This window comes from Conservatibacter flavescens (assembly GCF_002795425.1).
Taxonomy (GTDB): domain Bacteria; phylum Pseudomonadota; class Gammaproteobacteria; order Enterobacterales; family Pasteurellaceae; genus Conservatibacter; species Conservatibacter flavescens.
In genome coordinates this window covers 1-57,671 of sequence record NZ_PHHA01000026.1, presented here as the reverse complement: position 1 = coordinate 57,671, position 57,671 = coordinate 1, and the positions used below count along the sequence as shown (strand labels likewise).

The 57,671-nt window shown below is 39.9% G+C and carries 60 protein-coding genes and 3 tRNA genes (1 of these 63 running past the window's edge); 38 read left to right on the top strand and 25 right to left on the bottom strand.

The genetic code is table 11. The features are described 5' to 3' along the window. On the bottom strand, positions 1-472 hold the beginning of the coding sequence (gene prfC / locus CVP05_RS10245; RefSeq protein WP_100289473.1) for a peptide chain release factor 3. The gene continues 1,109 nt to the left of window position 1, outside the view; only the first 472 of its 1,581 coding nucleotides appear in the window; its start codon is at positions 470-472; the stop codon falls past the left edge of the window. Positions 473-583: 111 nt separating this feature from the next. Then, positions 584-1,549: a tRNA 5-methoxyuridine(34)/uridine 5-oxyacetic acid(34) synthase CmoB gene (cmoB, locus tag CVP05_RS10240; protein ID WP_100289472.1), complete on the bottom strand. Its 966-nt coding sequence runs from the start codon at positions 1,547-1,549 to the stop codon at positions 584-586. A 131-nt stretch (positions 1,550-1,680) separates the two neighbouring features. Here cmoB and CVP05_RS10235 point away from each other — a divergent pair, with 131 nt between their 5' ends. From CVP05_RS10235 to CVP05_RS10225, 3 genes are all read left to right on the top strand, one after another. Further along, entirely contained in the window at positions 1,681-4,137 is a 2,457-nt protein-coding gene (locus CVP05_RS10235; protein ID WP_100289471.1) for a GDYXXLXY domain-containing protein, read from the top strand. 74 nt (positions 4,138-4,211) lie between these two features. Further along, the gene (locus CVP05_RS10230) at positions 4,212-5,072 is read left to right on the top strand and encodes a phosphoribosylaminoimidazolesuccinocarboxamide synthase (protein ID WP_100289470.1); all 861 of its coding nucleotides are present in this window, start codon (positions 4,212-4,214) and stop codon (positions 5,070-5,072) included. Between the two features lie 128 nt (positions 5,073-5,200). Then, complete coding sequence (locus CVP05_RS10225; protein ID WP_100289469.1) at positions 5,201-6,502, top strand: nucleobase:cation symporter-2 family protein; 1,302 nt, start codon at positions 5,201-5,203, stop codon at positions 6,500-6,502. Positions 6,503-6,541: 39 nt separating this feature from the next. Here CVP05_RS10225 and CVP05_RS10220 read toward each other — a convergent pair whose 3' ends face one another. Then, positions 6,542-7,093, bottom strand: a complete 552-nt coding sequence (locus CVP05_RS10220; RefSeq protein ID WP_100289468.1) for a YtfJ family protein — start codon at positions 7,091-7,093, stop codon at positions 6,542-6,544. Between the two features lie 132 nt (positions 7,094-7,225). Between CVP05_RS10220 and CVP05_RS10215 the strand changes: the two genes are divergently transcribed. Continuing rightward, complete coding sequence (locus tag CVP05_RS10215; RefSeq protein ID WP_100289467.1) at positions 7,226-7,558, top strand: zinc ribbon domain-containing protein YjdM; 333 nt, start codon at positions 7,226-7,228, stop codon at positions 7,556-7,558. Between the two features lie 137 nt (positions 7,559-7,695). On the opposite strand, the gene hpt is transcribed toward CVP05_RS10215, so the two are convergent. Together hpt and pmbA are read right to left on the bottom strand one after the other, a co-directional pair. Continuing rightward, complete coding sequence (gene hpt, locus CVP05_RS10210) at positions 7,696-8,235, bottom strand: hypoxanthine phosphoribosyltransferase (protein ID WP_100289466.1); 540 nt, start codon at positions 8,233-8,235, stop codon at positions 7,696-7,698. Between the two features lie 277 nt (positions 8,236-8,512). Then, positions 8,513-9,865 carry a metalloprotease PmbA gene (gene pmbA / locus CVP05_RS10205; protein ID WP_100289465.1) on the bottom strand — a complete coding sequence of 451 codons (1,353 nt, stop codon included), beginning with the start codon at positions 9,863-9,865 and terminating at the stop codon, positions 8,513-8,515. A gap of 184 nt (positions 9,866-10,049) precedes the next feature. Between pmbA and smpB the strand changes: the two genes are divergently transcribed. Continuing rightward, entirely contained in the window at positions 10,050-10,532 is a 483-nt protein-coding gene (gene smpB / locus CVP05_RS10200) for an SsrA-binding protein SmpB (protein WP_100289464.1), read from the top strand. Positions 10,533-10,613: 81 nt separating this feature from the next. Here the strand turns inward: smpB and CVP05_RS10195 are convergent, their stop codons facing one another. The 3 genes from CVP05_RS10195 to nfsA form a co-directional block, all read right to left on the bottom strand. After that, the gene (locus CVP05_RS10195) at positions 10,614-12,062 is read right to left on the bottom strand and encodes a DASS family sodium-coupled anion symporter (protein ID WP_100289463.1); all 1,449 of its coding nucleotides are present in this window, start codon (positions 12,060-12,062) and stop codon (positions 10,614-10,616) included. A 70-nt stretch (positions 12,063-12,132) separates the two neighbouring features. Then, entirely contained in the window at positions 12,133-13,032 is a 900-nt protein-coding gene (locus CVP05_RS10190; RefSeq protein WP_100289462.1) for a RimK family alpha-L-glutamate ligase, read from the bottom strand. A gap of 4 nt (positions 13,033-13,036) precedes the next feature. Continuing rightward, on the bottom strand, positions 13,037-13,765 hold the full coding sequence (gene nfsA / locus CVP05_RS10185; protein ID WP_100289461.1) for an oxygen-insensitive NADPH nitroreductase: 729 nt from the start codon (positions 13,763-13,765) through the stop codon (positions 13,037-13,039). A gap of 125 nt (positions 13,766-13,890) precedes the next feature. Between nfsA and CVP05_RS10180 the strand changes: the two genes are divergently transcribed. Next, complete coding sequence (locus CVP05_RS10180; protein ID WP_100289460.1) at positions 13,891-14,154, top strand: GrxA family glutaredoxin; 264 nt, start codon at positions 13,891-13,893, stop codon at positions 14,152-14,154. 105 nt (positions 14,155-14,259) lie between these two features. Here CVP05_RS10180 and fbp read toward each other — a convergent pair whose 3' ends face one another. Beyond that, positions 14,260-15,267, bottom strand: coding sequence for a class 1 fructose-bisphosphatase (fbp, locus tag CVP05_RS10175; protein WP_100289459.1), 1,008 nt, complete (start codon positions 15,265-15,267; stop codon positions 14,260-14,262). A gap of 152 nt (positions 15,268-15,419) precedes the next feature. Between fbp and mpl the strand changes: the two genes are divergently transcribed. Further along, entirely contained in the window at positions 15,420-16,784 is a 1,365-nt protein-coding gene (gene mpl / locus CVP05_RS10170; protein WP_100289458.1) for a UDP-N-acetylmuramate:L-alanyl-gamma-D-glutamyl-meso-diaminopimelate ligase, read from the top strand. 302 nt (positions 16,785-17,086) lie between these two features. After that, complete coding sequence (locus tag CVP05_RS10165; protein WP_100289457.1) at positions 17,087-17,296, top strand: cold-shock protein; 210 nt, start codon at positions 17,087-17,089, stop codon at positions 17,294-17,296. A 64-nt stretch (positions 17,297-17,360) separates the two neighbouring features. On the opposite strand, the gene CVP05_RS10160 is transcribed toward CVP05_RS10165, so the two are convergent. From CVP05_RS10160 to mlaF, 9 genes are all read right to left on the bottom strand, one after another. Further along, entirely contained in the window at positions 17,361-17,666 is a 306-nt protein-coding gene (locus CVP05_RS10160; protein WP_100289530.1) for a DUF5339 domain-containing protein, read from the bottom strand. Between the two features lie 240 nt (positions 17,667-17,906). Next, positions 17,907-18,596, bottom strand: a complete 690-nt coding sequence (locus tag CVP05_RS10155; RefSeq protein ID WP_100289456.1) for a YggS family pyridoxal phosphate-dependent enzyme — start codon at positions 18,594-18,596, stop codon at positions 17,907-17,909. A gap of 76 nt (positions 18,597-18,672) precedes the next feature. Then, entirely contained in the window at positions 18,673-19,950 is a 1,278-nt protein-coding gene (murA, locus tag CVP05_RS10150) for a UDP-N-acetylglucosamine 1-carboxyvinyltransferase (RefSeq protein ID WP_100289455.1), read from the bottom strand. A gap of 14 nt (positions 19,951-19,964) precedes the next feature. Next, entirely contained in the window at positions 19,965-20,222 is a 258-nt protein-coding gene (locus tag CVP05_RS10145; RefSeq protein WP_100289454.1) for a BolA family protein, read from the bottom strand. 14 nt (positions 20,223-20,236) lie between these two features. Then, a complete protein-coding gene (locus tag CVP05_RS10140; protein WP_100289453.1) occupies positions 20,237-20,593 on the bottom strand; it encodes an STAS domain-containing protein in 357 nt (118 codons plus the stop codon). After that, on the bottom strand, positions 20,593-21,234 hold the full coding sequence (gene mlaC, locus CVP05_RS10135; protein ID WP_100289452.1) for a phospholipid-binding protein MlaC: 642 nt from the start codon (positions 21,232-21,234) through the stop codon (positions 20,593-20,595). The genes CVP05_RS10140 and mlaC overlap by 1 nt, the downstream gene beginning before the upstream one ends. Positions 21,235-21,263: 29 nt before the next feature. After that, positions 21,264-21,764: an outer membrane lipid asymmetry maintenance protein MlaD gene (gene mlaD / locus CVP05_RS10130; RefSeq protein WP_100289451.1), complete on the bottom strand. Its 501-nt coding sequence runs from the start codon at positions 21,762-21,764 to the stop codon at positions 21,264-21,266. Between the two features lie 40 nt (positions 21,765-21,804). Continuing rightward, the gene (gene mlaE / locus CVP05_RS10125; protein WP_100289450.1) at positions 21,805-22,587 is read right to left on the bottom strand and encodes a lipid asymmetry maintenance ABC transporter permease subunit MlaE; all 783 of its coding nucleotides are present in this window, start codon (positions 22,585-22,587) and stop codon (positions 21,805-21,807) included. Continuing rightward, positions 22,584-23,378 carry a phospholipid ABC transporter ATP-binding protein MlaF gene (gene mlaF, locus CVP05_RS10120; RefSeq protein WP_100289449.1) on the bottom strand — a complete coding sequence of 265 codons (795 nt, stop codon included), beginning with the start codon at positions 23,376-23,378 and terminating at the stop codon, positions 22,584-22,586. The genes mlaE and mlaF overlap by 4 nt, the downstream gene beginning before the upstream one ends. Before the next feature lie 464 nt (positions 23,379-23,842). Here mlaF and CVP05_RS10115 point away from each other — a divergent pair, with 464 nt between their 5' ends. The 27 genes from CVP05_RS10115 (at position 23,843) to CVP05_RS09985 (ending at position 47,955) form a co-directional block, all read left to right on the top strand. Continuing rightward, complete coding sequence (locus tag CVP05_RS10115; RefSeq protein ID WP_100289448.1) at positions 23,843-25,393, top strand: cytochrome ubiquinol oxidase subunit I; 1,551 nt, start codon at positions 23,843-23,845, stop codon at positions 25,391-25,393. Positions 25,394-25,407: 14 nt separating this feature from the next. Then, complete coding sequence (gene cydB, locus CVP05_RS10110) at positions 25,408-26,544, top strand: cytochrome d ubiquinol oxidase subunit II (RefSeq protein ID WP_100289447.1); 1,137 nt, start codon at positions 25,408-25,410, stop codon at positions 26,542-26,544. Between the two features lie 11 nt (positions 26,545-26,555). Continuing rightward, on the top strand, positions 26,556-26,654 hold the full coding sequence (locus tag CVP05_RS10105; RefSeq protein ID WP_100289446.1) for a cytochrome bd oxidase small subunit, CydX/CbdX family: 99 nt from the start codon (positions 26,556-26,558) through the stop codon (positions 26,652-26,654). A gap of 5 nt (positions 26,655-26,659) precedes the next feature. After that, positions 26,660-26,947 carry a cyd operon protein YbgE gene (gene ybgE, locus CVP05_RS10100; RefSeq protein WP_100289445.1) on the top strand — a complete coding sequence of 96 codons (288 nt, stop codon included), beginning with the start codon at positions 26,660-26,662 and terminating at the stop codon, positions 26,945-26,947. Between the two features lie 156 nt (positions 26,948-27,103). Beyond that, positions 27,104-27,529 (top strand): tol-pal system-associated acyl-CoA thioesterase, encoded by a 426-nt coding sequence (gene ybgC / locus CVP05_RS10095; RefSeq protein ID WP_100289444.1) that lies wholly within the window; start codon positions 27,104-27,106, stop codon positions 27,527-27,529. Between the two features lie 25 nt (positions 27,530-27,554). Beyond that, entirely contained in the window at positions 27,555-28,244 is a 690-nt protein-coding gene (gene tolQ / locus CVP05_RS10090; protein ID WP_100289443.1) for a protein TolQ, read from the top strand. A gap of 84 nt (positions 28,245-28,328) precedes the next feature. Next, positions 28,329-28,751 carry a colicin uptake protein TolR gene (gene tolR, locus CVP05_RS10085; RefSeq protein WP_100289442.1) on the top strand — a complete coding sequence of 141 codons (423 nt, stop codon included), beginning with the start codon at positions 28,329-28,331 and terminating at the stop codon, positions 28,749-28,751. Between the two features lie 25 nt (positions 28,752-28,776). After that, a complete protein-coding gene (gene tolA, locus CVP05_RS10080) occupies positions 28,777-29,982 on the top strand; it encodes a cell envelope integrity protein TolA (RefSeq protein WP_100289441.1) in 1,206 nt (401 codons plus the stop codon). A gap of 48 nt (positions 29,983-30,030) precedes the next feature. Beyond that, on the top strand, positions 30,031-31,326 hold the full coding sequence (tolB, locus tag CVP05_RS10075; protein WP_100289440.1) for a Tol-Pal system beta propeller repeat protein TolB: 1,296 nt from the start codon (positions 30,031-30,033) through the stop codon (positions 31,324-31,326). Between the two features lie 10 nt (positions 31,327-31,336). Beyond that, a complete protein-coding gene (pal, locus tag CVP05_RS10070) occupies positions 31,337-31,804 on the top strand; it encodes a peptidoglycan-associated lipoprotein Pal (RefSeq protein WP_100289439.1) in 468 nt (155 codons plus the stop codon). Between the two features lie 219 nt (positions 31,805-32,023). After that, a tRNA-Lys gene (locus tag CVP05_RS10065) sits at positions 32,024-32,099 on the top strand. A gap of 21 nt (positions 32,100-32,120) precedes the next feature. Beyond that, positions 32,121-32,196, top strand: a tRNA-Lys gene (locus CVP05_RS10060). A 20-nt stretch (positions 32,197-32,216) separates the two neighbouring features. Then, positions 32,217-32,292, top strand: a tRNA-Lys gene (locus CVP05_RS10055). 209 nt (positions 32,293-32,501) lie between these two features. Then, positions 32,502-33,020, top strand: coding sequence for a type II secretion system protein (locus CVP05_RS10050; protein WP_100289438.1), 519 nt, complete (start codon positions 32,502-32,504; stop codon positions 33,018-33,020). A gap of 2 nt (positions 33,021-33,022) precedes the next feature. After that, positions 33,023-33,742: a PulJ/GspJ family protein gene (locus CVP05_RS10045; protein ID WP_243389235.1), complete on the top strand. Its 720-nt coding sequence runs from the start codon at positions 33,023-33,025 to the stop codon at positions 33,740-33,742. Positions 33,743-33,753: 11 nt separating this feature from the next. Continuing rightward, positions 33,754-34,419: a DUF2572 family protein gene (locus CVP05_RS10040; protein WP_100289436.1), complete on the top strand. Its 666-nt coding sequence runs from the start codon at positions 33,754-33,756 to the stop codon at positions 34,417-34,419. Further along, positions 34,400-34,702, top strand: a complete 303-nt coding sequence (locus CVP05_RS10035; protein ID WP_100289435.1) for a DUF5374 domain-containing protein — start codon at positions 34,400-34,402, stop codon at positions 34,700-34,702. Before CVP05_RS10040 ends, CVP05_RS10035 begins: the two co-directional genes overlap by 20 nt. A gap of 55 nt (positions 34,703-34,757) precedes the next feature. Continuing rightward, positions 34,758-38,060, top strand: a complete 3,303-nt coding sequence (gene recC, locus CVP05_RS10030) for an exodeoxyribonuclease V subunit gamma (protein WP_100289434.1) — start codon at positions 34,758-34,760, stop codon at positions 38,058-38,060. A 23-nt stretch (positions 38,061-38,083) separates the two neighbouring features. Continuing rightward, positions 38,084-39,265 carry a sugar transporter gene (locus tag CVP05_RS10025; protein WP_100289529.1) on the top strand — a complete coding sequence of 394 codons (1,182 nt, stop codon included), beginning with the start codon at positions 38,084-38,086 and terminating at the stop codon, positions 39,263-39,265. A 107-nt stretch (positions 39,266-39,372) separates the two neighbouring features. Next, a complete protein-coding gene (gene sodC / locus CVP05_RS10020) occupies positions 39,373-39,927 on the top strand; it encodes a superoxide dismutase family protein (protein ID WP_100289433.1) in 555 nt (184 codons plus the stop codon). Positions 39,928-40,328: 401 nt separating this feature from the next. After that, entirely contained in the window at positions 40,329-42,791 is a 2,463-nt protein-coding gene (gene thrA / locus CVP05_RS10015) for a bifunctional aspartate kinase/homoserine dehydrogenase I (protein WP_100289432.1), read from the top strand. Beyond that, positions 42,791-43,735: a homoserine kinase gene (gene thrB, locus CVP05_RS10010; RefSeq protein ID WP_100289431.1), complete on the top strand. Its 945-nt coding sequence runs from the start codon at positions 42,791-42,793 to the stop codon at positions 43,733-43,735. Before thrA ends, thrB begins: the two co-directional genes overlap by 1 nt. A 70-nt stretch (positions 43,736-43,805) precedes the next feature. Further along, entirely contained in the window at positions 43,806-45,080 is a 1,275-nt protein-coding gene (gene thrC / locus CVP05_RS10005) for a threonine synthase (protein ID WP_100289430.1), read from the top strand. 54 nt (positions 45,081-45,134) lie between these two features. Then, positions 45,135-45,767, top strand: a complete 633-nt coding sequence (gene pdxH / locus CVP05_RS10000) for a pyridoxamine 5'-phosphate oxidase (RefSeq protein WP_100289429.1) — start codon at positions 45,135-45,137, stop codon at positions 45,765-45,767. Between the two features lie 25 nt (positions 45,768-45,792). Beyond that, entirely contained in the window at positions 45,793-46,140 is a 348-nt protein-coding gene (locus CVP05_RS09995; protein ID WP_100289428.1) for an ArsC family reductase, read from the top strand. Then, the gene (dapE, locus tag CVP05_RS09990; RefSeq protein ID WP_100289528.1) at positions 46,140-47,273 is read left to right on the top strand and encodes a succinyl-diaminopimelate desuccinylase; all 1,134 of its coding nucleotides are present in this window, start codon (positions 46,140-46,142) and stop codon (positions 47,271-47,273) included. The genes CVP05_RS09995 and dapE overlap by 1 nt, the downstream gene beginning before the upstream one ends. Before the next feature lies 1 nt (position 47,274). After that, positions 47,275-47,955 (top strand): M15 family metallopeptidase, encoded by a 681-nt coding sequence (locus CVP05_RS09985; protein WP_100289427.1) that lies wholly within the window; start codon positions 47,275-47,277, stop codon positions 47,953-47,955. 166 nt (positions 47,956-48,121) lie between these two features. On the opposite strand, the gene nagA is transcribed toward CVP05_RS09985, so the two are convergent. The 7 genes from nagA to CVP05_RS09950 form a co-directional block, all read right to left on the bottom strand. Next, the gene (nagA, locus tag CVP05_RS09980; protein ID WP_100289426.1) at positions 48,122-49,267 is read right to left on the bottom strand and encodes an N-acetylglucosamine-6-phosphate deacetylase; all 1,146 of its coding nucleotides are present in this window, start codon (positions 49,265-49,267) and stop codon (positions 48,122-48,124) included. A 10-nt stretch (positions 49,268-49,277) separates the two neighbouring features. Beyond that, positions 49,278-50,081 carry a glucosamine-6-phosphate deaminase gene (gene nagB, locus CVP05_RS09975; protein ID WP_100289425.1) on the bottom strand — a complete coding sequence of 268 codons (804 nt, stop codon included), beginning with the start codon at positions 50,079-50,081 and terminating at the stop codon, positions 49,278-49,280. Positions 50,082-50,223: 142 nt separating this feature from the next. Further along, entirely contained in the window at positions 50,224-51,108 is an 885-nt protein-coding gene (gene nanA, locus CVP05_RS09970; RefSeq protein ID WP_100289424.1) for an N-acetylneuraminate lyase, read from the bottom strand. 19 nt (positions 51,109-51,127) lie between these two features. Further along, complete coding sequence (locus CVP05_RS09965; RefSeq protein WP_100289423.1) at positions 51,128-52,000, bottom strand: MurR/RpiR family transcriptional regulator; 873 nt, start codon at positions 51,998-52,000, stop codon at positions 51,128-51,130. Positions 52,001-52,051: 51 nt separating this feature from the next. Continuing rightward, a complete protein-coding gene (locus CVP05_RS09960; protein WP_100289422.1) occupies positions 52,052-52,930 on the bottom strand; it encodes an N-acetylmannosamine kinase in 879 nt (292 codons plus the stop codon). Between the two features lie 84 nt (positions 52,931-53,014). Next, positions 53,015-53,704, bottom strand: a complete 690-nt coding sequence (locus tag CVP05_RS09955; protein ID WP_100289421.1) for an N-acetylmannosamine-6-phosphate 2-epimerase — start codon at positions 53,702-53,704, stop codon at positions 53,015-53,017. Positions 53,705-53,793: 89 nt separating this feature from the next. Continuing rightward, positions 53,794-54,402 (bottom strand): SGNH/GDSL hydrolase family protein, encoded by a 609-nt coding sequence (locus tag CVP05_RS09950; protein ID WP_100289420.1) that lies wholly within the window; start codon positions 54,400-54,402, stop codon positions 53,794-53,796. A gap of 646 nt (positions 54,403-55,048) precedes the next feature. Between CVP05_RS09950 and CVP05_RS09945 the strand changes: the two genes are divergently transcribed. From CVP05_RS09945 to CVP05_RS09935, 3 genes are all read left to right on the top strand, one after another. After that, positions 55,049-56,146 (top strand): porin, encoded by a 1,098-nt coding sequence (locus tag CVP05_RS09945; RefSeq protein ID WP_100289419.1) that lies wholly within the window; start codon positions 55,049-55,051, stop codon positions 56,144-56,146. A 285-nt stretch (positions 56,147-56,431) separates the two neighbouring features. Beyond that, entirely contained in the window at positions 56,432-56,743 is a 312-nt protein-coding gene (locus tag CVP05_RS09940; RefSeq protein ID WP_100289418.1) for a type II toxin-antitoxin system RelE/ParE family toxin, read from the top strand. After that, positions 56,736-57,098 (top strand): helix-turn-helix domain-containing protein, encoded by a 363-nt coding sequence (locus tag CVP05_RS09935; protein WP_100289417.1) that lies wholly within the window; start codon positions 56,736-56,738, stop codon positions 57,096-57,098. Before CVP05_RS09940 ends, CVP05_RS09935 begins: the two co-directional genes overlap by 8 nt. Positions 57,099-57,671 lie beyond the last annotated feature (573 nt).

Here is a 57,671-nt window from a genome sequence, read left to right as displayed (position 1 = left end):
CATTTTCCACTTCGTCCAATAATTCCATCGGATCACGAATATCACGGTCTAATTTATTCATAAAAGTCAGAATAGGCGTATCACGTAAACGGGTGACTTCCATAAGTTTAATCGTCCGTTCCTCCACCCCTTTAGCACTGTCAATAACCATTAAACAGCTGTCTACAGCGGTTAAAGTGCGGTAAGTATCTTCCGAGAAATCTTCGTGTCCTGGTGTGTCTAATAGATTGACCAAACAATCATTATAAGGAAATTGCATTACAGACGTCGTGATAGAGATTCCGCGTTGTTTTTCCATTTCCATCCAGTCGGATTTCGCGTGTTGTGCCGAGCCTTTGCCTTTTACCGAACCGGCTTTCTGAATAGCATTTCCGTATAGTAATACTTTTTCTGTAATGGTTGTTTTACCTGCATCGGGGTGAGAAATAATCGCAAAGGTGCGACGTTTATTCACTTCTTGTGGATATGACATTATTTGTTCCTTTCATTCTGTAGAGACACGGTGTCCCATGCCCGACATTTTATATTGAATCACGATAATTTAAAATTTATATCACATTACCAATCGTTCAGTGACTATATCCTATTTATTCGCTAAAATCACCGCTCTTTTCGGTGCGGGATAGCCCTCAAGGGTTTTACTATGATCTTGTGGATCGAGGAAATCAATTAAGCTTTCATTTTCCAGCCAGTCGGTTTTGCGTTGTTCCTCTAAACTGGTCACTTCGACATCTACACAGCGCACGTTACGGAACCCGCATTTTTCCAACCAATTAATCAGTGCCGGTACGGACGGAATAAAATACACGTTTTTCATCTTCGCATAACGGTCAGCAGGCACTAGCACATGGTTTATATCGCCGTCGATGACCAATGTTTCCAATACTAATTCCCCGCCTTTAACTAGCTGATTTTTTAGTTGGGTAAGATGATCGAGGGGGGATTTTCGGTGATACAACACCCCCATCGAAAATACGGTATCAAAGGCTTCTAACGGCTGCATTTGTTCAATGCCGAGTGGAATAAGATTGGCACGACGATCATTATTCAGTAGCTTACGCACTGCTTCAAATTGACATAAAAACAGCTCTGTTGGGTCAATGCCCACAACGTTTTTTGCGCCTTCACCCACCATACGCCACATATGATAGCCACTGCCACAGCCCACATCTAAAATGGTACGATCTTTTAAATCCGCCAAATGGGGAAGGACACGATCCCATTTAAAATCCGAACGCCATTCGCAATCGACATGAATGCCGTAGAGGTGATAAGGCCCCTTGCGCCAAGGCATCAGTTGTTTTAAATGGTGAATAATGCGCTGTTGTTCGCCCGCCGTGAGAGGAAAATCTTTCTCCGATTTGACCGCACTTTTCAAATCAATGCGATCGGCTGTTAAGTGCGGTAGAAAATCCACAATTTTTGCCCATTTTGCATAATCGCCATGGGCTTGTTTCTCCCATTGTTTCAGTTGCAATGGCAGAGTCTCAAGCCAATGAGAAAGGTTTGTGGTAGCGATTTGTTGATAAAAAGGGCGAAAATCGATCATAGTGTTCATTAATAAGATTAAAAGTGCGGTCTATTATGCCATAATTTTAGAGAATTGTTTTATTACGATAAATCCGATATGATGAAAATTATTTAAAAAACCGAAAACGAGTGAAAACTAAGGATGTGAATATGCAAGTAGGCAGCCCTTTCAATCAGTCTTGGACACATTATTTACGCGTATTATTCGTCTTGCTTGGTGCGGGATTATTTGCCAGTGGTGTGGTGACTTTTATTGCAGCGAACTGGGAGGCATTATCCAAATTCCAAAAACTCTATGCCACACAAGGGCTGTTTGTGGCAATGAGTGTGATTTCTCTATTTTGTTATTGGCGGGAAATACAGAAAAATCAAACCAGATTTAAAACTGATGTAGCCGTTTTTCTTGCGACAGTGGTGATTGGGGTTTTATTTGCTTTAATCGGACAGATTTACCAAACCGGCGCTGACCCTTGGCAGTTATTTGCCTTATGGTCTGTATTACAAATCCCTCTATTGTTAGTGTTGCGGAATATCGGCAGTGGGTTGTTGTTTATTGCTACATCAAATTTAGCGGTGGGGTTGTACTGTCGTTTTTATGATATTGATGTGTTGGTTTGGGGAATTGTCATATTTAATGCGCTGTTATTATGTTGTGCCGAATTTAAGTTTAAATGGTTAAATGATACATGGAGAGTTCAACCGAAAATTATCAATACGCTACTAGTTGGAAGCCTTGTTGTGGCTGGGTTTATTGAGGTTGAATATGTATTGATAGCCTTGATCATAATCGGCGTATTGTTCTTCCTCTATAAAAAATATTCTGATGATATTATTGTTCTAGCTATTCATTTTGTTGCTGCAGTAATCAGTGTAAATGTATTGATAGTAAATAACAGTCATGATAAATTTGTCACCTTTTTATTCATGTCCTTGTTCACTTTATTTTTTGTCGCTATGAGTGGTTGGTTGCTAAAAGATTGGTATTGTGAAACCTACCCGGAGCGTAAATTTCCCACATCTGTTAATGTGATGTTGTTAGCGCTTATCTTTTTGGGTGTCGCGCTGCTGGTTGCATTTTTGCTGATGAGTGTCGGAAGTGAAACAGGCTTGATTGTTGTCGGATCTGTCTTTTTGCTGAGCGGTTATTTAGGGATCCAAAATAAAGAAAGCAAAAATCAGTATTTTAGTGAAATGCTCATCGCCTGTGGCCTGTTATTGTGTCATATATATTTTCAGGTTCTTTATCTTGAACATTACTTACGGGTGATGGAGCACAACATTATAATATTGCTGACCATACCATTATGTGGGTTTATTTATTATAAAATTTCAGCAAGTTGGATACGTTTTTTTACAGCAGGGCTGATTTTATGGACGCTGCTGGATTTCGTAGGTTATTACAGAGTTTACACCTCTCAATTGAGTTATGCCTATTTACTGCCTTTAATTCCATATATTATGGCTTTAGCTGCATTAGGAGTGGGATATTATTTAGCTAGAAGTCCGAAAAATGCAGTGCGCTTTATGCCGATTTTATGGGCATTAGTTTTATTTTCAATAGTTTTAGTCGTACAGCGTTATTGGTCCGCTTTCAGTTTGATTTCATTGTATGGAATGGAAAGGTCATTACTACCTGTAGAATCTTTCAGACAATTTTTTAATGTAGTTACAGCCGATGTTTTCAAACCACAACAACTGACTATTGCCTGGGTTAGTCATTTGCTTTTGGCATTTTCCCCAGCGGTAATTTATCTACTGCAATATCGACAAACGAGATTTAATCTGCTGCATTTTGTTGTAATCGTATTATTTTCTGTGTGTTTTGTTGCTAAGGTAAATATTATTTTCTGTCTTAGCTTATTACTGCTTGCTTATCCGCTAAAAAGCAACCGATTATTCGTGCTAGCAGTGGTCGTGATGATTGTCCATTTAACGATATATTATTACTTGTTGCCGATACCGTTGTTGTATAAATCAGGATTATTAGTTTTTAGTGGTCTGATTTTCTTATTTGTTCTAATTTTTAATCGCAAAAATAACGCAGAAAATCCAAAAACGACTGAAAAATTCACCGCACTTTTTGATAAAGTCGTGGCCACGATTTGTGCTGTAACATTGTTGGTTTTAGGTATTGCCAATTACGCAATCATCAAAAACGAAAATGTACTGAATAGCGGTATACCGATTATCTTAAAATTAGCGCCAGTTGATCCCCGTTCCTTAATGCAAGGCGATTATATGGAGTTGAATTATGAGATATTAGAGCAAGCTCAGGCGGCATTGGCTGAGTTTAAACAAGGGACTTATGATAGTGAGCAATTGACTCATACCCATTTTTATATTTTGTTGAAACAGAATAAAGAACATGTGGCGGAGTTTTGTCGCTTGGAAGTAGAACCTCCAACGGATTTTTCCAATTGCCAACCAAACATTTATTTACCGTTAACTGCGGTAAGTCGCTGGCGTGTTGAAATGCCGGGACAAAGCTATTTCTTTCCGGAAGGACAAGGCGAGCATTATGCAAAAGCGAAATATGGCGAATATCGTTTTAACAACGGTAAAGTCTTGTTATATCGTTTGTTAGATGAACAGAAAAAACCGTTGTAGGAAAAAATCGCAAACGTTTGCTTAAAAAGTGCGGTATAATTTTGCTAAATTTTTTGACTCTCAAGGATAATTCAATGACACAACTCAGCCTTAAAAAAATTTATTCCGGTAAAGTGCGTGATTTATATGAAATCGACGACAAACGTATGTTGATGGTAGCAACTGATCGCCTATCAGCTTTTGACGTAATTTTAGAAGAGCCGATTCCACGCAAAGGGGAAATTTTGACCCAAATTTCTAATTTCTGGTTCAACAAACTGGCTCATATTATGCCGAATCACTTCACGGGTGAAACGGTGTATGATGTACTGCCGAAAGCGGAGGCCGATTTAGTAAAAGATCGCGCGGTGGTGTGTAAGCGCTTAACCCCAGTGAAAATCGAATCTATCGTACGCGGTTATTTAACCGGCAGCGGTTTAAAAGATTATCAAAAAACCGGCACTATTTGCGGTTTAAAATTACCCGAAGGTCTCGTTGAAGCAAGCAAATTGCCGGAACCGATTTTCACACCGTCCAGCAAAGCAGAAGTGGGCGATCATGATGAAAATATTAGCTATGCCCAATGTGAAGCCTTAATTGGTAAAGAATTAGCGGCTCAAGTGAAAGAAAAAGCGATTGCCCTTTATACGGCAGCAGCAGATTATGCCTTAACCAAAGGTATTATTATTTGTGATACCAAATTTGAATTTGGTCTAGATGAAAACGGCACGCTCACCTTAATGGACGAAGTATTAACGCCTGACTCTAGCCGTTTTTGGTCAGTCGATACTTATCAAGAAGGCACGAATCCACCGTCTTTCGATAAACAATTTGTGCGTGATTGGCTAGAGCAAAGTGGCTGGAATAAACAACCGCCAGCGCCAAAAGTACCAGCAGATGTCATTGAAAAAACAGTTGCGAAGTATCAAGAAGCGTTAGATTTGTTGACGAAATAGACCGAATGTAATGATTGAAGAAAATCCTCCTGGTGAATAGGAGGATTTCTTTCTTATGGGCAAACGATTGCCTAAGCTAAAAATCAGCGTATAATGCGCAACTTAAATTTTTTCTTTTGCGAGGTTTCATGAATAATTTACTTTATTCTGTTGAAGACAAACCACCATTTGGTTTGAGTTTATTATTAGCTGCTCAGCATTTGTTAGCAGCGTTGGGCGGTATTATTGCCGTGCCACTTGTGATCGGCAATGTGCTGAAATTGCCAACGGCAGATACGATTACATTAGTCAATGCAGCATTGTTGATTTCGGGTGTTGTGACGATTGTGCAATGTCGAGGCATTGGCCCAATCGGTATTCGCTTACCAAGTGTCATGGGAACCAGTTTTACCTTTGTTGCAGCAGCTTTAGCTATTGGTTTTAGTGAGCATGGTGTAGCTGGTATTATGGGGGCTTCTTTAGCCGGTTCTGTAGTCATGATTGTCGGCAGTTTTTTCATGCCTTATATCCGCAAGCTTTTTCCGCCGGTCGTAACGGGAACTGTGGTAATGATGATCGGGTTAAGTCTGATTCCTGTTGCGGTTGACTGGTTTGCAGGTGGGCAACGTGGTGATGCGCATTATGCGACACCGGAAAATTTGATGATGGCGTCTTTTGTGCTCATTATTGTCGTCGTGTTGGTTCAGTGGGGTAAAGGTATTTTCTCTGCTGCTGCGATTGTGATCGGCATGATGACGGGATATATTGTTGCGCTAGCATTAGGTTGGGTGAGCTTTGAAGGGGTTAAATCCGCACAAACTTTTGCCGTGCCACAACCGCTACATTTTGGTTTGTCGTTTCCGATTTCTGGGATTATCGGGATGAGCATTGCGTATTTAGTTACTATCGTAGAGTCTAGCGGTAACTTTTTAGCACTAGGAAATGCCACTAAGACCGAAATCACGGGGAAACATTTACGCGGTGGGGTATTGTGTGATGGTTTAGGTTCAGCATTAGCTGCGGTGATGTCGACAACACCTTTTTCATCTTTTTCTCAAAATATTGGTGTCATCTCATTAACTGGCGTCGCGAGCCGTTATGTTGTTGCATTGACGGGGGGATTATTAGTGTTAGCCGGGTTGTTTCCTGTATTTGGCGCATTAATTGTCTCTATTCCATTACCTGTGCTAGGTGGGGCAGGGTTAACGATGTTTGCTATGATTATCGCCGCTGGAATTCAAATGTTAGATAACATTGAACGTAGTCGCCGTAATGGATTGATTATTGCTATTTCGATAGGGTGTGGCTTAGCGGTAACAACTCGTCCAGAACTTTTAGATAAGCTACCGCACTTTTTTAAAGAAGTGCTGGGGTCTGGGATTACCGTCGGCTCATTATTAGCGCTCATCTTAAATCTTGTGTTACCTGAAGATAAAAAAACACAGTCATAAAACGCAATATGGGGCAGTGAATAACTGCCCCATCATAGATTATTGAGTTAAATGGCGAACTAGCTTAATGATTTGTTGTATTTGCTCGGGGGAAAGTTTCCCTTCTGCAACAAATTGAACCTTGCCGTTTTTATCTAATACCGCAATAAAGCTTTCTTTCTCTTTTAAATTCCAAGCGTTTTTAACCGCACTTTTCTGATCTAATACCACTTGGCTATGTGGATTTTGTTTTTTACCGTCTTCCGCACTGCTTTTAACAAAAGGCCCAGTAGCGATAACAGCATCATCCGCATTAATGATTGTTGTCGTTTGATATTTGCTCCGATCAAAATTAGCTGCTTTAATGGCATCAATTAATGCTTGGTTTTTTTCTTTTACACTACTACGACCGGCAATATGTTGTATCACTCGGACTTTTCCGGCTAAAGAGGTAGAGTGCCAATTTTTATAACTAATCGCGTTGTCAAATAGAATTTCGCCATCATTATTGACATTGATTGCGGGTAAAGGTTGATTAAGTTGGACATTATGTGCCAAAGTGGAATGGCTAAATAATAAGCTCATAACTAAAGGGGGAAGAAATTTTTTCATAATTATCCTTAACGTTTTTTAGATGAAAAAGTGCGGTCATTTTAAGCAAAAATTTTTTTTGAGCAAATCAGAGGACTTATTTTATCTTGTGAGATGATATACTAAGTCAAATATTGATTAAGGAGAAAAATTATGGAGCAATTACCCGTTTGTCCGCATTGCGCCGGAGAATATGTTTATCACGATACTATTCATTTTGTATGCCCCGATTGTGGTCATGAATGGGCAGAAGAGTCCGTCGCTGAAAGTGATGAAAAAGTATTTAAAGATAGTAATGGCAATGTGTTACAAGATGGCGATTCAGTGATTTTAATTAAGGATTTAAAAGTTAAAGGTTCTTCTATTGTGTTAAAAAAAGGCACAAAAGCGAAAAATATTCGTTTGGTTGATGGCGATCATGATGTGGATTGTAAAATTGACGGGCAAAGTTTTTCGTTAAAATCAGAATTTTTGAAAAAAGCATAATCATTCTATATAACATTTGCCCGAGATCGAGTTAAGCGCTTTTGGGGATTGAGATATGGATTTATAACGTCTTTTAAATCAGTGATCTGTTTTTTCTGTCAGACATTCAATGTGGGAAAGCACAGATCACTTGTCTATTACTCATCAATTACCACATGACCAATAAAGCCTAGATTGCGATGACGTTGTGCATAGTCAATGCCATAGCCGACAACAAATTTATCCGGTATTGCAAAGCCGATCCAGTCAACAGCCACATCAACTTCACGGCGAGAAGGTTTATCAAGTAGTGTGCAAATCGCAAGAGAACGTGGTTCACGTAGATTTAATATTTCACGTACTTTTTGTAAGGTATATCCGGTATCAATGATGTCTTCTACAATCAGGACATGTTCATTTTTAATATCGCCATCAAGATCTTTGCTAATTCTGACATCATGATTACTGGTCATGCCGGAGCCATAGCTTGATGTGGTCATAAACTCAATTTCGACGGGTAAATTAATTTCTCGTACTAAATCAGCCATAAACATAAAAGAGCCTTTAAGTAGCCCAACGACAATTAATTTTTCCGCGTGTTGATGTTGATAAAACTGTGTAATTTCCTGTCCTAATTCCGCGATACGGGAAATGACATCTTCTTTTGCAATTAATGTTTCTACATGGTGTTTTTTCATTTTTCTTCCTTAATACACTTATTCTAAATAAGGGAATTATACCAGTTCCTTTATGCTTGATTGGAAAAAATTGAAAAAAAAGTCGGAGATAGCTCCGACTCTTTCATTAACCCTAACGAATTTACTTTCTACTCTACCTGTTAATGAGTATTTTAAGCTGCTTTATTTAGCATTGCCCTCTCAAAACATTGCCAAATGTCACCGCACTTTCTAACAGGATGAGCATATCTTAGCAAATAAAATTTCTTTGTCAATAGGAATTATTCTCATTTTCAGTTTAATTGCCTGAAATTTTCATTTGCTCTAATAAAATCGAACCGGTTTGGATATTAGAGCGACGCTCGATGTCATCAGAAACTGCAACAATATTTTTGAACATATCGGTTAATTGGCCCGCTATTGTAATTTCCGCGACTGGGTATTTAATTTCCCCGTTTTCGATCCAAAAACCCGCGGCTCCACGAGAATAATCACCCGTGACTAAGTTGACGGATTGCCCCATTAAATCGGTTACCAATAATCCGGTTCCCATTTCGTTTAACAATTTTGTTAATCCGCCTTTCGTATTAGATTGCACTTGCCAGTTATGAATACCACCAGCATGCCCTGTGCTTTGCATTCCTAATTTACGTCCACTGTAACTGGTTAATAGGTAAGTTTGCAAAATGCCTTGATCAATAATATTTCTCTCAACAGTGCGTACGCCTTCACTATCAAATGGCGTAGAGGCAAGTTGTCCTAACAAATGAGGGCGTTCTTGAATGTGGAACCAATCTGGCAGGACTTGTTCTCCTAAATGGTCGAGCAAGAAGCTTGATTTGCGATATAAGCTGCCACCGCTAATGGCAGCGGCTAAATGAGAAATTAAGCTTGTTGCAACATCATTATAGAAAATAACCGGTGCTTGTTGTGTTGCGATTTTTTGTGGATTGAGGCGTGATATGGCTTTAGTCGCACAATTCATACCCACCCATTGAGGAGATTTGAGCGTATCCATATTGCGAGAGATGGTATATTCATAATCTCGCTCCATTTGATCGCCTACGCCAGCAATGACAGAGCAAGATAACGAATAGCGACTGGATAAATAGCTTTGCAACATGCCATGGCTATTACCGTAAACGCGTACACCTTGATGGGAGTTAAATGCAGCACCTTCACTATTAATAATACGATCTTCACGTAATGCTTCAGCTTCTGCGGAGATCACCGTGCCTAATAAAATATCTAAATCAGCCTCTGCTTCGTGATAAAGATCTAAATTGGGGGCATCAAAGGCCATTAATTCTTTATCCGCTAATCCCGTGCAGTCATCTTCAGAGGTGTGTTTTGCGATAGCTAATGCGGCTTCTACGGTTTTTTTAATGGCATCGTGGCTGAGATCGGAAGTAGAAGCATTGCCTTTTTGTTGTCCTAAATAAACAGAAATGCCTAATGCACCATCATTATTAAACTCAACATTTTCTAATTCCATTAAACGGGTAGAAATTGATAATCCTCTCACTTTTGTGACTGCAACTTCTGAGGTAGCTCCAGCTTTAGTTGCTAATTCAATTGCATAGCTGACAGCATCACGCAATTGAGTTTCTTGTTGTGTTAAAAATTCGGTTGAATTTAACGCAATATCCATAGGTACCCCTCATATTTTAGTTGTCTTTTTGGCTATTTTACCTCATTGTATGAGAAGCACCAATGCGAAAACGTATAGAAATACGTTTTACATAATAAATACCCCTATTTATACTAGACGAGATCCTGTTGGATTAGGTAAAATTCTCAGTTCTACATAAGATAAATGAAATTAAAGATTGAGCATGGCAAAGAAAAAATTAAAACCAACTTCCAATACGATTGCACTTAACAAACGTGCAAGACATGATTATTTTATTGAAGATGAAATTGAAGCAGGCCTAGAACTACAGGGCTGGGAAGTGAAATCTATGCGTGCGGGGAAAGCGAATATCAGTGATAGCTATGTGATTTTTAAAAATGGGGAAGCCTATTTGTTTGGTGCAACGATTACCCCGCTGAGTGTGGCTTCAACACATGTTGTTTGTGATCCTACTCGTACTCGTAAGCTGTTATTAAATAAAAAAGAACTGGATTCTTTATTTGGAAAAGTGAATCGAGACGGGTTTACTATAGTGGCCTTATCCCTTTATTGGAAGCAGGCTTGGGCCAAAGTCAAAATTGGCTTAGCGAAAGGGAAAAAACAACATGATAAACGTGAGGATATTAAAGAGCAAGAATGGAAGCGGACAAAAGAACGGATTATGAAGAATGCAATTCGAGGCTAAGTGCGCTAAAGTTTGTCAAGGTGGGCAATGCCCACCATGAAATTAATATATAAGTGTAGTCCATCATGGATTATAGGACGTTTACCACCAGCCAAGTACTTTCATCCAAAGCCCACCAACACCAAACCAGATGGCTAATGAAGCAAGAGAAATGACAAAACTGACACCCCACCATTGTCCAGTAGTATTATAACCAGAACCGAATAAAGCGGGTCCAGGTCCTCCGGCATATTGTGTTAGGCTCATTGATAATGTTGAAGTGTAGCCTAAACCAATGGCTGCGATCATAGGTGGCGTACCGACGGCAATTGCAGCCGCTAAAAAGGCCAAATACATTGCCGAAATATGAGCCATCGCTGAAGCAAAGAAATAACGAGTATAAAAATAGACTAATACCAATATTGTAAATGCAACAGGCCAACTAAACATTCCGATAGATGATGAAATATGAGTAGAAATCCAGCTAATTACGCCGTATTTGTTCAATGCAGTTGCCATCATTACTAAAACAGCAAACCAAAACATTGTATCCCAAGCGGTTGTTTCCTCAACAATATTTTTCCAGGTCATAATATTTGTGAATAACAAGATAACCAACCCGATAAAAGCGGAAACGGTGGCTGGAATACCAAATAATAGATCACCGACAGTCCAAAGGAATAACAATAGAATAAAATCAAGGGCTAAAATCCATTCCGCAGTGCTCATTTTCCCCATTTGTTTTAGCTGTTCGCTCGCCATTTCAGCCATTTTAGGCGTTTTTTTCAGTTCAGGTGGATAAATTAAATACACCAAATAAGGCAAGACAATTAAACTCACAATGCCAGGAACGATAGCGCCTAAAAACCAGGTCATCCATGTGATTTGAATGCCTTGACTGGAAGCAAGTTCTGCAATAAGTGGATTTCCAGCCATAGCCGTTAAAAACATAGTACAGACAATGGTATCAATTTGTGAGACGACAATAGCAAGAAAAGCACCAGCCCGTCTTGCTGTGGGGCCGGGCTTCGAGTCATAGGTGTCGGCAATTGATTGCATAATTGGATACATGATACCGCCTCCTCGTGCAGAAGCTGAGGGGATACCTGGTGCAATAATCGTATCAGCCAGTGCGATGCCATAAGCCACTCCCATCATACGATTACCAAATTTTGAGATAAAATATAATGCAATACGATGCCCAAGTCCTGTTTTGATAACGGCACGCGATAAGAACATCGCGATACCAATTAACCAAATAGTACCATTGGAAAAGCCCGAAAGCATGCTGACATTGTCTTTTCCCCCGCTGAGTGGTGTTAATCCAGTTAAACCACTAATCACCAGCGCGACTAAGGTTGCTGCCCCCATTGGCATTGCTTTAGCAATAATCGCGACAATAGTTGCAATAAAAAGCGCTAACATCCCCCATGCTTGTGATGTTAGCCCTTCTGGAATAGGAAGGGCATAAATTCCAACCCCGACAATGACAGAAATAAGCAAGCCCTGCCATTGGAAACCTGCTTTGACCTGTATAGATGTGTTTGCCATCTTATCTCTCCTTAAAATTGAAAAAACGTGACAGCATACTAACACAAAAGAGTTAATTTCAGTAGTGGAATTACGATGACTTCGCTATTTTTTCAGCTTGCACAATGATTTGGCTTGCGATATCAATATGGCTCGTTTTTTCGATCATTTCTAAACCAGGACTCGCATTGACTTCTAAGACAAGAGGCCCTCTTTGAGAGCGAATAAGATCAACGCCAGCAACGTCTAATCCTAGTATTTGAGTCGCTTTAATTGCCATATTTTTTTCTTCAGAGGTGAGCTGAATTTTTTCTGCAAGCCCGCCACGATGAAAATTTGCTCTAAATTCACCATTTTGACTGATACGTTTCATCGCCGCAATCACCTGATTTCCAACCACAAAACAGCGCAAATCAGTTCCTTGCGCTTCTGCGATAAAATCTTGTAACAGGGTAGGAACTTGCGCTTGCTTTAATGTTTCCAAAATACTCACCGCACTTTGCATTTGTTCAGCTAAAATAACACCAATACCCTGCGCCCCGCTTAAGGTTTTTAATATAGTGGGCATTTTTGCCATTGACATTCCTTGTGAAATATTAAACTCATCACCGATTAATGCAGTATCAGGCACGGGAATACCCGCTTCGCGTAGTAGTTGCAAACTTAGCCATTTATCACGCGCGCGGAGAAAGGCAGAACTGGAATTGAGACAAGGAACTTTTCTTCCTTCGAAATGGCGTAATAGGGCGCAGCCCATACGCGTACTGGCTGAACCAAAACGAGGGATAATAACATCATAATCCGATAACAAATAAGGCTCGGCTCCCGCAGGTTGATAATACATGGAAAAGTGCGGTGCGTTTTGCTCAAGTTTTAGCAAAAAACGATTAGGATCCAAAATATCCATGTGATGATTACTTTGTTCTGCGGCTTCTTTTAAACGCTCGCAACTATAAAGGCGAGGTTCTCGACATAACATGAGTAGTTTCATTTGCTTATTTCTTTATAAATCCTTGTTTTTGTAAAAATGGCAAAATATGTGGACGCACCGGTTTCGCGAGTGTCTTTTCGATGTTTCGAGTCCAGTCCATATCAATTTTGCTGCGCTGTTGATAGTATTCTTGCACTTGCTGGTTATATTCTGCAAGAATGGGTTCTTGCAACGCTTGATAGGTATTTTCAAAACACATCAACGTTTTGGGGAGACGAGGTTTTAGTGGCGGGTCTTGGGCTGGATAGCCTAAACATAAACCAAAGACAGGGAATGAATGGGCGGGGAGTTTTAACAATTCACTGACTTTTTCAATTTCATTACGCAATGCACCAATATATACCCCACCTAATCCTAATGACTCAGCGGCAACTAACACATTTTGAGCCATAATACCGGCATCTACTGCGCCAATTAATAGTACTTCAGTATAATCCAATTGGGATTCTGGACAGATTTGCTGGTGTTTGTGAAAATCAACACAAAATACAAAAAACTCTGCGGCATCTTTGATATATTGCTGATTGGAGGCACAGGCCATAATCTGTTCACGTAATGTTTCATCAGTAATACGGATAATTGAAATGCACTGCAAGTTGTTCGATGTAGACGCACAACGTGCCGCATTAATCAGCTGTTCTAGAATGTCTGTTGAAATTTTTTTGGGTGTAAATTTTCGAATAGAGCGGTGAGATAAAATAGTATCCAATGTGCTTGAAGTTTTATTCATCATAACCTCCGACAGAGTTTGTTTTATTGAATTAATATATTATACCAATTGAAGCAATGCTGAAAAACACTTTATGTTTCTAAAAAAGATCAGATACAATAAGGTACTTATTAATAAAGGAGTAGATTATGTTTGTTGTTATTTTTGGTCGTCCGGGTTGCCCTTACTGTGTAAGAGCAAAAGAATTGGCAGAGAAATTACAAAATACGGTAGAGGATTTTAGCTATCGCTATGTTGATATCCAAGCAGAAGGTATTACTAAAGCAGATTTATCAAAATCAGTTGGTAAACCTGTTGAAACCGTACCACAAATTTTTATTGATGAAAAACCAATTGGCGGATGTACAGATTTTGAAGCATTAATGAAAGCACAATTTGGCGTTGTTGCATAATTGCCGAATAGTCTTGTGTATAAAAGGACGATAACTTGATTGTCATGTTATCGTCCTTTTTTACTTTTCAAAGGTAAAAAGCAATCTGTTAAGCAAATATTATATTTATTCCCCTGAAAACTGTTGCATAAAGTCTTGAGTTTTTTCAACCATTTGTTTTGAACCAATGAACAGTGGTATGCGTTGATGAAGTTCTGTTGGTTGAATATCTAAAATACGACGGAAGCCATCGCTAGCAAGCCCACCAGCCTGTTCAGCTAAGAATGCCATTGGATTACCCTCATATAACAAACGCAGTTTACCATTCGGATAATTGGTCGCACTAGGATAAATATAAATGCCACCTTTGAGCATATTACGATGAAAATCAGAGACTAAAGAGCCAATATAGCGCGAGGTATAAGGGCGGTTTGTGGCTTTGTCTTCTTCTTGGCAATATTTGATGTATTTTTTTACGCCCATTGGAAATTTAAGGTATTGTCCTTCGTTAATAGAGTAAATTTTGCCGGTTTGTGGAATTTGGATATTTTCATGTGACAGGCAGAATACACCAAGTGAAGGATCATAGGTAAAACCATTAACACCGTTACCCGTTGTATAAACCAGCATGGTAGAAGAGCCGTAAACTACATACCCGGCAGCGACTTGACGGTGTCCAGGCTGTAGGAAATCTTCTAGGGTAACAGGTGTGCCAATAGGGGAAACTCGACGGTAAATGGAAAAAATAGTGCCGACAGCCACATTCACGTCAATATTAGATGAACCATCAAGAGGATCTGTGAGGATAACATATTTAGCATTTCGGCCACGTTGAGTATCGAAAGCAATAAAGTTTTCCTCTTCTTCTGAAGCAAAGCCTGCGACATCTTCGCGAGCCATCAGCGCTTTTTTGAAGGTTTCGTGTGCAAAAATATCAAGCTTCATTTGAGTTTCGCCCTGCACATTTTCAGAACCCGCGTTACCAATAATATTATTTGTTAAGCCCGCTTTATTGATATCACGGTGGATAACTTTTGCAACCAAACGAATAGAAGATAAAATGCCGGTTAATTCGCCTTTGGCATTGGGGTAGTCAGCTTGTTTTTCGACAATAAATTCGCCAAGTGTTTTCATTAGGATATCCTTATTTAAATGCGTTTTTTGTTTTACTGAATAGATAACTTGATTTATTATAGCAAGTTGAAAAAAACACGTAAGCTATCAATGAAATAGATTTTAAACAATGTGATCAAGTACACATTTTTGAGTAGAAATTGGGACTATATATGAAAAATGAACATATCCATATTTTAGGTGTGTGTGGTACTTTTATGGGTGGGTTAGCACTTATCGCGAAGCAAATGGGCTATCATGTGACAGGCTCAGATATTAATGTTTATCCACCTATGAGTACATTTTTAGAAAAAAGTGGTGTAGAAATTATTCCTCATTTTGAGGTATCGCAGTTACAGCCAGCACCGGATATGGTTATTATTGGTAATGCAATGAAACGTGGTAATCCTTGTGTAGAATATGTTTTAGAACATAATTTGCCTTATATGTCGGGGCCACAATGGTTACATGATAATTTGCTGCGTAAACGTTGGGTGTTGGCTGTATCCGGAACACATGGTAAGACAACGACTACGGGAATGTTAACTTGGATTTTAGAGCAAAATAATTTGAACCCTAGTTTCTTAATTGGCGGGATAGCCGGAAATTTTGGTGTATCAGCGCGTTTTACCGATAGTCCTTATTTTGTGATTGAAGCAGACGAATATGATACTGCATTTTTTGATAAGCGTTCTAAATTTGTACATTATAATCCTAAAACTTTGATTATTAATAACTTAGGGTTTGATCATGCGGATATTTTTGATGATTTACATGCTATTCAACGCCAATTTCACCATATGATCCGGACTATGCCAGCCTCAGGACGTATTTTATCTGTGGAAAGTGAACAAACGGTAAAAGAGACGTTGGCGATGGGCTGTTGGTCTGAGCAGCAGTTTTTAGGAAAAGATCAGCAATGGTATGCAGAGCGTATCACAAATGATTGCACGCAATTTTCAGTTTTCCATCAAGGCGATAAAGTCGCGGAAGTACATTGGAATATTGTTGGACAGCACAATATGCATAATGCGCTGATGGCCATTGCCGCAGCCTATCATGCAGGGGTAAGCATTGATAAAGCTTGTATGGCATTAAGTAGTTTTGTGAATGCAAACCGTCGTTTAGAGATAAAAGGTGAAGTCAATAATATTACCGTCTATGATGATTTCGCCCATCATCCGGCAGAAATTCTAGCTACATTGACCGCACTTCGAGATAAAGTAGGAGGTGGGGTACGTATTTTGGCTGTATTAGAACCACGTTCTAATACGATGAAAATGGGCGTTCATAAAGATGAAATTGCCCCAGCATTAGTGCGGGCGGATCATGTGTTTTTATTACAACCCGAGAATATTCCATGGGATGTAGTGGATATTGCGAATCAATGTGTTCAACCGGTAAACTGGAGTGCTGATTTAGATTTATTAGTGAAATTTATTGTAGATGAAGCTAAACCAACGGATCATATTTTAATCATGAGCAACGGAAGCTTTGGCGGGATCCATCAAAAAATCTTAGCGCAATTACAAGCTTAACTTTCTTATTATTTAATCAGAGCAAATGTCTTGCTCTGATTACTGCCAGATTCGATCTTTTTTTGTGAGCAAGATCACGACATTTGCATTTTTTTACGTAAAATAGGGTAGAAAACAGTGTTCTTTAACGTGAATGCTTGTTAGTATAGTATTTGCTTATAGGATAAGCGTGTGGGATAACATAACAGCGTTGTTACCATATTCAAAGCACGAGATTCAGGGTCACATTAGAAATTCTGTTTTAATATATAAGTACAAGGTGTGAGTTATCTGTTTTTTAGATAGACACAAGGATTGAAAAAATGCAACAAGTAAAAGGAACCGTTAAATGGTTTAACGATACAAAAGGATTTGGTTTTTTACAGGTTGAGGGTGGCGAAGATGTATTTGTTCATTTTTCTGCTATCCAAAGTGAAGGCTTTCGCAGCCTAAAAGAAGGTCAATCTGTCACGTTTGATATCATTGATGATAAACGTGGTAAAAAAGCAGAGAATGTTGTTGTAATTGCTTAATGAAACCAAAACGCTGAAAAGAAGCCGCGCTAATCTATTTAGGGCGGCTTCTTTTATAAGAGAATTAATCTGGTTGTTGCTGTTTTAAAGAGTTTAATTTAGCCAAACCTTGATTGCAGCTTTTAGTTTGTGTCGCAAGCTCCATCTCAAGTATTTGTTTTTTACTTTGATTCAGTTTGTTTTTCATCTTGCTGATTTGTGTATGTGTACCCGGCTGTTTTTCTGCATCAGCAATTAAGTTTTCTGCTTCTTTAAAAAGTTGTTCACATTGCTGAGGAATTACTTTAGTTTGATTAGCTGGCGCACTGAATGCAGATAAGCTAAATGTTGCGAAAATCGCTGTGATAAATGTCAGACTAATTTTTTTAATCATTTCGTTTCCATCTACAAAGTGTTTATCAAGTTAATTTTAAATTCAGTTAATAACAAAAAAGTACCTGCCACAACAATTGTATTTAGACATAAAAAATACAGTGGCAGGCATATACATAAGGAGTATGCTGCAAAATAACAAAATTTATAGGTTATGTCTATAACAAAAATCGTTTTTTTCACAAAATGTGAATTAGTTCAAAAAAATAAGGATAGATTCTCGCTAAAATAATAAAACTTACCGTTGCCCAAAAATAGCTGTACCAATCCTTACCATTGTGGACCCACATCGTATCGCACTTTCCATATCTCCACTCATACCAAGAGACAGCGTATCAATAGGCTGTGTTGGGAAAGTTTGTTGTAGGCGATGGAATAAGGTTTGCATTTTTTCAAAGACGATAAGTTGCTGTTGTGTATCCTCAGTCGCCTCTGGAATAGCCATTAATCCACGTAGGCGCAAATTAGGCAACGTTGTGAGATGTTGCGCAAGGCTAAGCATATCTTGTGGCTCTATACCAGATTTCGAGTCTTCATGGCTAATGTTAATCTGAATTAGCACATTGAGTGGCTGGCGATAAGGGGAACGTTGTTCGTTTAATCTGTCTGCAATTTTGGCTCGCGACAGTGTTTGATACCAATCAAAGTATTCAGCGACTAAACGTGTTTTATTGGATTGAAGAGAGCCAATAAAATGCCATTCTAATTCAATACCTTGTTGGCGGCAGTACTCAATTTTATCTACGCCTTCTTGAACATAATTTTCACCAAAGGCACGTTGTCCAAGTTGATGTGCGGTGAGAATATCATCAATTGGTTTTGTTTTACTCACTGCAAGTAAAGAAACGTCCGTAGGATTACGTCCTGCTTTTATACAACATTGCTGAATTTGTTGGTTTACTTGCTGTAAATGTTGTGCAATTGTCATAAAAATAAATGGATTTAAAGGGAAAGAGTTGATATAAAATTGCTCATGTTAGATAACATGAGCAACCATAAACGAATTATTCTTCGCTACTCTCTGCGGAAAAGCGCTCAATACGTCCACCGAGTGCGCGTAATTTTTCTTCGATACGTTCGTAGCCTCGATCAATATGATAAATCCGATCGACAATAGTTTCGCCAGTTGCAATACAACCCGCTAAAACTAAACTTGCGGAAGCGCGTAAATCAGTTGCCATTACTTCAGCTCCAGATAAACGCTCTACACCATGACAAATCGCGGTATTACCTTCGATTTCTGCTTTAGCGCCCATGCGAATAAGCTCTGGAATATGCATAAAACGATTTTCAAAAATAGTTTCGGTAATAATGCTAGTTCCCTCTGCAACCATATTAAGCAGCGTAAATTGTGCTTGCATATCAGTAGGAAAACCCGGGTAAGGTGCGGTACGGATATTCACGGCTTTAGGGCGATAGCCTAGCATATCTAAGGTTATCGTATCTTCTGTAATATCAATCTGTGCGCCGGCTTCACGTAGCTTGTCAATTACCGCATCAAGTGTATTCGCTTTTGTTCCATGACAGGTGACATGACCGCCTGAAATGGCTGCAGCAACTAAGAATGTACCCGTTTCAATGCGATCTGGAACAACATGATGTTCACAGCCTGTGAGGTGTTCAACGCCCTCAATTGTAATGGTATCAGTCCCTGCGCCAGTAATTTTTGCGCCCATTTTATTTAAGAATAAGGCAGTATCTGCGATTTCTGGTTCACGCGCAGCATTTTCAATAATCGTCGTACCTTTCGCTAAAGTGGCTGCAGTCATAATCGATAAAGTTGCACCTACACTCACTTTCTCCATCACAATATGCGCACCAGTTAAACGTCCTTTCACAAACGCTTTAACATAGCCTTCTTCGAGTACAATAGTTGCACCTAATTTTTCTAAACCACTAATGTGTAAGTCCACAGGACGAGCGCCGATAGCACAACCGCCTGGCAATGACACTTGGCCTTGGTTAAAGCGAGCGACTAATGGCGCAAGGGCCCAAATAGAAGCACGCATGGTTTTGACCAATTCATATGGCGCAATAAAATGATCGATTTTAGAGGCATCTAAGTGAACAACGTTATTGTCAGCACGTTCAACAACAACGCCAAGTTGGCGCAAGATTTTCAACGTGGTATCAATATCTTTGAGATCAGGGACGTTGGTTAACGTGACGGGCTCTTCAGCTAAGATCGCTGCAAAAAGAATAGGAAGGGCAGCATTTTTTGCACCAGAGATAGTGACATTCCCTTTCAAGCACGTTGCACCATGAACACGAAATTTTTCCATGAGTATTTTCCTTTTTAGCTTGCCATATTTAATAAACGTTCACGTTTCCATTTTTCAACTGTGAAAGTTTTAATGGTTAACGCATGAATTTCGCCTGTTGTAAAATAAGGCATTAAAGGGGCATAAATAGTTTGCTGCTGTTTTAATTTTGACAACGCAGCAATGTTATCATCTACAACGATAACACCAAAATGGGCATTCTCACCTTGAACATAAACTTCATCAAGATTGAGTGCTTGTTTTAGAATATTTTCGATTTCTTGGGTTTCCATGAACTCATTTCCACTTAGTTTGAAGCAAATAAAAACGGCTTAATCCAGGTAGATAAGCCAAATAAATCACTTAATGTAAACAACTGGGAAGGTGCACCGATTAGACGCACGTTTGTACCGACAGTTTGCACAGATTGACTATGTTGCAACAGTTCACATAAAAATGCAAATCCTGCGGAGTCAATTCGCGTAATTTGGCTTAAATCCCAATGAATATGTTTATTGGCAACAGCATGAGAAGCAAGAATAGTCTCGTGTTGTGACCATAAAGGTAACAAAGTATTACGTGAAAGTTCTCCAGATAACTGGAGAACGAGAGTATTTTCTTGAGATAGTGCTACCCATTGTAGCGACTGCTGATTAACTGACATTATTTACTCAGGGTAATAGGCGCATTTGCAGATTGTTGAATTTGAGCCGTTAAAGCATCAATTCCTTTTTGACGTAAAATGCTACTCCATTCATTTTGTTTGGTGACGACCATGCTAACACCTTCAGCAGCCATATCATAAGCTTGCCATTCGCCTGTTTTGCTATTTTTACGCCATTTAAAATCAAGTTTAATTGGTGGCTGATTACCACTATTAATCACATTAACACGAATGCTTACGATAGTTTTATCGCCAATATCTTTCGCTTTTTCAATCTCAATTTTTTGATCGCTATACATCGTCAGTACTTGAGCATACGCTTGCTCAATAAAATTACCAAATGCAGCAAAGAATTTTTCTCTTTGTTCAGGCGTAGTGGATTTAAAATGCGATCCTAATACTAAAGAACCTGCATAATTAACATGTACATAAGGCAAGAGATCTTGACGTACAATCGTACGTAAATAGTTAGGATCTTGTTTGATTTTAGCTTGGTTGGCTTTAATATCGCTAAATAGTTTGTCTGAGGCTTTTTGCATCAACACATAAGGGCTGTCCGCAGCAACGGCATTAAATGCGAAAAGTGCGGTAAAAATGACAACCGTTTTTGCAAACCATTTTTTTAAATTCATTTTAAACATATTTGTCTCCAATTGTGTTTTCCGAAAAATTACTGTGCTGTCTCTGCTTCAGTATTTTCTTTTTTCTCTTTATCGCCATATAAAAATTGGCCGATAAGATCTTCTAAAACCATAGCGGACGTGGTATCTAAGATTTGTGAGCCCTCTTTTAACATAGCGGTTTCACCATCATCAAACCCAATATTCAGTGCAATATATTGCTCACCTAATAAACCCGATGTTTTAATAGATAATGAACTTGTTTCAGGAATTTTATTGTATTCCGCATTAATTGCAATGTTTACTTTAGGTAAATAAGTTTTTTCATCTAAAGTAATATCAGTGACACGTCCAATCACAACGCCACCTATTTTGAGAGGCGCTCTGACTTTTAGTCCACCAATATTATCAAAAGTTGCGTAAATCTTGTAAGATTTAGACTCACTGAAACCTTGCACATTGGCAACTTTTAAACCGAGAAAAACTAAAGCGCTAATACCTAATAGCAAAAATAGTCCAACCCAAAATTCATATTTAATTGTTTGTCGCATAATTTATCCTACTAAAAAATCATTATTTTTGACCGCACTTTTAGCCACCAAACATCATGGCGGTTAATACAAAATCAAGCCCTAGTACAAGGAGTGAGGCGTGAACCACTGTACGGGTAGTCGCTTTACTAATTCCTTCTGAGGTCGGCACAGAGTCATAGCCATTAAATAGTGCTATCCAAACAACAGCAATGGCAAAACATACACTTTTAATAAAGCCATTTAGAATATCATATCCCCAAGTGACAGAATTTTGCATCACAGACCAAAAACTACCAGAATCGACACCTTTCCAATCAACACCCACAAGTGCGCCCCCCCAAATACCAATCGCAATAAAAATAAGGGATAAGAGTGGCATGGCAATAATCCCTGCCCAAAAACGAGGAGCAATGACCCGACGTAATGGGTCAACCGCCATCATTTCTAAACTAGAAAGTTGTTCGGTCGCTTTCATTAAGCCTATTTCTGCGGTTAAGGCAGAGCCTGCTCGTCCTGCAAATAAAAGTGCGGTGACAACAGGGCCTAATTCTCTTAATAGGGAAAGGGCAACCAATTGACCTAAGCTACTTTCCGCAGAAAAATCGACTAAAACGACATAACCTTGTAAGCCTAATACCATACCGATAAACAGACCAGATAGAAGTATAATCAGTAAGGATTGTACGCCTAATACGTGCAATTGCTTGATTAACAAGGGAAAGTGTTTACGAAATTGTGGCTTGCCAACTAGGGCGCCAAATAACATAAAACTCGCACGCCCCATTGCACGACAAAAATGGATTGCTTTACGTCCGAACGTAGAGATAGCTTGAATTATCATGTAAATAACTCCTCAATATAATCTTTCGCCGGATAATGGAATTGTACAGGACCGTCAGCTTCACCTTGTAAGAACTGTAATACTTGTGGATCTTGGCTTTTAAGTAATTGTTCTGCCGTACCCTCTGCAATCACGCGTTTGTCTGCCACAATATAGGCGTAATCGGCAATACTGAGTACCTCATTAACATCATGTGAAACCACGATAGAAGTGAGATTTAACGCCTGATTTAATCGCTTAATTAAGCTTAAAATGACCCCCATACTAATCGGGTCTTGCCCCGTAAAAGGTTCATCAAACATAATTAAATCCGGATCTAGGGCAATCGCTCGCGCGAGAGCAGCACGTCTAGCCATTCCGCCAGACAATTCTGAAGGCATAAGATCCGCCGCACCACGTAGCCCGACGGCTTCGAGTTTCATTAGAACGATTTTACGGATAAGCTTTTCAGGCAGCTGAGAATGCTCCCGAATCGGGAAAGCGACATTATCAAAGGTGGAAATGTCAGTAAATAAGGCACCGGATTGAAATAACATTCCCATACGTTGTCGAACTTTATATAAATCAGCATTGGACAGACGACAAATATCTTGACCATCAAATAGAATTTGGCCTGATTCAGGATAAAGTTGTCCCCCAATAAGTTTTAATAATGTTGTTTTACCAATACCTGAAGGCCCCATAATGGCGGTAATTTTGCCTTTTGGAAAGCACAAATTCAGATCTTGATAAATTGTGCGCGAACCGCGTTTAAAAGTGAGATTTTTCACTTCAATTAAATTCTCACTCATGATATTTCGTTCTCTGCATTGTGTTAAATAATGAACAATTTTATATAAAATAAAACGGCATACTCTATGAAATTTGTTTGAAAGTCAAATTTAACGGAAAAATTTACCGCACTTTTACCCTGCAAATAAGATTGTAATCTAATGTAATTGTTAATTTATTGTAATAAAAATATTAAATTTGATGAAGATCAAGAAGTTTTTTACTAATTATTTAGAGTTATTTTTGATTTAAATCTGAAAATGTGATCAATATACAATTTTTACTATTTTTTATCCGTATTTTTAGTAGTAGAATATCGCTCATTGAATTTATTTGCATAATAATCAAATGCCTATAGTTGAGTAATTTAGTTGGTTATTATGGAAATGTTTCAAAATCACTTAAGAAAATATTCTTAAGAATTATGGGGTGGTTACAAAGTAATCATTTATTAGCTTAATTAGCATGTACAAGGGGTTGAGAGATGTTAGACGTTGTTGAACTCTCGAGATTGCAGTTTGCGTTAACTGCGCTATATCACTTTTTGTTTGTGCCATTAACATTAGGGCTTTCTTTTATCCTTGTGATTATGGAAACCTTATATGTGGTAACAGATAAACAAGTGTATAAAGACATGACTAAATTCTGGGGTAAGTTATTTGCAATTAACTTTGCTTTAGGGGTAACAACTGGTATTACAATGGAATTCCAGTTTGGTACTAACTGGTCATATTATTCTCATTATGTTGGTGATGTGTTTGGGGCGCCATTAGCCATCGAAGCACTATTAGCTTTCTTCTTAGAATCGACTTTCTTTGGTTTATTCTTATTTGGTTGGAACCGTCTATCAAAGCGTCAACATCTAATATCGACATACTGTGTCGCTTTCGGTTCTAATTTGTCAGCAATGTGGATTCTTGTTGCAAACGGTTGGATGCAACACCCAGTGGCTTCGGAATTTAATTTTGAAACCATGCGAATGGAAATGACCAGCTTTATGGATCTTTGGTTAAATCCTACTGCGCAGGCAAAATTCTTACATACTTTATCAGCGGGTTATGTATCCGGAGCAATGTTTGTTTTAGCAATCAGTGCTTATTATATTTTGAAAGGCCGTGATCTTGGTTTTGCAAAACGTTCATTCTCAGTCGCTGCTACATTTGGCTTCATTTCTATTTTATCCGTCTTATTCATGGGTGACGAATCTGGATATGATATTGGCCGTGCGCAACCAGTAAAATTAGCTGCAATGGAAGGGGAGTTCCATACCCAGCCAGCACCAGCGAATTGGAATGTTGTGATTGTGCCGAATCAAGCTGAAATGAAAAATGATTTTGAATTCCAAATTCCATATATGGCAGGGATCATTGCAACACGTTCTTTAGATAAGGAAATTACCGGGTTAGTTGAATTACAAAAACAAAATGAAGAGCGTGTGCGTAACGGTATTGTTGCGTATGGTCTGCTTGAAAAACTGCGTGCGGGTCAAACAGATGACGTGACTAAAGCACAGTTTAAAGAAGCTTCAAAAGATCTTGGATTTGGCTTATTGTTAAAACGTTATACTGATAATGTTGTTGATGCAACAGAAGAGCAAATTAAGCAAGCTGCTGCCGATACCATTCCGAATGTAGGACCAACATTCTGGTCATTCCGTGTCATGATGGCTGCTGGTGGGTTATTATTATTGCTTATTGGATTTGCCTTTATTCAAAACTTACGTAATACCGTTGGTACTCGTCCGTTATTCTTAAAAGCCTTATTATGGGGGCTACCATTACCATGGATCGCAATTGAAAGTGGTTGGTTCTTAGCAGAATACGGCCGTCAACCATGGGCGATCTATGAAGTTTTACCTGTCGGAGTGGCAAACTCTTCATTATCAACAGGTGATTTATGGTTTGCAATCGGTTTACTCTGTGCGCTTTATACCCTCTTCCTTGTTGTAGAAATGTATTTAATGTTCAAATATGGTAGATTGGGTCCAAGTTCATTAAAAACCGGTCGCTACTATTTTGAACAATCATCTAAATAAGCAGGAGCCTAGTCATGATTGATTACGAATTTTTACGATTTATTTGGTGGGTGCTTATCGGCGTATTGCTTATTGGATTTGCAGTTACCGATGGTTTTGATATGGGCGTATTGAACCTATTGCCTTTTGCAGGTAAAAAGGAAGTGGAAAAACGCATCATGATCAATACCATTGCACCACACTGGGACGGCAACCAAGTTTGGTTGTTAACTGCCGGTGGTGCAATGTTTGCAGCATGGCCAACAGTTTATGCCACTTCTTTCTCCGGGTTTTTTATTGCGATGATTCTCGTACTCGCAGCCTTATTCTTTAGACCAGTAGGTTTCGAGTATCGCGCGAAAGTTGATAGCCCGACATGGCGTAAAGCTTGGGATATTGGCCTGTTTATTGGTGGATTTGTGCCATCATTAGTCTTTGGTGTTGCATTTGGTAACTTATTACAAGGTGTACCATTTGAGTTTAATAACTTAATGCAAGTGCAATATACTGGTGGATTCTTTGAATTACTCAATCCATTTGCATTGTTGTGTGGTTTAATCAGCGTATCCATGTTAACGACTCATGGCGCAGCATGGTTACAAATGAAAACCACTGATGAACTACGTGATCGCGCACGCGCAATTACTCAAGTAGGCGCATTCGCAACCTTAATTACGTTTGTGCTTGCTGGTGTGTGGCTATTATTTAAAGATGGTTTTGTGGTTAAATCTGTGATTGATACACAGGGGCCATCATCTCCATTGAATAAAGAAGTCGCTATCGAGGCAGCTGCATGGTTCAATAACTATAAAGCCGCACCGATACTTTACATTTTCCCTGCATTAGCAGTGGGTGGCGCATTGTTAAATATCCTAGCTTCAAAAGCTAATCGCTCTGGTTTTGCTTTCTTCTTCTCAGCATTAACTATGGCGGGGGTAATTTTAACAGCAGGCGTAGCAATGTTCCCATTCATCATGCCATCAATTACTCACCCGAATATGAGTTTATTGATGTGGGATGCGACATCAAGTGAATTAACCTTAAAGCTTATGTTTGGTCTAACCTTAATCTTTGTGGTAATTTTGTTATCTTATACAATCTGGGCATACTCTAAAATGTATGGACGTTTGGATAAAGATTATATTGAAGAGAACAAAACCTCATTATACTAAGGAGAGAAAATATGTTTTATGCAATTTGGGTATTTGGCGTTTTGTTAGCGATTATGTTATCAGTCGTCATTACTATCAGTATTGAAAAAACAGGTAAATTTGACGAGTAAAGGGAATGATGGATTCACTTTATCAATTCACAAATAAGGGTTCGTTACGAACCCTTTCACTTATTCTTGCCGTTGTGCTTACGGGATGTTTCTTCTTTAACATCAACGAATTTGCAACCCAGCTTCGCACGGTTAATCCGCTCATCGTATTACTTATTGTCTGGAGTAATGGCATTTTATGGATCCATGGAATTGGATTCACTTTCCGTTTTCTTTTATGGCAAATTCTATTTCACCCTGTCATTGGCTGGATAGTGGGAACTATTTCTCTTATTTGGGGTCTATTAATGTGATGAAAGATAAATGAGCTAAGTGTCCTTAAGTTTTTTTGTTGTTTACCATACTTAGGGACTTGCTTATTGATTATACTCTCACTACAATAGCGCCAAAATCAGCCTGTTTATTTTAATGATTAAAATAACTTGCAGAGATTAAGAGAAAAGAAAGTCATGACAACGTTAACACAATCTATATTTTGTTTTCCTGTTCGAGTGTATTATGAAGATACCGATGCAGGTGGGGTCGTTTATCATGCGCGTTATCTACATTTTTTTGAGCGTGCAAGAACGGAATATTTAAGAACGCTTTCTTTTTCTCAGCAAGCAATATTGAATCAAGAGCAAATTGCTTTTGTTGTGCGTAATATGACCATTGATTTCCGATTAGCGGCAAAATTAGACGATCTACTGACTGTCGAAACGCAAATCGGAGCATTAAAGGGCGCTACGATTATATTTGAGCAAACCTTGAAAAAAGAAGAGGTTATCTTATGTAAAGCCACCGTCAAAGTGGCTTCTGTTGATCTTGGGAAAATGAAACCTGTTGCTATTCCAGAGGGAATAAAAACAGCCTTATTGACCCATAAATTTGAATAAAATAGACACTTCAACGGAGTATTTAATGTCTAGTGAATTAAACTTTTTAGAGTTATTTCTAAAAGCCAGTATTGTTGTCCAACTTGTGATTGTTGTTTTAATTCTTTTCTCGGTGATTTCTTGGGCAATTATTATTCAGCGTAGTCGCATTTTAACCCGTGCGCTCAAAGATTCGACAACCTTTGAAGATCGCTTTTGGTCAGGAGAGGATTTAAATAAACTCTATGAAGGATTGTCTAATCGCCGTGATGGTTTAGCGGGGAGTGAACAAATTTTTTATGTGGGCTTTAAGGAGTTTTCTCGCTTAAAACAAGCAAATCCAGATGCACCGGAATCTATTATTCAGGGGAGTTCTCGTGCGATGAATTTAGCAATGAACCGTGAAATCGAAGGCCTTGAAACAAGTGTGCCTTTTTTAGCCACAGTCGCATCTATCAGCCCGTACATCGGGTTATTTGGAACGGTTTGGGGGATTATGCATGCCTTCATGGCGTTAAGTAGCGCGAAACAGGCAACATTACAAATGGTTGCACCAGGTATTGCTGAAGCATTAATTGCAACCGCAATCGGCCTATTTGCCGCGATTCCTGCTGTAATGGCATACAATCGCTTGAGTTTGCGTGTGAATAAACTTGAACAAAATTACGGTAATTTTATCGACGAGTTTACAACGATCTTACACCGTCAGGTATTTGCGCAACAAAAAAATAGCTAAAAATATCCTGATATTATAACCGCACTTTTTGAAATCTGTTGCATAAAGTGCGGTCTGTTTTTTCGAAGAATTTAAGAGGAAAATATGTCTTATCGCCGTAAACGTCGGGACATGAAATCAGAAATTAACATCGTGCCTTTCCTTGATGTATTGTTGGTGTTGCTATTAATTTTTATGGCAACAGCACCAATTATCAGCCAAAGTGTGCAAGTAGAATTACCTGATTCTGTGGACAGCCAAAACGTATCAAATGAAGATAAAACCCCAGTTATTTTAGAAGTATCAGGTATTGGTCAATATAGTTTATCTGTTGGTGGTGAACGAACAGAAGGATTGACAGAAGGCATGGTGACACAAATGTCAAAAGAGTTGTTTGAACAAGACAACAACACAACTTTTTTAGTTGGTGGTGCGAAAGATGTACCTTATGAAGAAGTGATTAAAGCGCTTAATCTTCTTCATTTAGCAGGGGTAAAATCTGTCGGCTTAATGACAAACCCAATTTAATTGTGATGCAACAATAGGAAAGATTGTGCAGAATAAAGAACAAAAGAAATTCAAAAGTGCTGTTTTGACTTCTGTTATCTTGCATATCATCTTGTTTGGCTTACTCATTTTAGGCTCACTTTATACTAAAATTGAGGTGATGGGGGGCGGCGAAGGTGATGGCGATGTGATGGGAGCTGTCATGGTGGATACAGGGGCTGCCGCTGCAGAATGGGGACGCATTCAACAGCAGAAAAAAGGGCAAACTGAACCAGCTAAAAAGCAACCGGAGCCAGAGCCAACAGATGATAAGGCCGAGCTTGAGCAACAACGCCAAGAAGCTTTGGAGAGACAACGTCAGGAAGAAGCACAGCGTCGCATGGAACAAGAACGTCAAAGACAGCTGGCTGAACAACAAAAAGCGCAAGCAGAAAAAGCAAAAGAAGAAGCGTTGAAACAGAAGCAGTTAGCAGAGGAAGCCGCTGCTAAAAAAGCGGCTGAAGCGGCCAAGTTGAAAGCAGAGGCTGAAGCTAAACGTTTAGCCGCTGCAGCTAAACAAGCAGAGGAAGAAGCCAAAGCGAAAGCAGCAGCTGAAAAGCGTAAAGCAGAACAGGAAAAAGCTGCACAAGAAAAAGCGAAAGCAGAAGCAGATGCGAAAGCAAAAGCAGAGCGTGAAGCTAAGGCGAAAGCTGAAGCTGAGGCAAAAGCAAAAGCCGAACGTGAAGCTAAAGCGAAAGCTGAGGCAGAGGCGAAGGCAAAAGCCGAGCGTGAAGCCAAAGCAAAAGCGGAGGCTAAGGCGAAAGCCGAACGTGAAGCTAAAGCAAAAGCCGAAGCTGCAGCAAAACGTAAAGCGGAACAAGCGGCATTAGATGACTTTCTAAATGGTGGAGAAATAGGTGGAGGTAGCGCTTCACGAGGTGGGAACGCGAATAAACAAGGTTCGGCCGGGAGTGGTGCTGGCGCGGGAACAGGCAATGGTGGACGAACAGGTGACCAATATGCCGGAGTGATCAAGCGTGAGATTCAGCGACGCTTTTTGAAAGATCCGAGTTTTGCGGGCAAAGTGTGTAGTATTCGTATCACATTACAGCGCGATGGTACTATCTCTAATTACCAAAGAGTTTCAGGACCAGATGACATTTGTAGTGCAGCGATGAGTGCAGTGGCAAGGACTAAAAAAGTGCCAGCCGCACCATCAGATGAAATTTATAGCCGATATAAAACACCAATTATTGATTTTGATATTAAATAATTTTTGGTTTATAGTGGTAATGTCGTAAATCCAACATAGGGGTTAACAATGAAATTATTTACTCGTTTATCGAGTTTATTGGCAGTATTTATACTGTTTATCTCAAATATCGTTCAAGCAGAAGTGCGTATTGTCATTGACGAAGGTGTTGATGGCGCTCGCCCTATTGCGGTGGTGCCGTTTAAATGGAATGGTCCAGGTAGTGCGCCAGCAAATGTAGGTGAAATTGTTGCAGCGGATCTACGGAATAGTGGAAAATTTAATCCTATTGCTGTTAACAGAATGCCACAACAGCCAACTTCTGCAGCGGAAGTTACACCGGATGCTTGGGCTGCATTAGGCATTGATGCCATTGTGGTGGGACAAGTCACCCCATCTGGTAATGGTTATAGTATCGCGTATCAACTTGTGGATACCGTTGGCGCAACAGGAACACCTGGCGCGGTTCTGTCTCAAAATCAATATACCGTAACACCACAGTGGATCAGATATGGTGCTCATACAGTCAGTGACGAGGTGTTTGAAAAACTGACTGCAATTAAGGGTGCATTTAGAACGCGTATTGCTTATGTGGTACAAAAAAATAATGGTTCTTATGAACTACGTGTTTCTGATTATGATGGCTATAACCAGTTTGTTGTAAATCGTAGTGCTCAGCCTTTAATGTCACCGGCGTGGTCTCCAGATGGTAAACGTTTAGCTTATGTGACATTTGAGAATAAAAAATCGCAATTGGTGATTCAAGATTTAAAATCTGGTGCGCGTAAAGTTGCAGCTTCTTTTAAGGGGCATAATGGTGCGCCGGCATTCTCGCCAGATGGTACACGTTTGGCATTTTCATCTAGTAAAGATGGCTTGTTGAATATTTATGTAATGAATTTGGGTAGTGGGCAAACAACGCAATTGACGAGTGGTGCGGGGAATAATACGGAACCAAGCTGGTCGCCGGATAGCGGAACGATATTGTTCACATCCGATAGAGGCGGTTCACCGCAAGTTTATCAAATGAGCTCATCTGGTGGTGGAGCATCATTGGTAGGCACTGGTGGTCGCAGTTTTAGTGGCAAAATTTCAGACGACGGTAAAACATTAATCATGGTGTCAGGTGACAACCTTGTTAAAAAAGATATGACAACGGGCGTTACCGAAGTGCTTAGCTCGACTTTCCTTGATGAAAGCCCAAGCTTTTCACCAAATGGTATTATGGTTATTTATAGCTCTACACAAGGCGTAGGAAAGGTGCTACAATTAGTGTCCGCAGACGGACGCTTTAAAGCTCGGTTGCCAGGAAATGATGGGCAAGTTAAATTCCCTGCTTGGTCACCATATCTTAATCAAAACTAAGGAAATTTAAATGAAAAAATTCGCTAAAGTATTATTTGTAGCTCCAGCACTTTTATTAGCTGCTTGTAGCTCATCTTCTAACAACGCAGATGCTAACGCAACTGGTGCAAATAACGGTCAAACCTTTGGCGGTTATTCTGTACAAGATTTACAACAACGTTACAACACCGTTTATTTCGGTTTTGATAAATATGATGTTGCTGGCGAAAACGCACAATTATTAGATGCTCACGCAGCATATTTAGTTGCAACTCCAGCATCTAAAGTTGTTATCGAAGGTCACACTGATGAGCGTGGTACGCCTGAGTACAATATCGCATTAGGTCAACGTCGTGCTGATGCTGTACAATCTTATTTATCAGCTAAAGGTGTAAATGGCCAAACTTCAACTGTTTCTTTCGGTGAAGAAAAACCAGCAGTATTAGGTCACACTGAAGCAGACTACGCGAAAAACCGTCGTGCAGTATTAGCATACTAATTATAGCTTAACTGCATATATAAGACCGAATAGGGAAACCTGTTCGGTTTTTTTTGGTTTGACGTTAGAAAAATGGGGGCAGTTCTCCTTTTTAAGTGCATGGGAGAAGCATTGTTGATGACTATTCAAACAAATAAACTAAAAATATAAAATTTTGATTGATTATTAAAATAAAATCAGTATTATAGTGCCTCGTTACAAAGCAGTAGCAAATCTAATGGGTCGTTAGCTCAGTCGGTAGAGCAGCGGACTTTTAATCCGTTGGTCGAAGGTTCGAATCCTTCACGACCCACCACTTAGATAAACCATCCATGATGGGTCGTTAGCTCAGTCGGTAGAGCAGCGGACTTTTAATCCGTTGGTCGAAGGTTCGAATCCTTCACGACCCACCACTTAGATGACCATACTTGATGGGTCGTTAGCTCAGTCGGTAGAGCAGCGGACTTTTAATCCGTTGGTCGAAGGTTCGAATCCTTCACGACCCACCATCTCAATAAATTTTACTCATTGTCAGTCCAAGTATCCTATTAGTCTGTATGGCTTTTGGCTTTATGGATAAGTGCGGTCATTTTTGACAAAAATTTTAGATATTTTTTTCTATTTTGCGATCACGTTCTCAAAGTTTAATGCCTTTTGCTTGATTCGTTTTCTTTCTTCTCTATTACTGCGTAAAGTGCGGTGTAAAAAGGAAAAGTTTATGGCAAAAGGGTTTACATTGTTAGAAATATTAGTTGCTTTATTAATTTTAAGCGTGACAGCTTTAATGACACTACCTGTTTGGCAAAGATCCAATGAACAAATGATCTTAGTAAAAGAACAGCATAAATTACAATTATTCTTGCGAAAAATTCAAAGCCGCGCAGAAAACTCATCAGATATTTGGTTTATCGTCGCTAATCGTGATTTAGCCCAACAACAGTGGTGTTTAACGGCTCAAATTAAACACACACAAATTTGTGATTGTTTAAACCCTAATACTTGTCCCAACGAAGTATCCGCACAATACTATTATCCTTATTTTGCAGACAAAACGATGCTAATCAGTAAAAAATATTTTCCACAAGAGCTTAGTCGCTTTAATGGCATGCGAGATACTTTATCAACCATCTGCTTTGTATTACAAGCAGGCTCAAGTCGCAGTGTTTTTTCGTTATTTAATGTGGGAAGTGTGAAATTAAAAGACTATCAGTCTCAAAGTGCATGTGTATCGGGGTAAATATGAATTATCGGATATATAAAGGGCAAACATTATTAGAATTAATGATCACACTGGCCTTGTCAGCATTTTTATTACTTATGATACTCAGTTTTTATAGCCAAAGCCAACGGCAAAATCAGCACATACTTTTACAGCTACAATTACAATCAGAAATACATAAAATGCTACAGTTAATGGGGAAAGATCTCAGACGAGCAGGTTTTCGCGCAAGTCATGCAAGAGTGTTAGAAAGTGAGCTAGGCAATAATTTTTTTCTCTTTGAACAAGAAGGGCGACACAAAAGTATTGCGATTCACGCCATGTCACAAGCAGAAAAGAACTGCGTATTGTTTTTTTATGATGGTAATGCTGATGGTTGTTTAGGAAAACATAAATCGGGAATTTGCTTAGATGGGGCGAGTAATGCTACGGCTAATATTCAACAAGAGCTATTTGGTTATCGTTTAGTCAATAATATGTTGCAGACACGCGCCACATATCGCAATAGTGTTAATCAACAATGTCAACAACAAGAATGTCGATCTTATTTAGAAGCCGCAGCCTGTACAGCAAATAGTGGGTGGACAGCATTATTAGACGAACAGGATTATGTCATCGATAGCTTACATTTTGCTTGGCAAGGTGAAAAGGGAGTGGAAATACAATTATCAGGGTACCTAAAAGCACAGCCTGACATTCATTATGAAACAAGCATGCTCGTCCCTCTGTTAAATGAATAAAAGGAACTGCAATGAAACGATATTATTCCGGTATGATGACATTAAATTTATTAATGTTATTGAGTGGTTTTTTAATGTTAATGATATTGTTTGATGATGATGTTTTACGCTTACAGATGAATTTAGTTGCACAACGGAGTTTATATGCACAAAACAACGCCACACTTCAACAGCAAAGTCAAACACAAGGGCAATTACAGTGTGAAAATTTATCCCTGAATTTATCTACGCATGTTGAACAAATTTCCTTTGAACAACAGATTTTTCAAGGTGGAGTAAAGCATTTTATTTGGTGTGAACGACAAAGTTTATTTAAAAGGCAGCCTCGTCAAGGGATCTTAGAAAATACACTAGAATCCTATATCAACACAGATATTTTCCCCATATTTGCGCAGGACTTGGCAGCACAATCTCAGATAGAAAAGCTTTATTGGTTTTCAGAAACCAATACTGAATTTGAATTAACAGGTAATGTACGCGGGATTATTGTTGCACAAGGTAATCTCAGGCTAACGGGGAAAGGCGAATTTCGAGGGGCGATAATTACCGGTGGAAAATTACAATATCCTGACACGATTCGTATTGCGTATAACAGCCGAACTGTGAGTTCGTTAGTGAAATATTTTAGTCGTTGGCGTTTAGCGGAGAAAAGTTGGCATGATTTTACCCCTGCATAAAGGCATGAGCCTTGTTTCACTTCTTATTACATTGACGATATTTAGCGGTTTATTTTTTGTGATTCACCAATGGAGTGCTACACAACGAAAAAGTGCGGTCAAAACCTATCAACATTATCAAGGAGTACAGATCGCGGAAAATCAGCTACAACGCCAATGGATAGGTTTACCTTGTCAGCACACCATAAGACAAAATGCAATCAAATTTGAAGTAAGTTGTGAACAAACTAAAGTTACAGTTCGTTTTCCTGTGGGAGAAGTAGTGCTAGAACGGAGGGAATAAGGTAAAATAATCTGTATCGCCAATCTTGCTTTTCGGCAAACTGTTTTGGAGTATTATGTTTACCATTTACCACGCGAACCAACTTGACACCCAAAAAGAAATGTTATTAAAGCTCATGGAAGTTGATCCATTGGCAGATCCGTTTGCGTCGGAAATCATTTTAGTACAAAGTCCGGGCATGGCGCAGTGGTTACAAATTCAAATGGCTGAAAGATTAGGTATCGCAGCAAACTTGCATTTTCCCATGCCGGCCAGTTTCATTTGGCAACAGTACTGCGCAACCTTACCAAATGTCACAGAGCAAACCCTATTTAATAAAGAAGCGATGACATGGCGATTAATGAATTTAATTCAAAAATCGCAATTTCAACCTTTGTTGCAGTATTTCCAAATATCACCACAGTCAGCACAGCACAAACTTTATCAGTTAGTATATAAAATTGCTGATTTATTTGACCAGTATTTAGTCTACCGACCGGATTGGATCAACGCTTGGGAGCAACAAAATGATGATAAAATTTTACAAGAAATCTTAGGTCAGCAACAAGATCAAAGCCAAGTGGTAGAACATATCCAATGGCAAGGTCATTTATGGCGAGCATTGGTTGCTGAAATTAAAGCGTCACAAGGTGAGGTATTACATCGTGCGAATTTGCATCAACGTTATTTACAGGCCTTACAGCAAAACGCGCCCACGTCATTACCACCGCGAATTTTTATCTTTGGTATTTCTGCATTACCCAAAAGTTATTTGGATACGTTTTATGCCATCAGTCAGCACTGTGATGTACACTTATTTTTTAATAATCCAAGCCGTTATTATTGGGGAGATATTCTTGATCCATTACATTGGCAACAATTGAACTTGCGCCAGCGACAAGACCATATTTCACAACAAAATATCGCCTTATTATCCGAACAACAACATATTCAATTTTCTCAGCAAGATTTTGCAATTACCTATGATAATGAACAACTTCTCGTGGGCAATCCGCTATTGGCAACTTGGGGAAAATTGGGGCGTGATTTTTTACATATGTTGACAGATTTAGGGGCAAATGAAATCTCGGCTTATTTTGACACACCGAATGAAAGCTTATTACAACAGATCCAACAGAGTATTTTGGAATTACAGACCGTCCCTTTACATGTGACAAAAGAGGATCCGTCTTTAAGTATTCATGCTTGCCACAGCGCCATGCGTGAAGTGGAGGTATTGCACGATCATTTGCTGCAATTATTTGAAACCGATCCTAATTTAACCCCGAAAGATATTGTTGTCATGACTGCAGATATTGATCATTACACTCCTTATATTCATGCTGTATTTGGTCAATATCAGGATAACCGAGCTATTCCTTATTCTTTATCCGATGGAAAATTGACGGCGAATGATGTATTGGTTTCAGGTTTTTTAAATTTATTTAGCCTGCCAGAAAAGGAATTTAATGCAGAAGATGTTTTGGCATTGCTTGATATTCCCGCAGTACGTGAACGCTTTCAGATAGAGGCGACAGAATTTACGCGATTACGCGCTTGGGTAGAAGCTTCCGGCATTCGTTTTGGTTTAACGCCTGAGGACATTATTCAGCCAAATTATAATGCTTGGCAATCCGGGTTGGAGCGTATGTTATTAGGCTATGCTATGCGCGAAGAAAATGGTATTTGGCAGGATTGCATCGGTTTTGATTCCAGTTATGGGTTAAAAGGGCCATTGGTCGGTAAGTTATCCGCATTTATTGAAGTATTATCCCAGTGGCAGCACTATTTATCCCAAGATCACAGCATAAAAGATTGGCAATTTGGCTTAATAGAATTTATGGCGCGTTTTTTTCAAGAAACAGCGGATAATCAAGACACTTTATTGTATCTGAAAAAGACAATTAATGAATTAGCAGTACAGCTTGAGCATATTGGGTATGAGGATTTAATCTCTACACAAGTACTCAGTGAAGTATTAACCGAAAAATGGCAACATAGTCATAATGAATTGCGGTTTTTAGCTGGAAAAGTCAGTTTTTGTACCTTGCTCCCTATGCGAGCGATTCCGTTTAAAGTGGTATGCTTATTGGGAATGAATGATGGGGATTATCCGCGCCAACAGCCAAGAAATAGTTTTGATTTAATGCAATATCATCGTCAAAAAGGGGATCGCTTACGCCGAGAGGACGATCGTTATTTATTTCTTGAAGCATTATTATCTGCTCAGCAGCAACTGTATATCAGTTATATTGGGCGCTCAATTGTGGATAATCAAGCAAAAGAGCCTTCTGTGCTTGTTAACCAATTGATTGATTATATTTGCGAAAATGCCACAGAAACAATCACGAGAAGTGATGTGATACAGCAACATAGCATGCAAATTTTTAGCCCGGAAAATTTCGGAAAAGCACACCGCTCTTTTGCCTATCAATGGTTGCCTTCTGCTGACAATAAAGACGGTATACCGGATTTTATCCAACCACTTGTTATGGATAATGTCACCGGAGAAAAACCACGTATTGAGTTATCAGCCTTGATCCAATTTGTTCAAAATCCAGTCAAACATTTTTTTGAAAAACGGCTTGGCGTTTATTTTAAACAAGATGAAAACCATATAGAAAGCCATGAAAATTTTGTATTAGACCACTTGAGTTTATACCAAATTCGTGATGCTTTATTACGCAGCCCTGAAAACCTCACGGCCTATTTTGAGGCTCTAAAAATCAAAGGTACGCTGCCACTTGGCGCATTTGGGCAAATCTATGCACAGAAAGTGCGGTCAGATTTAAAAGACATTTCGGCATTACTCGCGCCTTATTTTGACCAAGTAGAACAGCAAAAAAGTATAGAGCTTGAACTGGATTCAGCGGTATTGTATGGTAATATCAGTCAACTGTATGGCGCAGAATATCAGCGTGTAGGGTGGCGAGTTGGCAGTATTCGTGATAGTGATCGAATCGAAAATTGGCTAGTATACTTGGCCTTACAGGGCAGTACTGAACAACGTATACCCCCAGCTATTTTTTATGGTAAAAATAAAAAATGGGCAGGCGAATCAACAAAAATAGTGGAAAAAGCTACCGCACTTTCACAGCTAAATATCTATGTTGAAGCATATTTACGTGGTGAGTATAAACTACAACTGATCCCAAGTCCTAAAATGGGAGAATATTTTAAACTCTTAAACAAAGAGGAAAATGAAATAAATATGGCACAATATCGCGCTATATTTGAACGCATTGCCTACGAGGAAAATTATACTTTTGTTTCGGAGGATTTGTATTGGCAACGTGTATTAAGCCAAAGTAGACAAATAGATTTTGATGAAGTGAATGGTGAATTTCTACGTTGGTTTGGGTTATTGCTCAGTGATTAATAGAGTGTTTGAGTTATATCATGATGTTATCTAAAAATGTTGCAAGAAAGATCGCATTTTATCGAGTGATCATTTTTGCATGTGCGGCATTTATTTTTAATACAACAGAATTTATCCCAGTGGCATTATTATCCGATATTGCACAAAGTTTTGATATGCCAGTGGCGAAAGTCGGATTAATGATTACCGTATATGCATGGGTTGTCTCGCTCATGTCTCTCCCTTTTATGTTGGTCACAGCCAAACTGGAACGGAAGAGTTTGCTGATAAAGGTATTTTTGCTGTTTATTTTGGGGCATATTATTACGGTATTCGCGTGGAATTTTGCCAGTTTGTTAATTGGACGTATAGCAGTGGCATTAGCGCATGCATTATTTTGGTCGATTACCGCTTCGTTAGTTATCCGTGTTGCTCCAAAAGACAAAAAAACACAAGCGCTTGCGTTGTTAGCGATGGGAACAGCATTAGCCACAGTCTTAGGTTTACCGCTAGGGCGTTTAGTTGGGCAGGCCTTTGGTTGGCGCATAACCTTTGGCATTATCGCTGCTTTAGCATTAAGCGTGATGGTGTTAATGATTCGTCTATTGCCCTACTTACCAAGTAAAAATGCCGGTTCATTGCGCAGTTTACCAATATTAATGAAAAGACCGCTACTCATGGGGGCTTATGTTTTAACGATTATTATCGTATCCGCCCATTTTACCGCTTATAGCTATATAGAACCTTTTGTCATGAATATTAGCCAAATGTCGGCAAGTTTAGCGACTTTCCTATTGCTTATTTTCGGCGTATCTGGCATTGTGGCAAGTATGTTATTTAACCGTTTTCATCGGTTTGGCCCCGCCAAGTTTTTGTTAATGTTACTCATATTGTTAATGGGGTCATTATTTACCTTATTGCCACTCAGTCAAAATACAGCTGCCATGTTTTTACTGGTTTTTTTATGGGGCATTGCCATTGCCGGATTTGGTCTCAGTTTACAAGTACGGGTTTTACAACTCTCACCAGAAGCAACCGATGTGGCTATGGCCATTTTTTCCGGCATTTATAATATCGGTATTGGTGCAGGGGCATTGATGGGAAATCAAGTTATGCAGCATATAGGCTTGTCAAATATTGGTATCGTAGGGGGAGTATGGGCATTAATAGGTACAATTTTGTTTCTATATGTACATTTACGTTATCGCTATAAGCCGATTCATTAGGTGCCTATCAAAACAGATAAAACAAAAGGCATGGTGTCTAGTTTACTTTTCATTGAATAATGTTAGTATGATAAATATTGTTTTTTCTATGACAAAAGGAGCGTAATATGAAAAAAGCATTTGTAGCATTAAGTATTTTAGGTTTAGCAACAGCGAGTGCTTCCGCATTAGCAAATGAAAGCAAGCCAGAAAATCAGGCATTAACCATTGAAGTTCAGCTTCTTGATCCTGTTAAAGGTGACAAAGGAATTGGACAAGTTTTTGTCACTGAATCGGCTTATGGCTTAGTTTTTACACCAAAATTAGAGGGGCTCACAGCAGGCTTACATGGTTTTCATATTCACGCCAATCCAAGTTGCGAAGCTAAAGAAAAAGATGGCAAGTTAACCGCTGGTTTAGGTGCAGGTGGACACTGGGATCCGAAAGAGGCTAAACAGCATGGTTTCCCTTGGCAAGATGATGCACATTTAGGTGATTTGCCCGCATTATATGTAGCGGAAGATGGAACAGCCACAAACCCAGTCTTAGCACCGCGTTTAAAATCTTTAGATGATATTAAAGGACGTGCTTTAATGATTCATGCCGGTGGCGACAACCATTCCGATCATCCAGCAGCGCTAGGGGGCGGTGGTGCTCGTATGGCATGTGGTGTTATCAAATAAATATTTACAGCATAGCTTAATCGAACGGTCGTGAAAACGGCCGTTTTTTTGACCGCGCTTTATAGCTTGAATTCTGCGTTTCTGCCTATGTCTCAAAGTGCATGGCGTTGACTATAAATTGACGAAGATACGAAATTTTTTTATTTTCTCGTTGACAATAGCCTGAATTTTCGGTATTTGTAACACTATTAATATTTAATTTTTCAACATACTGAAAAAATCACATGATAAACCGCACTTTTATGACAACAACCACCACCATTATTATGACCATTATTATGAGTGGGGCGGACTAGTGCGTTAAGAATAGAATTCACGAAACCCGCATAAACCAAAGTGCGGGTTTTTTTGTTAACAAATTTTAAGATTGAATAAATTTAAAAATTCTACAGGAGAACACAATGAAAGTACTAAAATTTGGTGGCACATCCTTAGCCAATCCGGAGCGTTTTTTACAAGCTGCACAATTAATTGAACAAGCGCATTTAGCGGAACAAGCAGCCGGTGTATTATCTGCCCCAGCAAAAATCACTAACCACCTTGTCGCACTTTCTGAGAAAGCACCCTTAAACCAAGCCACAGACACACATCTTTCTGAAGCACTTGAGATCTTCTATAACATTATCAATGGACTACATGCAAAAAATAATAAGTTTGATTTGGCCGGTACAAAACAAATTATTGATAATGAGTTTGAACAAATTCGCGGTTTGTTGGCGGAAATGGAAAAAACTGGACAATGTTCAGATGCGGTTAAAGCGACAATTGATTCTCGTGGAGAAAAATTATCAATTGCCATGATGAAAGCATGGTTTGAAGCTTGTGGATATCCTGTAACAGTGGTCAATCCGGTGGAGAAGTTATTGGCCTATGGTAGCTATTTAGAATCTTCTGTGGATATTGAAGCCTCGACTAAACGTGTCGATGCGGCCTCTATACCAAAGCAAAACGTAGTATTAATGCCAGGTTTTACAGCGGGTAATGAAAAAGGCGAATTAGTATTATTAGGGCGCAATGGTTCCGATTATTCTGCTGCGTGCTTAGCGGCTTGCTTAGGTGCAAGTGTTTGTGAAATTTGGACAGATGTTGATGGCGTGTATACTTGTGACCCGCGTTTAGTGCCTGATGCGCGCTTGTTACCAAGCCTATCTTATCGCGAGGCGATGGAATTATCTTATTTTGGCGCCAAAGTGATCCACCCGCGTACCATTGGGCCACTAGTACAAACCAATATTCCTTGTTTAATTAAAAATACTGACAATCCAGAGGCAGCAGGTTCAATCATTGATGCCCGTGAAAGTTCTGATGAACTCCAAGTCAAAGGCATTACCAATTTAGACAATTTAACGATGTTTAATGTCTCAGGACCAGGTATGCAAGGCATGGTAGGCATGGCGGCAAGAGTGTTTTCAACCATGTCAAAAGCCGGTGTTTCCGTGATCTTGATCACTCAATCTTCTTCAGAATATAGCATAAGCTTCTGTATCCCAACAAAATCAACCGAAATCGCATTAAATGCGCTAAATGTAGAATTTGCTAAAGAGTTGGCAGCTAATGATCTTGAACCTGTTGAAGTGATTAAAGATCTGTCGATTATCTCTGTCGTAGGCGATGGTATGCGCCAAGCTAAAGGGATTGCTGCGCGTTTCTTCTCCGCTTTAGCACAAGCAGGCATTAGCATTGTCGCGATTGCGCAAGGTTCAAGTGAACGTTCGATTTCAGCGGTAGTGGGACAAAATAAAGCGATTGAAGCAGTTAAAGCCACACATCAAGCCCTATTTAACAATAAAAAAGTCGTAGACATGTTTTTAGTGGGCGTTGGTGGCGTTGGTGGAGAATTAATTGAACAAATTAAAAACCAAAAGGCGTATTTAGCAAAGAAGGACATTGAAATTCGCGTTTGCGCCCTTGCCAACTCAAATAAAATGCTGCTCAATGAGCGTGGATTGTGTTTAGATAATTGGCAACAAGACCTTGATAACGCCACTCAGCCGTCAGACTTTGATGTATTGCTATCATTTATAAAATTACACCATGTCGTGAATCCAGTATTTGTAGATTGTACATCAGCAGATTCTGTAGCCGGTTTATATGCGCGTGCTTTACGAGAAGGTTTCCATGTGGTAACGCCAAACAAAAAAGCCAATACTCGAGAGTTAGCCTATTACAACGAATTACGTGAAAACGCGCGTAAAAATCAGCGTAAATTCTTATATGACACCAATGTGGGCGCGGGTTTACCTGTGATTGAAAACCTGCAAAACTTATTAGCCGCAGGTGACGAAGTTGAGCGATTTAATGGGATTTTATCCGGCTCGCTCTCTTTTATTTTTGGTGAATTAGAAAACGGAAAAACATTGTCAGAAGTGACCGCACTTGCTCGCGAAAAAGGCTTTACCGAACCAGATCCACGTGATGATTTATCCGGACAAGATGTCGCCCGTAAATTATTAATTTTAGCGCGTGAATGTGGTATGCAGCTTGAACTATCAGATGTAGAAGTGGAAAGTGTCTTACCGAAAGGCTTTGCTGAGGGATTATCGACAGAAGAATTTATGGCTATCCTACCACAGCTTGATGCAGATTTTAGTGCGCGCGTAGAGCAGGCCAAAGCGCGTGGCAATGTATTACGCTATGTAGGACAAATTGATCAAGGCAAATGTAAAGTCTCTATTATGGAAGTAGACGGAGATGACCCGCTATACAAAGTCAAAAATGGTGAAAATGCCTTAGCATTCTATACTCGCTATTATCAGCCAATTCCGTTATTATTACGTGGTTATGGCGCAGGGAATGCGGTAACAGCAGCGGGTATTTTCGCTGATATTTTACGTACCTTACAAAGTCAGGGAGGTAGCCACTAATGCTACGAATTTATGCACCGGCGTCTAGTGCAAATATTAGTGTAGGGTTTGACACATTGGGGGCCGCAGTTTCCCCCATTGACGGATCATTATTAGGCGATGTTGTACAAATCGAAGCCATTCCAAGTGGATTTGAATTGGAAAACGCGGGTTATTTTGTGCGAAAACTGCCAAAGGAACCACAAAAAAATATCGTCTATCAAGCTTATGCACTATTTAGTGAACGCTTGCAATTACGCGGCGGCAAAGTGAAGCCATTGCGTTTAACCCTTGAAAAAAATATGCCAATTGGCTCAGGATTAGGATCCAGTGCGTGTTCTATCGTGGCGGCATTAGTGGCGTTGAATAAATTTCATGATGAACCTTTTTCTAAAATGGAACTGCTCGAAATGATGGGCGAGTTAGAAGGGCGCATCTCAGGTTCAATTCATTATGATAATGTTGCACCTTGCTATTTAGGTGGTGTACAGCTCATGGTGCAATCTCTCGGCAATATTTGTCAAACATTGCCATTTTTTGATGAATGGTATTGGGTATTGGCTTATCCAGGCATTGAAGTTTCGACAGCGGAAGCGCGAGCGATTTTGCCGAAGCAATATACCCGTCAAGATGTTATTGATCACGGTCGTCATCTCGGCAGTTTTGTGCATGCCTGCCACACCCACCAAGATGTGTTAGCCGCGTTGATGATGAAAGATGTGATTGCCGAACCTTATCGTGCCGCCTTATTGCCGAATTTTGCAGAGGTCAAACAAGCAAACAGGGATTTAGGGGCATTAGCCACAGGCATTTCAGGTTCTGGACCAACAATGTTTTCGATTGCACCAGATTTAACTGTCGCAACCAAATTAGCTACTTATCTTGAACAGCATTATCTCCAAAACAACGAAGGTTTTGTGCATATTTGTAAAGTGGATAATCAAGGGGCAAGAGAATTAGGTTAATCTCAAGCTTTGCGTAGGGGCAGTATGCGTGCCTCTACAACACCATACCGATAATTAGGAACGGATAAACATGAATTTATATAATATCAAACACCCAGAAGAACAAGTTAATTTTGCTCAGGCAGTTCGTCAAGGTCTCGGCAAAGATCAGGGCTTATTTTTTCCTGAAAACATACCGCACTTAGACAATATTGATGAATTGCTCGCGCTACCATTGGTCGAACGTAGCCAAAAAATTCTTGGCGCATTAATCGGTGAAGAAATTTCTACTGAACAGTTAAATACAATGGTGAAAAACGCGTTCACCTTTCCAGCGCCTGTGGCCAAAGTGGAAGACAACGTTTATGCATTAGAATTATTTCACGGCCCAACATTGGCTTTTAAAGATTTCGGTGGCCGTTTTATGGCACAAGCATTAGCCACTGTGCGTGGTGATGGCAAAATCACGATCCTCACCGCCACATCAGGCGACACAGGCGCAGCGGTTGCCCACGCATTCTACGGCTTAGAAAATATTAATGTGGTGATTTTATACCCGAAAGGCAAAATCAGCCCATTACAAGAAAAATTATTTTGTACACTCGGCGGTAATATTCGTACTGTTGCGATTAATGGTGATTTTGATGATTGCCAAGCGCTAGTAAAACAAGCTTTTGACGATGCTGAATTACGCCAAGCTATCGGTCTAAACTCCGCAAACTCAATTAATATTAGTCGCTTGCTCGCCCAAGTTTGTTATTATTTTGAAGCTGCAAGCCAACTAAGCAAAACGGAACGTGAGAATTTAGTCGTGTCCGTACCAAGTGGCAATTTTGGTAATTTAACCGCAGGCTTAATTGCAAAATCCTTAGGCTTACCAATTAAACGTTTTATTGCCTCGACGAATGCTAACGACACCGTACCACGTTATTTGCGTGAAGGTAACTGGAATCCCCACGCAACAGTTGCAACCTTATCTAACGCAATGGATGTTAGCCGCCCAAATAACTGGCCACGAGTGGAAGAGATTTTTAAACGTAATGGCTGGGCATTGACAGATTTACATTCAGAAGCCGTGACCGATCCGCAAACAGAAGACACCTTGCGTGAAATGCAAGACAAAGGTTATGTATGTGAACCGCATGGCGCGATTGCTTATCGTGTGTTAAAACAAGATTTACAGCCTGGCGAAACAGGGTTATTCCTTTGTACAGCACATCCAGCGAAGTTTAAAGAATCGGTGGAGCGTATTTTAGAGATTGAATTACCGCTACCAGCAGCATTAGACAAACACAATCAATTGCCATTGTTGTCTGATGAAATGGAAAATGATTTTGCCACATTAAAAGCCTATTTATTGGCGTAATAATAAGCGCTAAAAGTGCGGTCAAAATGGCCGCATTTTTTCAAGAGGAAAAATATGGATCTCCATAATATCCGTGAAGAATATACTAAACGTGTGTTATCCATTAAACAATGCGAAGACAACCCCATCGCACAATTTGAGCTTTGGCAAGGAGAGGCTATTCAAGCCAAAGTCAATGAGCCCACCGCGATGAATATTGCGACAGTGGGGGCTAATGGCCGACCAAGTGCGCGTATGGTCTTGCTTAAAGAGGTTAATGAACAAGGCTTTGTTTTTTTCACCAATTACCACAGTCACAAAGGACAAGATTTAGCCACACATGCTTTTGCTAGCCTAACGTTCTTCTGGGCAGAGTTACAGCGCCAAGTGCGAATTGAAGGGCGAGTAGAAAAATTATCTGAGAGTGCCTCCGATGAATACTTCGCTTCCCGCCCCTATACCAGTCGCATTGGCGCATGGGCAAGTAACCAAAGTGAAATTTTGGAAAATTACACCGCACTTTTATTGCGCGCAGCAAAATTCACACTGACTTATCCCGTGCATGTTCCTCGTCCAGCCCATTGGGGTGGTTATGTTGTGGTGCCTGATTTAATAGAGTTTTGGCAGGGGCGACCAAGCCGTTTACATGACCGGATCCAATATCGTTTAATCAACGAAAATTGGACAAAAGTGCGGTTATATCCATAAAAGTTTTTGAGAAAAGGAAAAATATATGATCACCGTTTACGGCATTAAAAATTGCGACACCGTGAAGAAAGCTTTGAAATGGCTGACGGATCACAATATTGAGCATAAATTACATGATTATCGTGTGGAAGGGTTAAGCCAAACTTGGCTTCAACAAGCAGAAGCACAATTTGGCTGGGAAAATCTAGTGAATAAACGCAGTACTACTTGGCGTAATTTAGATGATCAGGTTAAAGAAAATTTGTCAAAATCCACCGCACTTTCCGTACTTTTTGAGCAACCTACCTTAATCAAACGTCCAATTATTTTACAAGACAACATCGCATTAATTGGTTTTAATGAAAAAGAATATACGGAAAATTTAGTCAAATGATGAAACAAAATATTATCCATCTCGCCCAATCCCTTATCCAGCGCCCGTCTATTAGCCCAAATGATCAGGGCTGCCAACAGCTTATTGCAGAACGTTTGGAAAAATTGGGATTTAGTATTGAATGGTTACCCTTTAACGACACATTAAACTTATGGGCAAAACACGGGACAACGGCGCCAGTCATTGCCTTTGCTGGTCATACTGATGTTGTACCGGTGGGTGATGAAAGCCAATGGCAATACCCGCCATTTTCCGCCACTATTGAGGAAGATATGCTATACGGGCGTGGAGCTGCTGATATGAAAGGCTCTCTTGCAGCTATGGTAGTGGCAGCAGAAGAATATGTTAAAGCTAATCCCAATCACGACGGAACCATAGCCCTATTGATCACCTCTGACGAAGAAGCCGCTGCCCATGATGGCACTAAGCGCGTAGTGGAAACCCTAATGGCGCGTGGCGAAAATATTGATTATTGCTTAGTTGGTGAACCGTCGAGTAGTCAAAAGCTGGGCGATATTGTCAAAAATGGTCGTCGAGGCTCACTCACAGGAAATTTATATATCGAAGGCATACAGGGTCATGTGGCATACCCCCATCTAGCTGAAAATCCCGTACATAAATCTTTGGCATTTTTGACCGCACTTACTCAGTACCAATGGGATCAAGGCAATGAATTTTTTCCGCCTACCAGCCTACAAATTGCCAATATCCAAGCTGGCACGGGGAGCAATAATGTTATTCCAGGTGAATTATATGTCCAATTTAACTTGCGTTATTGCACAGAAGTAACAGACGAAATCATTAAACAAAAAGTGGCAGAGCTACTCACACAGCATGGCTTAAAATATCGTATCGAGTGGTGGTTGTCTGGAAAACCATTTTTGACCCAACCGGGTAAGTTACTGAATGCAGTCACACAAGCCCTTGAAACCGAAGCCCAGATTCAGCCTAAATTGGATACCGGCGGTGGCACATCAGACGGCCGTTTTATCGCCTTAATGGGGGCAGAGGTTGTCGAACTTGGCCCACTTAATGCCACGATTCACAAAGTAAATGAATGTGTGAGCTGCAAGGATTTGGCGGTGCTAGGCAAGGTTTATCAAAAAATGTTAAGCAATTTATTAGGGGCATAACATGCAATTCACCCACGCCATGCTGACGGGAAAATCACGAGATCACCTCGTGCCTCTGCCTTGTCCCTTGTCTGACAAACATGCGTTACAACCACAGGCATGTAGCGCTTTTCAAGGTCTACAGCAACGGGCAATACAACAAGGTTTTAATCTACAACCCGCGAGCAGCTTTCGAGATTTTGCAAGGCAACAGGCTATTTGGAATGGAAAATTTAATGGTGAACGAAAAGTGCATGATGATAGGGGAAATCCGCTAGATTTAACCGCACTTTCGACTTGGCAGAAATGTCAAAAGATCTTACGTTGGTCAGCCTTGCCCGGTGCAAGTCGCCATCATTGGGGAACGGAAATTGATATTTTTGATCCCAATTTATTGCCAGCCAATCAAACCTTACAACTAGAGCCTTGGGAATATGAGCAAGGGGGATATTTTTTTGAATTAAGCGAATTTCTTGTAGAAAACCTACCGCACTTTGATTTTGCATTGCCGTTTATCCATATGCCACCTCAGAAAAAAATCGGACGGGAACCATGGCATATCAGTTATTTACCTATAGCGGAAAAACTAAAACAGCAGTTTTCTAGAGACATTCTGCAACAAAGCTGGCAAGGCGAAGAGATTGCGGGGCGAGAATGTTTGGTGGAAAAACTGGCAGAAATTGAAGAATGTTATTGGGTATAATCTTCCGGGCACGGTAAACCGTACCGGTTACGTATAGAAATTGGGGGCGTATGTAATACGCCCTATATTTATAACCGATTGATTTTAAATAAAATTTAATGTTCCTGTGTAGGGGCGTATTGCATACGCCCCTATCTGCGGCAGGGGCATGCCCCTACGTTCTTAATTAACCCGCAAATTGCCACTGTCCATTAACAGCCGTGCCAATGACCTCAAACTCCGCGTTGAACGCGGTTAAATTGGCGATTTTACCTACGCTAATGGAACCGAGTTTATCATCTACATGAATAGCTTTGGCAGGGTAGTAATTACACATGCGTAAAGCTTCATCAAGGGGGATATTGACTTCTCGTACTGCATTTTTTAACGAAGCAATCATTGTAATATTCGCCCCGCTTAATACGCCATGCTCGTCCACACATTTACCATCACGCACATAAATCTTTTTACCGACAAAGGTAAATTCCGTAATGTCTGAACCCGCAGGCGCCACAGCATCTGTTACAATGCACAATTTATCGCCCTTGACCCGTTTAGCAATTTTCACATTACCAAAGGTGACATGCAACCCGTCTACAATTATCCCTGTATAGATATCGTCGGACTCTAATACCGCGCCCGTTACGCCCATATCTCGCCCTGAACTAATTGGCGACATCGCATTATGCAAATGGGTGGCAAAACTCGCGCCTTGTGCAAAGGCGTGTTTCGCTTCCTGATAGCTAGCATTTGAATGTCCAACAGACACCACAATACCACTAGAAACTAATTCCGGAATATCTTGACTGGCAGGATTTTCCGCTGCGAGGGTGATTTTCGTAATGACATCAGCATTATCTAATAAAAATGCTTTCATCTCTTTATCTAAAGGGCGAATATAATCAGGGTTATGTGTGCCTTTTTTGGCAAGACTGATATAAGGGCCTTCTAAATGTAAACCGAGAGCTTGATTTTGATGAATGGCCAAATATTGTCTCATAATATTGACCGCACTTTTTATCCCCTCATCAGGTGCGGTGATAAAAGTTGGTAAAAAGCTAGTTGTGCCTGATTTAAGATTGGCAGCTTGCATAATCTCTAGGGTTTTCACCGAAATATCATCATTAAACATAACCCCACCACAGCCATTAAGCTGCAAGTCAATAAATCCAGCTGTTAAATTTGCGCCACCTAAATCAACGCGTTTAAGATCGCCAGGCAAGTTTTCTTGGCGCACAATGCTGGCAATTTTATCTTGTTCAATGACTAGTGCATAACCATACAACACATCATAAGCGGTATAAATGACACAATTAGTTAATGCATATTTCATTTAAATTTCCTTACAATACGCTGTGAATGGCACGGGCTTCAAGTTCGGTAAAATATTTCACTGTTTTTACTTTTAATTCTTGCATAGCCGGTTCATCTGCCACAAAAATAGCATGGCGGTGTAATTGTAATGCACTAATCGTCCATAAGTGATTAATACAGCCTTCCACGCCAGCTTGTAGGGCAAGGGCTTTATTGTGACCCGTAATGAGTAACATGACTTCTTCAGCATCAAGTAATGTTCCCACACCAATAGTCAGCGCATATTTCGGCACTTGATTCACATCGTGATTAAAAAAACGGGAATTGGCGATTAAAGTATCTTCCGTTAGGGTTTTAATCCGAGTGCGAGAACTCAAAGAAGAACCAGGTTCATTAAAGGCAATATGCCCATCAACCCCTACGCCTCCCATAAACAAATGAATTTTTCCATAAGACTGAATTTTTTCTTCATAACGACGACACTCTGCATCGTGATCGTCCGTATTACCATCAAGGATATTAATATTTTGTGGTTGAATATCCACATGATTGAAGAAATTATTGTACATAAAAGAATGGTAGCTTTCCGGATGTTCTTTTGGCAGTCCCACATATTCGTCCATATTAAACGTTACAACATGTTTAAAACTGACCTCGCCGGCTTGATAAAGTCTAATTAATTCTTTATAAGTTTTTAGCGGTGTCCCGCCAGTCGGCAACCCTAATACAAAAGGACGTTCAGCGGTCGGGTTAAAATGGTTAATTCGCTCTACAATATGGCGCGCTGCCCATTTGCTGACTTGCTCATCATTTTTTAATGGAATTAAACGCATAAATAATTTCCTTATTTCTCACTTAGAGTGTGTTGAATAACATTGAGGATCGTAGACTACAATCAGCGTAATATCGCTGCTTAGATTAAGCGGGTAGGGCGACTACCCGCTAAGTATTAACGCCTTTATTTTCCTATCAAACTTAGGCGGATAAAAATTTCTCTTTTAACGCTTTCGCTTTTGCGACTTGTTCCGCAGTGGCTTTAGCCGTCATCGGCTCGCGACAATAGCCCGCATCCACCCCTTCAAGTTTCAACAACTCTTTAATGGTTAAATATAAGCCATTGGCAAGAATACCCTCAATTAAATCATTGGTAACATGTTGCACACTCAAAGCCTCATCTAATTTACCCGCACGGGTTAACTCAAAAATTTGACGTGCGCGAATACCGTTAACATTGAATGTACTACCAATTGCGCCATCAACACCCAAAGCAGCAGCAGGTAACATCATTTCATCAAATCCAGCCCAAATTAAATGATTTGGATAGGCTTTTTTCAAACGCTCTAATAAATAGAAATCCCCGGCAGTAAATTTCACCCCGATAATCTTCGGATTTTGGTAGAGTTCGCCAAACTGTTCAACGCCAATATTTACCCCAGTCAGGAAAGGAATGGAATACACAATCATGTTATTACCGGTTTCAGCAATAATTGTGTCATAGTAATGTTTAATTTCGGCAAAACTGAATTTGTAATAAAACGGAGTGACCGCAGATAAACAATCATAACCCAATTCAGTCGCATATTTTCCAAGTTCAACCGCTTCTTGTAGATTCACACTACCGACTTGTGCAATTAACGCAATTTCATCGCGTGCTTCATCTTTGGCAATACGAAAAATTTCTCTTTTCTCAGCAGTGGATAACATAAAGTTTTCTCCAGTGCTGCCCCCGACATAAAGCCCATCGACTTTCATTTTATCAATGTTATGGCGAATAATTTCACGCAAGCCTCGTTCATTAATCGACCCATCTTCATTAAATGAAACCAATAATGCACTAAAAATACCGGTTAAATTTTTCATTTTTCTCTCCTAGTAAATGTTAACTAATTTGTTGTTCTAAAATGACATCGACGGTTTTTTGTTTTAACTTAATCGCTTTGCTTTCTTCGGCTTGAACAATCAGGGTATAAATCAGATCCAATACAAATAGCTGAGTGATTTTGGTGCCGATAGAGTCCCCTTGTAAATTGCTTTGACGATTGCCATTATGTAGCACATAATCTGCGACTTTGGTAATCGGCGAACGGAGGTTATGGGTAATCGCCACTGTCTTGGCCCCTGCCTCATGCGCAATGCTAAGCGCCTTAATAATTTCATTGGATTGACCGGAATGGCTAATTCCAATCACCACATCACCTTTTTTCATCAGTGCCGCATGCATATACATAAAGTGATTATTATTCACAGCATCTACCTGAAAACCGATACGCATAAATTTATTCTTGGCATCTTCTGCAGTAATCCCCGAAGAACCGACACCAAATAAAAATAAACGCTTTGCCTTACGCAATTCCTGTACAACTTGGGTTAATACGGAAAAATCCAATAAATTAATGGTCTCACTAATTACCTTGTTAATCACCGATTGCAACTTTAAAGCGATCTGTAATGAATCATCAGAGGCATTAATTTCCGTATCTAATAACGATTGTTCTTGTTGCTCTTGGGTGGCGAGTTCAATGGCCAGTTCCATTTTGAAATCGCTAAACCCCTTAAAACCTAAGGTACGACAAAAACGAATAAATGTCGCTTCCCCAACATCAAGCCAACCCGCCACCTCAGATAAAGAAGCTTGATTAAGTTTGTCAGGGTTTTTCAGAATCTGCTGAGCAATATGTTTTTCGGTTTTTGTCAGGCTGCTATGCAAGGCTTTCATTGTGTCTAAAATATGCCTATTTTTGTTGACTGCCATATCATATCCTATTGCTGCTCATCAATTAAAAAACTCATGTTTATCATAGGGTTAAACACCCATGTGACAAGCTCCCCAAGAAGCCGCACCAATTAAGCCCGCATCACCAGCATATTGAGCGCGACTTAATTGACAATGATAAAAATGCGGTTTATCCATTAAATATTGGTCAACCAAAGGTAAATATCCTTCGGCCAACCCCACACTTCCACCAATCACAACATGTTGAATATCTAAACTAATGACCAAATTGGCCACTAAATCTGCAATGGCTTGGGCGGAGCGATGGACAAGTGCGGTCGCTTTTTCATCATTTTTTCGAAAGCGTTCAAAAACCTCTTTTGGTGAACAAGGGGTTTCCCATTGCTGTGCCGCTTTTTCAATCGCACGGCCAGAAGCAATAGCCTCCACACAGCCACGTCGCCCACAACCACACATGTCACCATGAGGATCGGCAAGAGTATGGCCAATATGCCCAGCAATACCATTTAAACCGGTTTGCAATTGACCATTTAAAATAATACCGCCGCCCACGCCTGTGGACACCGTAATAAAGGCAAAATTAGGCGTTTGTTTCTGATCGACAAATTGATATTCGGCAAAGGCTGCGGCTTGCACGTCATTGAGTAAGTAAATGGGCTTATCCGTATAATCCGCAATGCTGTCTTTTAGAGGGAAATGCGCAAGTCCGCCTAAGTTATTGGGATTCAGAGCGGTTAGCACACCTTGATTAATAATCCCTGTGGAAGCCACAGCAACATAATCAAACTGCCCCTCATAAGACTGAATCAGCTTGCCCAAAGTCTCACGCATGGCCTGCGCACTATCATCTTGAGGGGTTGTAATCTGTAAACGTTGGCTTAACTGGCGGTTTTCAACTAAAGCGGCTGCTATTTTTGTTCCACCAATATCAATGGCTAAACAACGCATAATCTATTCCTTTATTTATGTAGATTGTTAACAAACGGACAAAAGCAACTCACTGCTTATGCAATAGGAGCAGAATGCCTCAATTTAAGCGTTAGCAGAATGAATTGCTTTAACAAATCCACTCACCATATGCTCCAAACGTGTCAAGGCTGAACCTACTGTTACACAGTTTGCTCCAATTTCTATGGCAACTTTAGCCAGCTCCGGCGTATTGTATCGCCCCTCTGCCATAACATAGCAGCCCGCAGCACGCAGATCTTTGACCAATTGATAATCCGGCTCCGCAGGCACATCGCCACCGGTATAGCCTGACATCGTGCTACCAATAATATCAAAGCCTAGTTGCTGACAATATAAGCCCTCTTCGAGGGTAGAGCAGTCAGCCATCGCCAAACAACCTAATTCTTTGATTTTTTTCACCGCACTTTCAATATCAACAGGGCGAGGACGATTTGTCCCATCGACAGCAATAATATCCGCACCCGCAGCGGCTAAGGCTTCAATATCTTCTAAAAAAGGCGTAATGCGTATAGGGCTATCGCTTAAATCGCGTTTCACAATAGCAATAATGGGCGCGGAAATATAAGGGCGAGTGGCTTTTAAGTTATCTACCCCTTCTATTCGCAAACCGGCTGCGCCACCAATGATAGAAGCTTGGGCCATTGCAGCCACAATTTCAGGCTTATCCAAAGGGCCATCATCTACAGGTTGGCAGGAGGCTATCAATCCATTATTTATTGTTTGAAGAATATCTGAATGTGATAGTTTTGACATATTAACTCCGTATAAAGTGTGACAAGATGGAGAATTTATTCAAAATCTAGGATAGACCTAGTTTCAGCAAATAACAAGTGATTTTTTCATTATTTTTGTAAATTCGTTAACTGCTTTTCTAAAATAGCGGTTAAACGCTGATAACCCAATGGACTGAAATGCAAACCGTCCACACATAATGCCAAATCTAACTCCCCATTGTTATCTAAAAAGCTATCCTGAGTGTCTACAAATTGCACCCCAACAGGGCAATGGCTTCTGAGGTATTGATTAAGCGTATTAATTTGTGCATTGGTGACCGTATCAATATTGTTAACCGGCGTTGCCTCTAATAAAAAATAATGTGAATGTGGGGCAATTTTTCGACAGCCTGCCAAAATCTCGTCTAACCAAGCGACGACTTGTTTAGGGCTGTAATCGGGTTCCTTGACAATATCGTTGACCCCTAAAAAGAGAAAAACCGCCTGCCCTAAGTGGGAAATCAAATTTGGCTGAATAATCACATCAAGATATTGCCGCGCGCTGACACCGGAAATGCCCAAATTTGCCACCGACTGCCCAGCTAATTGTAAATCGTCATCTAAAATATCGCTCCACATATCAAACAACGAATGCCCAATTAACGTAATATCCGCTTGTTTAGAAAATTCTGTTTGTTTAGCCTGATACCGTTTAAAAATATCCTGATCGCTTAACATACCTGCTCCTATATCAATATGACTTAAACGCCGTTATGACACAACTTATTCCCCATGTCTAAACCCATTTCACCTCGTTGGATTCCCATGAAAAAACACGATGAACCCTACGCTAGACAGGAATATTATGGAAAGAATACGCATTTTTTTCAAAGCGCAATATTAAAATTTGTGATCTAGTTCTTATTTTTGAAATAAAACTCCATTTAATATTGCAATAAATGATTTCATTGCTTTATTATGCAGTCAGGAAAATATAACAAGTTTAATGCTACTAATGTTGGGCCTCGTTGATCTGATTGCCATGTCCTGTAGGCAATGTCTTGATGTTCAAAGTGGTGTGGACAGTTTGCCGAATGATAAGGGATTTTCTTTGCCAATAGGCATGGCGTTTTTTTAGAAGCAGTGAAATGCCATAAAGAGGCCACATAAAAGCAAAAGATTTAGCCTTTTAGACCCAAACCTGAAAGGCAATAAACAATCTACATGTTAAGTTGATAATAAATAACGAGCGGTAAAAGATTATCAGTAGTCTTGGTTGTCGTGTAGATGAAGCTTATAAGACGGAAAGTTGTGGTGTATTCACTTTCGTACTAACCATAATAAACGGAAAACCGTTTTAACCTATACTTATGAGGAAATCAATATGAAAAAGACAATTATTGCATTAGCTGTCGCTGCGGCAACCGTAGCAACCTCTGCAAACGCAAGTGTAATTTACCAAAAAGACGGCACCAAAATTGATCTAGATGGACGTTTGCATTTAGAGTTACAAAATCTTAAAGACGAACGTACCACGTTACGTGACACAGGTTCACGTGTACGTTTCCGTGCATACCAAGAAATCGGTGGGGGATTCTCTGCATTAGGGGCTGTAGAACTTCGTTTCTCTAATGCAAACGAAATCGGTGGCAATATGCGTGCCCATCGCCTCTTTGCCGGATTCACCAATCCTGATATCGGTACATTAACTTTCGGTCGTCAGCTTCATTTAGGAGACCACATTCCAAAAGCAAACTACACCTATGACTGGGGCGGCAATATCTTCTTTGATGCACACAAAAAAGCTGCACACTTTATGTCTGCACGCTTTAACGGCTTCCGTGTTGCAGCAGACTACTACTTTGGTAATGCAACAAAAGATGGTAATACATCTAGTGGTAACAGCGCTTGGGACGAAGGACAAGGTTATGGTGTTGGTTTATTCTATGATGGAAAATGGAATGACTTAGCTTTCCGCTTTGGTTCTGGTTTCAGCGAAGTGAATCAATCTACAGATGGCACAAAAACCACAGAATACAAATTAAAACGCGGTGGTGTAGGATTTGACGTGAAATATCAACGCGTGACAGTTGGTTTTGACTGGGCATTTGGTAAAGCAACCAAAGGTTATAACAGCAAAAATATCAACTTCCAAAAAGTCGCTAGCGTACCAAGTGGCGCATATGACGGCTTTAACAAAAATAACCGTTTCTTAGTGGGTTTAAAACTGGATATCACCGAACAAAACGCCCTTTACGGACAATATTATTTTGGAAAAGCAAAACGTTCAGACCAACATGTTAATACCTTTACTGGTACAAGTAACGACTACAAAATGCGTGGCTGGATGGTGGGTGTAGACCACAAATTTAACAAACATGTTGTGGTTTATCTTGAAGGCGGTACAGGTAAAGTGAAACAAGGCGGCGAAGAGTTAGTGAAAAACCACCGCGCAGTGCTTGGTACACGTATCCTCTTCTAATTTCATCTTAATATAATTTTTCCTGATAGGGGCGTATTACATACGCCCCTAATTTTTATCGTTATTTTTAAACCCCAACAAATCCCCAGCCGCAAAGCGGCTGAACCATGCGTAACCGGGTACGGCGTTGCCGTGCCCGGACGACAGGGTTATCTAGCCGAACGATCGGATCCCCCACCACAGATAGGGGCGTATTACATACGCCCCTGATTTCTATGCATAACACCCATGTCCTTGAAATATTACAATGTGGTAGTATAATACATTCAGATAAGGAGATATAAGATGTATACCATCATCGAACACCCAAAATTTCAGCAAAAAGTAAAACATGTTTGGACAGAAGATGAACGACTAGAATTTTTTAGCTATATCTCCCAACACCCTTTAATGGGGGATGTCATTCCCCAAGCAGACGGAATGCGAAAAATTCGCTGGCAAGCCAACGGTAAAGGAAAACGTGGCGGAGCGAGGATAATTTATTTTAATTTACTTGAGAATGGCGTAATTGTAATGGTAGATATTTACGCTAAAAATGAAAAAGAAAACCTCTCAAATCAAGAAATCCAACAACTTAAAGGAGTGAAAAATGGATAAGGTCTATCAAGCGATTCAAGCTAAAACGCAAGCTTGGAATGTGGATAATCTCGTGAATGCGATTATTGAAGATGATCCGGATATGGCTGAACACGCAGATGATTTACGTGACACACTCACTCAAATGAAAAATGGCGACTATAACAAATCACGCGTAACCCATATCAATGTATCGCCTATCGTGGAAACACGAAACCAACTTAATTTATCACAGCCTAAATTTGCAGAAAAATTAGGTATTTCACTTAGCACATTAAGATCGTGGGAACAAGGTATACGCAATCCTAGTGGTGCAGCCAAAACCCTCCTTGACTTATTACATCGTAAACCAGAACTTATTCATGATTTACGATAAAAAGAAAAACATCATTTAAAATCAATCGGTTATGTTGAGTAGGGGCGTATTGCATACGCCCCTTATTTTTATCGTTATTTTTAAACCCAACAAACCCCACCACAGATAGGGGCGTATGCAATACGCCCCTACAAACCAAAGAAAAATATCATTTAAAATCAATTAGTTATTCGATGTGGGGGCGTATAGCATACGCCCCTTGTTTTTATCGTTATTTTTAAACTCCAACAAATCCCCTCACAGACAGGGGCGTATGCAATACGCCCCTACAAATCAAAGATAAATATCATTTAAAATCAATTGGTTATGCGGTGTAGGGGCGTATTGCATACGCCCCTTATTTTTATCGTTATTTTTAACCCCCACCAAATCCCCAGCCGCAAAGCGGCTGAACCATGCGTAACCGGGTACGGCGCTGCCGTGCCCGGACGATAAGGTTATCTATCCGGACGAACGGGTTATCTAGCTGGCCGACAGGGTTATCTACCCAGCCAGTTAACACATCTGATAAGTGAACAATAGCAGAAAGTTAATGCAAAATGATGATGATTTCCTTATACTAAAAATTCAACG

Excerpts from the sequence above, each read along its gene's own strand:
- cmoB (WP_100289472.1), bottom strand. The coding sequence starts at position 1,549 with ATGATCGATTTTCGCCCTTTTTATCAACAAATCGCTACCACAAACCTT.
- CVP05_RS10235 (WP_100289471.1), top strand. The coding sequence starts at position 1,681 with ATGCAAGTAGGCAGCCCTTTCAATCAGTCTTGGACACATTATTTACGC.
- CVP05_RS10230 (WP_100289470.1), top strand. The coding sequence starts at position 4,212 with ATGACACAACTCAGCCTTAAAAAAATTTATTCCGGTAAAGTGCGTGAT.
- CVP05_RS10225 (WP_100289469.1), top strand. The coding sequence starts at position 5,201 with ATGAATAATTTACTTTATTCTGTTGAAGACAAACCACCATTTGGTTTG.
- CVP05_RS10220 (WP_100289468.1), bottom strand. The coding sequence starts at position 7,093 with ATGAAAAAATTTCTTCCCCCTTTAGTTATGAGCTTATTATTTAGCCAT.
- CVP05_RS10215 (WP_100289467.1), top strand. The coding sequence starts at position 7,226 with ATGGAGCAATTACCCGTTTGTCCGCATTGCGCCGGAGAATATGTTTAT.
- hpt (WP_100289466.1), bottom strand. The coding sequence starts at position 8,235 with ATGAAAAAACACCATGTAGAAACATTAATTGCAAAAGAAGATGTCATT.
- pmbA (WP_100289465.1), bottom strand. The coding sequence starts at position 9,865 with ATGGATATTGCGTTAAATTCAACCGAATTTTTAACACAACAAGAAACT.
- smpB (WP_100289464.1), top strand. The coding sequence starts at position 10,050 with ATGGCAAAGAAAAAATTAAAACCAACTTCCAATACGATTGCACTTAAC.
- CVP05_RS10195 (WP_100289463.1), bottom strand. The coding sequence starts at position 12,062 with ATGGCAAACACATCTATACAGGTCAAAGCAGGTTTCCAATGGCAGGGC.
- CVP05_RS10190 (WP_100289462.1), bottom strand. The coding sequence starts at position 13,032 with ATGAAACTACTCATGTTATGTCGAGAACCTCGCCTTTATAGTTGCGAG.
- nfsA (WP_100289461.1), bottom strand. The coding sequence starts at position 13,765 with ATGATGAATAAAACTTCAAGCACATTGGATACTATTTTATCTCACCGC.
- CVP05_RS10180 (WP_100289460.1), top strand. The coding sequence starts at position 13,891 with ATGTTTGTTGTTATTTTTGGTCGTCCGGGTTGCCCTTACTGTGTAAGA.
- fbp (WP_100289459.1), bottom strand. The coding sequence starts at position 15,267 with ATGAAAACACTTGGCGAATTTATTGTCGAAAAACAAGCTGACTACCCC.
- mpl (WP_100289458.1), top strand. The coding sequence starts at position 15,420 with ATGAAAAATGAACATATCCATATTTTAGGTGTGTGTGGTACTTTTATG.
- CVP05_RS10165 (WP_100289457.1), top strand. The coding sequence starts at position 17,087 with ATGCAACAAGTAAAAGGAACCGTTAAATGGTTTAACGATACAAAAGGA.
- CVP05_RS10155 (WP_100289456.1), bottom strand. The coding sequence starts at position 18,596 with ATGACAATTGCACAACATTTACAGCAAGTAAACCAACAAATTCAGCAA.
- murA (WP_100289455.1), bottom strand. The coding sequence starts at position 19,950 with ATGGAAAAATTTCGTGTTCATGGTGCAACGTGCTTGAAAGGGAATGTC.
- CVP05_RS10145 (WP_100289454.1), bottom strand. The coding sequence starts at position 20,222 with ATGGAAACCCAAGAAATCGAAAATATTCTAAAACAAGCACTCAATCTT.
- CVP05_RS10140 (WP_100289453.1), bottom strand. The coding sequence starts at position 20,593 with ATGTCAGTTAATCAGCAGTCGCTACAATGGGTAGCACTATCTCAAGAA.
- mlaC (WP_100289452.1), bottom strand. The coding sequence starts at position 21,234 with ATGTTTAAAATGAATTTAAAAAAATGGTTTGCAAAAACGGTTGTCATT.
- mlaD (WP_100289451.1), bottom strand. The coding sequence starts at position 21,764 with ATGCGACAAACAATTAAATATGAATTTTGGGTTGGACTATTTTTGCTA.
- mlaE (WP_100289450.1), bottom strand. The coding sequence starts at position 22,587 with ATGATAATTCAAGCTATCTCTACGTTCGGACGTAAAGCAATCCATTTT.
- mlaF (WP_100289449.1), bottom strand. The coding sequence starts at position 23,378 with ATGAGTGAGAATTTAATTGAAGTGAAAAATCTCACTTTTAAACGCGGT.
- CVP05_RS10115 (WP_100289448.1), top strand. The coding sequence starts at position 23,843 with ATGTTAGACGTTGTTGAACTCTCGAGATTGCAGTTTGCGTTAACTGCG.
- cydB (WP_100289447.1), top strand. The coding sequence starts at position 25,408 with ATGATTGATTACGAATTTTTACGATTTATTTGGTGGGTGCTTATCGGC.
- CVP05_RS10105 (WP_100289446.1), top strand. The coding sequence starts at position 26,556 with ATGTTTTATGCAATTTGGGTATTTGGCGTTTTGTTAGCGATTATGTTA.
- ybgE (WP_100289445.1), top strand. The coding sequence starts at position 26,660 with ATGATGGATTCACTTTATCAATTCACAAATAAGGGTTCGTTACGAACC.
- ybgC (WP_100289444.1), top strand. The coding sequence starts at position 27,104 with ATGACAACGTTAACACAATCTATATTTTGTTTTCCTGTTCGAGTGTAT.
- tolQ (WP_100289443.1), top strand. The coding sequence starts at position 27,555 with ATGTCTAGTGAATTAAACTTTTTAGAGTTATTTCTAAAAGCCAGTATT.
- tolR (WP_100289442.1), top strand. The coding sequence starts at position 28,329 with ATGTCTTATCGCCGTAAACGTCGGGACATGAAATCAGAAATTAACATC.
- tolB (WP_100289440.1), top strand. The coding sequence starts at position 30,031 with ATGAAATTATTTACTCGTTTATCGAGTTTATTGGCAGTATTTATACTG.
- pal (WP_100289439.1), top strand. The coding sequence starts at position 31,337 with ATGAAAAAATTCGCTAAAGTATTATTTGTAGCTCCAGCACTTTTATTA.
- CVP05_RS10050 (WP_100289438.1), top strand. The coding sequence starts at position 32,502 with ATGGCAAAAGGGTTTACATTGTTAGAAATATTAGTTGCTTTATTAATT.
- CVP05_RS10045 (WP_243389235.1), top strand. The coding sequence starts at position 33,023 with ATGAATTATCGGATATATAAAGGGCAAACATTATTAGAATTAATGATC.
- CVP05_RS10040 (WP_100289436.1), top strand. The coding sequence starts at position 33,754 with ATGAAACGATATTATTCCGGTATGATGACATTAAATTTATTAATGTTA.
- CVP05_RS10035 (WP_100289435.1), top strand. The coding sequence starts at position 34,400 with ATGATTTTACCCCTGCATAAAGGCATGAGCCTTGTTTCACTTCTTATT.
- recC (WP_100289434.1), top strand. The coding sequence starts at position 34,758 with ATGTTTACCATTTACCACGCGAACCAACTTGACACCCAAAAAGAAATG.
- CVP05_RS10025 (WP_100289529.1), top strand. The coding sequence starts at position 38,084 with ATGTTATCTAAAAATGTTGCAAGAAAGATCGCATTTTATCGAGTGATC.
- sodC (WP_100289433.1), top strand. The coding sequence starts at position 39,373 with ATGAAAAAAGCATTTGTAGCATTAAGTATTTTAGGTTTAGCAACAGCG.
- thrA (WP_100289432.1), top strand. The coding sequence starts at position 40,329 with ATGAAAGTACTAAAATTTGGTGGCACATCCTTAGCCAATCCGGAGCGT.
- thrB (WP_100289431.1), top strand. The coding sequence starts at position 42,791 with ATGCTACGAATTTATGCACCGGCGTCTAGTGCAAATATTAGTGTAGGG.
- thrC (WP_100289430.1), top strand. The coding sequence starts at position 43,806 with ATGAATTTATATAATATCAAACACCCAGAAGAACAAGTTAATTTTGCT.
- pdxH (WP_100289429.1), top strand. The coding sequence starts at position 45,135 with ATGGATCTCCATAATATCCGTGAAGAATATACTAAACGTGTGTTATCC.
- CVP05_RS09995 (WP_100289428.1), top strand. The coding sequence starts at position 45,793 with ATGATCACCGTTTACGGCATTAAAAATTGCGACACCGTGAAGAAAGCT.
- dapE (WP_100289528.1), top strand. The coding sequence starts at position 46,140 with ATGAAACAAAATATTATCCATCTCGCCCAATCCCTTATCCAGCGCCCG.
- CVP05_RS09985 (WP_100289427.1), top strand. The coding sequence starts at position 47,275 with ATGCAATTCACCCACGCCATGCTGACGGGAAAATCACGAGATCACCTC.
- nagA (WP_100289426.1), bottom strand. The coding sequence starts at position 49,267 with ATGAAATATGCATTAACTAATTGTGTCATTTATACCGCTTATGATGTG.
- nagB (WP_100289425.1), bottom strand. The coding sequence starts at position 50,081 with ATGCGTTTAATTCCATTAAAAAATGATGAGCAAGTCAGCAAATGGGCA.
- nanA (WP_100289424.1), bottom strand. The coding sequence starts at position 51,108 with ATGAAAAATTTAACCGGTATTTTTAGTGCATTATTGGTTTCATTTAAT.
- CVP05_RS09965 (WP_100289423.1), bottom strand. The coding sequence starts at position 52,000 with ATGGCAGTCAACAAAAATAGGCATATTTTAGACACAATGAAAGCCTTG.
- CVP05_RS09960 (WP_100289422.1), bottom strand. The coding sequence starts at position 52,930 with ATGCGTTGTTTAGCCATTGATATTGGTGGAACAAAAATAGCAGCCGCT.
- CVP05_RS09955 (WP_100289421.1), bottom strand. The coding sequence starts at position 53,704 with ATGTCAAAACTATCACATTCAGATATTCTTCAAACAATAAATAATGGA.
- CVP05_RS09950 (WP_100289420.1), bottom strand. The coding sequence starts at position 54,402 with ATGTTAAGCGATCAGGATATTTTTAAACGGTATCAGGCTAAACAAACA.
- CVP05_RS09945 (WP_100289419.1), top strand. The coding sequence starts at position 55,049 with ATGAAAAAGACAATTATTGCATTAGCTGTCGCTGCGGCAACCGTAGCA.
- CVP05_RS09940 (WP_100289418.1), top strand. The coding sequence starts at position 56,432 with ATGTATACCATCATCGAACACCCAAAATTTCAGCAAAAAGTAAAACAT.
- CVP05_RS09935 (WP_100289417.1), top strand. The coding sequence starts at position 56,736 with ATGGATAAGGTCTATCAAGCGATTCAAGCTAAAACGCAAGCTTGGAAT.